At 42.1% G+C, this 57,671-nt stretch carries 42 protein-coding genes (1 of these 42 running past the window's edge); 19 read left to right on the top strand and 23 right to left on the bottom strand.

The window, feature by feature from the left end; all coding sequences use genetic code 11:
• The 9 genes from NBH14_RS10985 to NBH14_RS10945 all read right to left on the bottom strand — a co-directional run.
• Positions 1 to 23 carry the 5' portion of a sialidase family protein gene (locus tag NBH14_RS10985; RefSeq protein ID WP_186958462.1) on the bottom strand. 1,756 nt of this gene lie to the left of the window's left edge, so only the first 23 of its 1,779 coding nucleotides appear in the window; the start codon lies at positions 21 to 23; its stop codon lies off the left edge, out of view.
• A gap of 82 nt (positions 24 to 105) precedes the next feature.
• A complete protein-coding gene (locus tag NBH14_RS10980) occupies positions 106 to 1,563 on the bottom strand; it encodes a RagB/SusD family nutrient uptake outer membrane protein (RefSeq protein ID WP_250817430.1) in 1,458 nt (485 codons plus the stop codon).
• A gap of 12 nt (positions 1,564 to 1,575) precedes the next feature.
• A complete protein-coding gene (locus tag NBH14_RS10975) occupies positions 1,576 to 4,605 on the bottom strand; it encodes a SusC/RagA family TonB-linked outer membrane protein (RefSeq protein ID WP_186958464.1) in 3,030 nt (1,009 codons plus the stop codon).
• A gap of 56 nt (positions 4,606 to 4,661) precedes the next feature.
• A complete protein-coding gene (locus NBH14_RS10970) occupies positions 4,662 to 5,648 on the bottom strand; it encodes a TRAP transporter substrate-binding protein (RefSeq protein ID WP_186958465.1) in 987 nt (328 codons plus the stop codon).
• A 10-nt stretch (positions 5,649 to 5,658) separates the two neighbouring features.
• Positions 5,659 to 6,942, bottom strand: a complete 1,284-nt coding sequence (locus NBH14_RS10965; RefSeq protein ID WP_186958466.1) for a TRAP transporter large permease — start codon at positions 6,940 to 6,942, stop codon at positions 5,659 to 5,661.
• On the bottom strand, positions 6,939 to 7,424 hold the full coding sequence (locus NBH14_RS10960) for a TRAP transporter small permease (RefSeq protein WP_186958467.1): 486 nt from the start codon (positions 7,422 to 7,424) through the stop codon (positions 6,939 to 6,941). Before NBH14_RS10960 ends, NBH14_RS10965 begins: the two co-directional genes overlap by 4 nt.
• Positions 7,425 to 7,675: 251 nt before the next feature.
• Positions 7,676 to 8,713, bottom strand: a complete 1,038-nt coding sequence (locus NBH14_RS10955) for a LacI family DNA-binding transcriptional regulator (RefSeq protein ID WP_186958468.1) — start codon at positions 8,711 to 8,713, stop codon at positions 7,676 to 7,678.
• A 210-nt stretch (positions 8,714 to 8,923) separates the two neighbouring features.
• Entirely contained in the window at positions 8,924 to 9,307 is a 384-nt protein-coding gene (locus NBH14_RS10950; protein ID WP_128133116.1) for a DUF3037 domain-containing protein, read from the bottom strand.
• Positions 9,285 to 10,067, bottom strand: a complete 783-nt coding sequence (locus NBH14_RS10945) for a HipA family kinase (protein WP_186958469.1) — start codon at positions 10,065 to 10,067, stop codon at positions 9,285 to 9,287. The genes NBH14_RS10950 and NBH14_RS10945 overlap by 23 nt, the downstream gene beginning before the upstream one ends.
• A gap of 140 nt (positions 10,068 to 10,207) precedes the next feature.
• Here NBH14_RS10945 and NBH14_RS10940 point away from each other — a divergent pair, with 140 nt between their 5' ends.
• The gene (locus NBH14_RS10940) at positions 10,208 to 11,365 is read left to right on the top strand and encodes a low temperature requirement protein A (RefSeq protein WP_186958470.1); all 1,158 of its coding nucleotides are present in this window, start codon (positions 10,208 to 10,210) and stop codon (positions 11,363 to 11,365) included.
• Between the two features lie 18 nt (positions 11,366 to 11,383).
• On the opposite strand, the gene dprA is transcribed toward NBH14_RS10940, so the two are convergent.
• The 8 genes from dprA to NBH14_RS10900 all read right to left on the bottom strand — a co-directional run bounded on the left by dprA (position 11,384) and on the right by NBH14_RS10900 (position 20,462).
• A complete protein-coding gene (gene dprA, locus NBH14_RS10935) occupies positions 11,384 to 12,493 on the bottom strand; it encodes a DNA-processing protein DprA (protein WP_186958471.1) in 1,110 nt (369 codons plus the stop codon).
• A 7-nt stretch (positions 12,494 to 12,500) separates the two neighbouring features.
• Positions 12,501 to 12,911 (bottom strand): acyl-CoA thioesterase, encoded by a 411-nt coding sequence (locus tag NBH14_RS10930; protein WP_007655786.1) that lies wholly within the window; start codon positions 12,909 to 12,911, stop codon positions 12,501 to 12,503.
• On the bottom strand, positions 12,908 to 14,167 hold the full coding sequence (locus tag NBH14_RS10925) for a peptidase U32 family protein (protein WP_186958472.1): 1,260 nt from the start codon (positions 14,165 to 14,167) through the stop codon (positions 12,908 to 12,910). Before NBH14_RS10925 ends, NBH14_RS10930 begins: the two co-directional genes overlap by 4 nt.
• Positions 14,168 to 14,451: 284 nt before the next feature.
• On the bottom strand, positions 14,452 to 15,648 hold the full coding sequence (locus tag NBH14_RS10920; RefSeq protein WP_186958473.1) for a DUF4934 domain-containing protein: 1,197 nt from the start codon (positions 15,646 to 15,648) through the stop codon (positions 14,452 to 14,454).
• Between the two features lie 66 nt (positions 15,649 to 15,714).
• The gene (locus NBH14_RS10915; RefSeq protein ID WP_186958474.1) at positions 15,715 to 16,950 is read right to left on the bottom strand and encodes a tetratricopeptide repeat protein; all 1,236 of its coding nucleotides are present in this window, start codon (positions 16,948 to 16,950) and stop codon (positions 15,715 to 15,717) included.
• A gap of 328 nt (positions 16,951 to 17,278) precedes the next feature.
• Positions 17,279 to 19,162 carry a M56 family metallopeptidase gene (locus tag NBH14_RS10910; protein ID WP_186958475.1) on the bottom strand — a complete coding sequence of 628 codons (1,884 nt, stop codon included), beginning with the start codon at positions 19,160 to 19,162 and terminating at the stop codon, positions 17,279 to 17,281.
• A 12-nt stretch (positions 19,163 to 19,174) separates the two neighbouring features.
• The gene (locus tag NBH14_RS10905) at positions 19,175 to 19,531 is read right to left on the bottom strand and encodes a BlaI/MecI/CopY family transcriptional regulator (RefSeq protein WP_010801464.1); all 357 of its coding nucleotides are present in this window, start codon (positions 19,529 to 19,531) and stop codon (positions 19,175 to 19,177) included.
• A 169-nt stretch (positions 19,532 to 19,700) separates the two neighbouring features.
• Positions 19,701 to 20,462 carry a helix-turn-helix domain-containing protein gene (locus NBH14_RS10900; RefSeq protein ID WP_250817428.1) on the bottom strand — a complete coding sequence of 254 codons (762 nt, stop codon included), beginning with the start codon at positions 20,460 to 20,462 and terminating at the stop codon, positions 19,701 to 19,703.
• 172 nt (positions 20,463 to 20,634) lie between these two features.
• Between NBH14_RS10900 and NBH14_RS10895 the strand changes: the two genes are divergently transcribed.
• From NBH14_RS10895 to NBH14_RS10870, 6 genes are all read left to right on the top strand, one after another.
• Complete coding sequence (locus NBH14_RS10895; protein WP_186958477.1) at positions 20,635 to 21,849, top strand: DUF4934 domain-containing protein; 1,215 nt, start codon at positions 20,635 to 20,637, stop codon at positions 21,847 to 21,849.
• Between the two features lie 96 nt (positions 21,850 to 21,945).
• Entirely contained in the window at positions 21,946 to 22,932 is a 987-nt protein-coding gene (dusB, locus tag NBH14_RS10890; protein ID WP_186958478.1) for a tRNA dihydrouridine synthase DusB, read from the top strand.
• Between the two features lie 341 nt (positions 22,933 to 23,273).
• On the top strand, positions 23,274 to 24,086 hold the full coding sequence (locus NBH14_RS10885) for a head GIN domain-containing protein (protein ID WP_128133121.1): 813 nt from the start codon (positions 23,274 to 23,276) through the stop codon (positions 24,084 to 24,086).
• A gap of 25 nt (positions 24,087 to 24,111) precedes the next feature.
• The gene (locus NBH14_RS10880; RefSeq protein WP_128133122.1) at positions 24,112 to 24,936 is read left to right on the top strand and encodes a head GIN domain-containing protein; all 825 of its coding nucleotides are present in this window, start codon (positions 24,112 to 24,114) and stop codon (positions 24,934 to 24,936) included.
• Positions 24,937 to 25,158: 222 nt separating this feature from the next.
• Entirely contained in the window at positions 25,159 to 25,944 is a 786-nt protein-coding gene (locus tag NBH14_RS10875; protein ID WP_186958479.1) for a head GIN domain-containing protein, read from the top strand.
• Between the two features lies 1 nt (position 25,945).
• Positions 25,946 to 26,746, top strand: a complete 801-nt coding sequence (locus NBH14_RS10870; RefSeq protein ID WP_186958480.1) for a head GIN domain-containing protein — start codon at positions 25,946 to 25,948, stop codon at positions 26,744 to 26,746.
• A gap of 1 nt (position 26,747) precedes the next feature.
• On the opposite strand, the gene NBH14_RS10865 is transcribed toward NBH14_RS10870, so the two are convergent.
• Genes NBH14_RS10865 through NBH14_RS10850 form a run of 4 tightly spaced genes read right to left on the bottom strand, consistent with a single transcriptional unit; the run spans position 26,748 to position 29,647 of the window.
• Complete coding sequence (locus NBH14_RS10865; protein ID WP_186958481.1) at positions 26,748 to 27,755, bottom strand: NAD-dependent epimerase/dehydratase family protein; 1,008 nt, start codon at positions 27,753 to 27,755, stop codon at positions 26,748 to 26,750.
• 3 nt (positions 27,756 to 27,758) lie between these two features.
• Positions 27,759 to 27,965, bottom strand: coding sequence for a hypothetical protein (locus tag NBH14_RS10860; RefSeq protein ID WP_007655804.1), 207 nt, complete (start codon positions 27,963 to 27,965; stop codon positions 27,759 to 27,761).
• Between the two features lie 16 nt (positions 27,966 to 27,981).
• The gene (locus NBH14_RS10855) at positions 27,982 to 28,740 is read right to left on the bottom strand and encodes a metal ABC transporter ATP-binding protein (protein ID WP_007655805.1); all 759 of its coding nucleotides are present in this window, start codon (positions 28,738 to 28,740) and stop codon (positions 27,982 to 27,984) included.
• Positions 28,724 to 29,647, bottom strand: a complete 924-nt coding sequence (locus tag NBH14_RS10850) for a metal ABC transporter solute-binding protein, Zn/Mn family (RefSeq protein WP_186958482.1) — start codon at positions 29,645 to 29,647, stop codon at positions 28,724 to 28,726. Before NBH14_RS10850 ends, NBH14_RS10855 begins: the two co-directional genes overlap by 17 nt.
• A gap of 317 nt (positions 29,648 to 29,964) precedes the next feature.
• On the opposite strand from NBH14_RS10850, the gene NBH14_RS10845 reads away from it, so the two are divergent.
• From NBH14_RS10845 to NBH14_RS10790, 12 genes are all read left to right on the top strand, one after another.
• A complete protein-coding gene (locus tag NBH14_RS10845) occupies positions 29,965 to 30,288 on the top strand; it encodes a hypothetical protein (RefSeq protein ID WP_128133127.1) in 324 nt (107 codons plus the stop codon).
• A 172-nt stretch (positions 30,289 to 30,460) separates the two neighbouring features.
• Positions 30,461 to 31,399: a FecR family protein gene (locus NBH14_RS10840; RefSeq protein WP_186958483.1), complete on the top strand. Its 939-nt coding sequence runs from the start codon at positions 30,461 to 30,463 to the stop codon at positions 31,397 to 31,399.
• Between the two features lie 222 nt (positions 31,400 to 31,621).
• Positions 31,622 to 35,116 (top strand): TonB-dependent receptor, encoded by a 3,495-nt coding sequence (locus NBH14_RS10835; protein WP_250817426.1) that lies wholly within the window; start codon positions 31,622 to 31,624, stop codon positions 35,114 to 35,116.
• Between the two features lie 21 nt (positions 35,117 to 35,137).
• On the top strand, positions 35,138 to 37,045 hold the full coding sequence (locus NBH14_RS10830) for a RagB/SusD family nutrient uptake outer membrane protein (RefSeq protein WP_186958485.1): 1,908 nt from the start codon (positions 35,138 to 35,140) through the stop codon (positions 37,043 to 37,045).
• Between the two features lie 79 nt (positions 37,046 to 37,124).
• Positions 37,125 to 38,549 (top strand): arylsulfatase, encoded by a 1,425-nt coding sequence (locus NBH14_RS10825; RefSeq protein ID WP_186958486.1) that lies wholly within the window; start codon positions 37,125 to 37,127, stop codon positions 38,547 to 38,549.
• Between the two features lie 195 nt (positions 38,550 to 38,744).
• The gene (locus tag NBH14_RS10820) at positions 38,745 to 39,290 is read left to right on the top strand and encodes an RNA polymerase sigma factor (protein ID WP_128133132.1); all 546 of its coding nucleotides are present in this window, start codon (positions 38,745 to 38,747) and stop codon (positions 39,288 to 39,290) included.
• A gap of 72 nt (positions 39,291 to 39,362) precedes the next feature.
• Complete coding sequence (locus NBH14_RS10815; protein ID WP_186958487.1) at positions 39,363 to 40,430, top strand: FecR family protein; 1,068 nt, start codon at positions 39,363 to 39,365, stop codon at positions 40,428 to 40,430.
• 183 nt (positions 40,431 to 40,613) lie between these two features.
• A complete protein-coding gene (locus NBH14_RS10810) occupies positions 40,614 to 44,087 on the top strand; it encodes a TonB-dependent receptor (protein ID WP_250817424.1) in 3,474 nt (1,157 codons plus the stop codon).
• A gap of 11 nt (positions 44,088 to 44,098) precedes the next feature.
• Entirely contained in the window at positions 44,099 to 46,021 is a 1,923-nt protein-coding gene (locus NBH14_RS10805) for a RagB/SusD family nutrient uptake outer membrane protein (protein WP_186958488.1), read from the top strand.
• Positions 46,022 to 46,104: 83 nt separating this feature from the next.
• Positions 46,105 to 47,703 carry a DUF4874 domain-containing protein gene (locus tag NBH14_RS10800; RefSeq protein WP_186958489.1) on the top strand — a complete coding sequence of 533 codons (1,599 nt, stop codon included), beginning with the start codon at positions 46,105 to 46,107 and terminating at the stop codon, positions 47,701 to 47,703.
• Between the two features lie 427 nt (positions 47,704 to 48,130).
• Complete coding sequence (locus tag NBH14_RS10795; RefSeq protein WP_186958490.1) at positions 48,131 to 49,315, top strand: glycoside hydrolase family 76 protein; 1,185 nt, start codon at positions 48,131 to 48,133, stop codon at positions 49,313 to 49,315.
• Between the two features lie 17 nt (positions 49,316 to 49,332).
• On the top strand, positions 49,333 to 50,802 hold the full coding sequence (locus tag NBH14_RS10790; RefSeq protein ID WP_128133137.1) for a glycoside hydrolase family 125 protein: 1,470 nt from the start codon (positions 49,333 to 49,335) through the stop codon (positions 50,800 to 50,802).
• A 1,090-nt stretch (positions 50,803 to 51,892) separates the two neighbouring features.
• On the opposite strand, the gene NBH14_RS10785 is transcribed toward NBH14_RS10790, so the two are convergent.
• Both NBH14_RS10785 and NBH14_RS10780 read right to left on the bottom strand, forming a co-directional pair.
• Positions 51,893 to 53,944 carry a RagB/SusD family nutrient uptake outer membrane protein gene (locus tag NBH14_RS10785; protein ID WP_186958491.1) on the bottom strand — a complete coding sequence of 684 codons (2,052 nt, stop codon included), beginning with the start codon at positions 53,942 to 53,944 and terminating at the stop codon, positions 51,893 to 51,895.
• A gap of 14 nt (positions 53,945 to 53,958) precedes the next feature.
• The gene (locus tag NBH14_RS10780) at positions 53,959 to 57,231 is read right to left on the bottom strand and encodes a SusC/RagA family TonB-linked outer membrane protein (protein ID WP_186958492.1); all 3,273 of its coding nucleotides are present in this window, start codon (positions 57,229 to 57,231) and stop codon (positions 53,959 to 53,961) included.
• Positions 57,232 to 57,671 lie beyond the last annotated feature (440 nt).

Below are 57,671 nucleotides of genomic sequence, written 5' to 3'. Positions count from 1 at the left end.
ACAGCAACCGGTATTTTTTTCATTATACTGATTTTTATAGTTTTTTACAACCAGATTCTGAAGAACAATACAATATAACTCCCTCAAAATCTGGCATAAAATGATTTAATAAGTTGGATTTTGAGGTAACAAGGCTGGATTTTTATCAACTTCTCCTTGAGGAACAGCTAATAAGAATCTGTCATGAACAAATTCCGGTTCTTTTTTAAACTCTCCGACTTTATTCATTCTCACCAAATCATACCATCTTTTTCCTTCAAAAGCAAATTCTTTTCTGCGTTCTTCTAATATCAAAGACAAAGCATCAGGTGTCGACTCAACAGTTTTTGAGGCAAGCCCAGCTCTAGCCCGGATTTGATTTATCAAGACCAAAGCTTCACTAACTTTATTCATTTTTACTAAAGCTTCTGCTTTCATTAGAAAAACTTCCGGCAGCCTATATATAATTATGTTATCATCACTATATCGTTGAGTCCCAATGATAGTAACTGTTCCAAGATATTTATTACCATACTTCATTCCTTTTACATTATTATCATAATACTGTTCTTCCTCTTTACTTAATACAGCTATTGTAGTTTCATACCGTAAATCCTGCGGTTCTTCCCCAAAAGCATCGTCCAGGCTATGAGATGGTAACATCAATGTTTCTCCACCATAAGGCCGGCTTTTATCATATGCCCTTGGCAAAAAATAATTACAAAAACTATGCGTAGCATTTTGAGTGTAGTCAGACCATATCTCAAAGATAGATTCACTCGTATTTCCTAATCTGAATATATCAGAATAATTCTCGCCTGCTAACAAACTATAGTTCGGATTAGCTAATATTTCATTTGCATTTTCTATTACTTTTTCTAAATCATCAGATGATGCAAAAGAAGTATAAGACCTGGTAAGAAGCACATCACATAAAAGGACCTGAGCCGCAGCCTTTGTTGCACGTATACGCTGATCTGAACGGGTGACTGGTAAATTTTGTTTTGCTATATTCAAATCATTTACAATTTGTTCGTATATCTTTTCCACAGGAGTTCTTGACACATACATGTTCTCACCCTGTGAGAAAAATGGTTCTACGATAAGAGGTACAGCTCCCCAGTTTTTGGCTAAAGTAAAATAGGCACTGGCACGTAAAAAATAGGCTTCTCCCAAAATTCTATTTTTCTCTGCCTCATCTGCAAAAGAGATTGTATTTGTATAATAAATAACTTCATTCGAGCGAGTCACTACATTATAATAATTCCCCCAAGTACAATATCCGCTATTTGCATCTACAATATTATTATTAAATTCCATCGCCTGAGGATTTATCATCTCATATCCCCATTTGGGAGGAATCTCCAAATTATCGGATCTTCCTTCTCCCAATTCAAAAGAACGATAAACTGATCCACGATACTGATTATAAACGGCAATCAAGCCAGCCTCCGCATCCTGAGGAGTTTTCCAGAAATTAGTAGATGTAATATCACTTTCCGGTATTTGATCTAAAACATCACATGATGACACAAGAAAGGAAAAGGTCAACATTAAAGTGAAGTATATATTCTTCGTTTTCATAACATTACAGTATTAAAATTTAACATTCAAGCCTAACATATAAGTACTAACTTGAGGTATCATACCAATATCAACACCTTGTGTATGAATGTTACTGGCTTTAGAGTTTACTTCCGGATCATATCCCTTATATTGAGTAATAGTAAATAAGTTCTGTGCACTCAAATAAACACGTAAACTTGAAAGTTTTAAAATGTTAGAGATATTCGAGGGTAATGTATAACCTATACTCAAATTATTCAATCTCAAATAACTTCCATTTTCAACATATTTTGAAGAAAATTGATTATCACGAGCGTCGGTTGAAGTCAGAACTTTATGTTCAGTTGTTATATCACCAGGTTTACTCCAGGCATTTACACGTTCAACCCGAGCCGCGTCATAACAGAATCCACGACTTGACAGAAAACGCATTTGATTAAAAATCTTATTACCATACATAAAACTAAATTGCATTCCCAGGTCAAAATTTTTATAAGAGACACTGGTATTAAATCCACCAAAAAATTTAGGATGTGGTGAGCCTATGACTTGCCGATCGTTTGAATCAATCTTTCCATCCTTATTGTAATCTTCATATTTCAATGTTCCACCTACAGGTTTTTGTCCCATAATAGAACTCACATGTTCCTGAGCTATTTCATCTGTCGGATAAACTTCTCCTTCCCATTTCAGTCCATAAAATTCACCGATAGGATGTCCTTCCTGGGTATAAAATGTACCGTTAGTTGTATAGAATACCTCTGTTGATGCTGTAGATATAATCGGAGTATGGTTTGGAAGAGATAATACTTTGTTCTTATTGAAAGAAATATTAAATCCGGCTGACCAGTTCCAATCCTCATTCTGAATGACATCTCCGGCCAAAGAGAACTCAACACCTTTATTTTCAATCTTACCTAAATTAGTCAAATAACTACCGAAGCCAGTATAGCCAGGAATAGGCATGCTAAACAATAATCCTTTTGTCCGTTTAATATAATAGTCCATTGAAAATGTCAATCTATTTTTAAACATGCTTAAATCAATACCTGCATCATATTGATCCGTACTTTCCCAGGTTAAATCAGCAGCAGGTATACCTCCTACCATTACTCCCGGTTGACCGGCATAATTGACTCCGGTATTGTACGTACCCTGTGCTGCATAATTACCGATATTCTGATTACCAGTGCGTCCTATACTTGCGCGTATTTTCAAATCGTCAATCATAGTTAAATTCTTCATGAAATGCTCTTCATTCATGCGCCAAGCAATAGATCCTGCCGGGAATAATGCATACCGGTTATTAGAACCAAAACGAGAAGAACCATCATTTCGAATACTTAATCCAACAAGATATTTACTGGCAAAACTATAGTTCGCACGGGCAAAAACAGAATTAATTCCCCAACCAGTTTTATAACTGTATATTTTATCTTTACTGGTTGAAGCATTCATGGTACTGATCAGATCACTAGGACCACCACTTGCAGAACCATTAAAATTAAAATTCCTGGTTTCTTGCATACTATAGCCTAAAATAGCACTCAGCTTATGTTTTTTATAATCAAAAGAATAAGATAAAATATTTTCACTCAACCATGTATTCCATTTATTCGAATAGGCAGAAGACGGACGTGTAGCGCCACCCAATATTGTTGAAGGGAAAAAACTATTACCCGTATCTATTCCTATATCTGCAGACCAGGTAGTAGTAAGCTCCAATCCCTCCAGTATCTTTATCTTTGCATAAACAGAACCAATGCCTGCGGTTCTATAACTATCGCCCTGATACAATTCTGCAGAAGCAATAAGATTTGGTCGCTCTCTGTTCGCATATGAGCCATCTGATTCATAGATTGGTTCATAAGCCATCTTTCTTAAAAGGTTCGCCATTACGGAACTCTGTGAATCGCCTTTAGGTATTTCATCTGTATGAGAATAATTACCTTTTAAAGAAGTTCCTACACTCAGATAACTGGTAAGATCATAATCCATATTAAATCTTGCTGTATATCGTTCGTATCCATTAGAAATAACAACTCCTTTCTGATTATAATAACTTATATTAGAAGAGAACCTCATCTTATCATTTCCTCCTGATGCACTAAAACTATAATTTTGTACAGGAGCAATACGAAATACCTCATCCTGCCAATTTGTATCATAGCCTGCATTATAGTCTGCTAAGCCTTGCTCTCTAGGCTCTACAGGTGAATTCGGATTCAACCGGTTATAATTAGCAACCCCCTTTAATACATATTCCCATTGTTGTTGGGCATTCATCATTGGCATTTTTTTATACACACGCTGTAACCCATAATATGCATCAAAACTGATATCTGTCTTTCCTTTTATTCCCCTCTTCGTTGTAATTAAAATTACTCCATTAGCTGCACGTGAACCATAAATAGCTGAAGAGGAAGCATCTTTCAAGACTTCCATACTTTCAATATCATTCGGATTAATTCCCAAGATATTATCAGATGGAACTCCATCAATTACATAAAGAGGATTATTCCCATTAAATGAATTTGCACCACGAATCCTGACTGTTATATCCGATCCCGGAGCGCCACTGTTTGTCGTAACCTGTACACCTGTACTCTTCCCCACCATTAAACTGGCAGCTGAAGCCATCGGCTGGTTATGTAATACAGTTCCACTCACTTTAGAGATCGCACTACTTAAGTCCTTCTTCATCATTGTTCCATAACCCACCACAACCACTTCATTCAAGCCTATCGTTGACTCTTTCAGTTGTGTACTGAGAATTGTCCTATTTCCAACCGGAACCTCCTGAGTTTCCATTCCAATAAAAGAAATAACAAGTATAGCTGACGGTTCTACAGATAATGAATATTTTCCATCCAGATCAGAAACAGTACCATTGGTTGTACCTTTCTCTATAATCGTTACTCCAGGAATCGGTTCCTTATCTGTTCCGGTCACTACTCCGGAAATAACTTTCTTTTGGGCCAGTGCAATATTCATGCACAATACCGACGTCATCAAAAAGAGAATAAAACGTCTAAACCCAATAATTTTCAGGCTTTTCATTTCGATAGATTTTTTGATTTAATTAATGATTAATATTTAGACAAGATGCACATCTTCTATTTTACAGCAGTTATCCTTTTTATTATCCCAGGGGATAATCGTTCGGATAAGGCAGGAGCTATTTTTTCTAAAGCGATCTTTTCAAATGCCTCCCTATCCACAGGGATGAATTCGACATGATGCTCATTTAGAATTTTTTTATAGGAATTTTCATATTCCTCCATCAGTTCATTCTGATAGACCGCAGACTCTTTTATCGCTTGTATAACAACTTCTTGCTGCTCCCGTTCAAACTTTTCATAAAAATGATCACCAACTGCTACAATGTAATAACTCAGTAAATGATTTGTTTCCATCACATATTTTTGTGTTTCATAAAGATGGCTGGTACAAATTGTTTCCAATGGATTTTCCTGACCATCGACAATTCCCTGTTTCAATGCCATAAACATATCCGAATAGGCAATAGGTGTAGGATTTGCACCGAATAACATCCAAGATTCAATATACACTGGTAACTCCGGGACACGTAATTTCAAACCATTCAAATCTGCCGGTTTAATAACTTTCCGTTTAGTTGTAGTCAAATATCTCGGGCCTCGCCGATAGTACGCTAGAAAATGAATTTTTCTTTTTGAAGATATAGTTTCTTCAATTTCTTTTCCGATATCTCCATATAACACATTATCCAAATGTTCATAATCTCTGAATAAAAAAGGGACTTCCATTACTCCATATTCAGGAGCGTACCACCCGATAAGAGAAGGACCTACAATAATCATATCGATAGACCTTAAACTAAGGCCTTCTATCATTTCCCTATCATTCCCTAATTGTCCGTTCGAATAAATCTTTACCTGAATTTTTCCTTGAGTTCGTTCTTTTACTAATCGGGCAAACTCTAAAGCACCTTCATGTGAAGCACCACCTGCAGACATGACATAACCTAATTTTATTTCCGCAAAATCCTTTTGACTCGAATTGGAACAGCCACAAAACAAGGAAATAAAGAATAAACAAATAAATTGTAATCGTTTTTTCATAATAATAAAATCAAATGATTGAACCTCCAAAAAGACGAACTAAAACAAGAGAGAGATCAGGAACGAACACACACAAAAGTAATGCTATAAGCATCGAAATATAAAAAGGAACAATACTTTTCAGTATTTGTGGAACAGGAATATTTCCCGTCCCCGAAATGACAAACAATAAAATACCGACCGGAGGAGTAACAAGCCCTATCATTATCGCTAATTGGAAAACAACTCCAAAATGAATAATATCAATTCCCATACTATTAACTACCGGAAGCAATAAAGGAGTAAGGATTATCATGATACTTCCTCCTTCCATTACAGTTCCCAACAGTAGAAAAACAGCAATAAGGATAAGTAAGAACAAGTTTTTGTTTGTCGTAATGTTCGAGAAAGTATCTACTATCAATTGCGGATCAACTTCCCGAGATATAATCCATCCGAATGCGGATGCACAAGCTATAATTATCATAATTCGGGCTGTAGCTTTAGCTGAACGGATAAAAAGAGAAAGAAGATCCTTTAGCTTCAATGTCTTATGAATAAACAATCCGACAATAAGACCGTATATAATAGCTATTACTCCCGCTTCTGTTGCGGTTACAACGCCAGAAACGATACCTCCGATAATTATTACAGGCATAAGAAGAGACCAGAATGCATCTTTAAAACTTTCTCTAATTTCTGTAACTGATAATTTTTCCCCTTTAGGAAATTTATTTCGCACCGCAATTATGTAACAATTTATGATCAGAATACCTCCTAACAAAATTCCAGGTAAAATACCTGCTATAAACAATTTACCGACAGAAGCATTTGAGACAGAGGCAAATATTATAAATCCGACACTCGGTGGAATAATCGGGCCTATTGTTGCAGAAACAGCGTTCACGGCTCCGGAAAAGCTATCCGGGTACCCTTGTTTACGCATGGCTGGAATCATTACAGAACCAACAGCAGCCCCACTTGCAATAGCTGCTCCGGAAACAGCTGCCATAATCATATTAGTTATTACAACAACAAAAGATAGTCCTCCACGCACATTTCCAATCAGAGATAAAGCAAAACGGATCAGACGTTCTGTTATACCCGAGGCATTCATTAATTCTCCGGCTAACAAGAAAAAAGGAAGTGCCAGCATAACTATTGAATCAGCACCGACACTAATCCTTTGAGCCAGTACCATTACAGACATATCAGAGTAACAAATCAAATAAAACAAGACACTAATAGCTAATGCATAAGCAATTCTCACACCTGATATCAACAAAATCAGCATAACAATCAACATGGCAATCATAATATATCCTCCTCTTGTTTTTGGTTCACATTATTTGTTAATAACTGTCTGGCACCTAAAACACAGATAATGATCGAGGTAGTAGGGAATGCGCCATATAAAACAATGGAAATAGGTAACTCCAATGCCGGACTCAAGGTCCCCCACACATCAGCAGTCCACATATAACCAATGAGAGTTGCAACACCTGAAAATACAGTTATAAGGAATATATCAATCCAATTCGCATAATACTTATACTTTGAAGGTAGTAGTTCGACAAAAAAGTCAACTCCAATATGGATATGATCTTTAAACGCACTCGCAGAACCTATGAATGTCATCCAAACAAACAGATACTTTGCCAATTCTTCTGTCCAATTCAAAGAATTATTCAAAAGATATCTGAATAATACCTGAGTAAAAATAAGAAGTACTATCAAGCAAAATATTATTCCGAGAAACAAATCGATCGGATTACTTTTTTCTTTTTTCGTTTCCATGATATGGCTTTTTAGATCGGTTCACAACTTTTGCAAAATCGTTTGTGCAAATAGAGAAAAAAAATATTAATTACCAAAACTCTTATCAATAGAAGTGTAATATTTCACTTCTTTTTCACAAAGACAAATACAAGTGATTAATGTCCAAATCCCCTAGGATGCAAAATCGTTTGTGCAAAACTAAATAAAAAAATGGAACTAAGAAACATTTATCAAAAAAATAATATGCACGCATCTATATTTAACCATATTTAAGACTTTACACTTGACTCACGAATCGTTAATGATACAGGTATAGTATATGCAGAAGGATGTACAGGTTCTTTAGCACGGATAAGCGCCAAAAGCACATCCATGGCTTTTTCTGCCATTTGCTTAATGTTCAGATTGACAGCTGTAATAGAAGGGTTCATTAATGAAAAATAAGGTGCTGCCTCCATACTTATTAGTTTCAAGTCGTGAGGTATAGATATATTTTTTACCTGATACAGATACTCTAAAGCAGGAAGACCGATCATATTACTCATAAAAATAACTCCCTCAACAGCGGGTTTCAAAGACAAAATACGATCTATAGCTTTATAAGTCTCTTCAATAATATTCTCATAAGGTATGACTTCTATAAATTCATCTTCCACAATACATCTATATTTTTCCATAGCTGCTTTATAACCAGAAACACGGCTTTCCATATGTGAAAGAGTTGTTGGTGAAATAAAGATAGCTATCCGCTTCAGTCCCTGATTAATTAGATGTTCTGCTGATGAATATCCTATAGAGAAATTATCCGCAACCACTTGCGGAGCATTAACATCAGAAAGATTTCTATCCACAATAACTAAAGGTGTATTGCTATCTTCTATCATTTTAAAGAGAGAAGGTTGCATACGGGTGGTAGGGGCAATAATCATTCCATCCACCTGATAATCAATCAATGAATTTATTAAACTCTCCGGATTATTATCATCCTCCCCTGAACTGCATGACATAATCCTGTATCCTTCCTGCGTTGCCACTTCCTCAATATATCTACCCAAGCGTGCAAATGTCGAATTTGCCATGTCAGGAAGTATCAATCCCAGGATATAACTTTTACCAGACCGCAAACTCTGAGCCAAAACATTCGGTTTATAATTCAGCTGGGTAGCAACTTCTATGATTTTCTTTTCTAATTTTTCACTGATCCTACGTTCCCGTGCACGCCCATTCAAAACCATTGAAACCGTAGATATATTCACTCCTGCCACGGATGCAATATCTTGTAGTTGTATTTTTTTCTGTTTCGCCATATCTATAATTATCAATTATTAGAGAATTAGATTTATTCATTTACAAAACGATTGCATACTTCTTATTCTTGGGGTTCATTATTCACTTTTGGCTCATGTGGCGTGCAAAGATAAAGAAAAAAGCAATACGAGTGTATTTTATTTTATCGGTTCAATAACAATAAAAATTTGATTGATAACAGTATATATTCTTCTTTTATTCCTGTAAACTTACAGAACCAACTCCGCAAACAACTTTTCAAACGTAACCTCCAGGTCAGTCGAAAAGCCGGGATGCGGACGCGAAGTCTGGATGGAAGAACTGCGCACAGCCGTCAGCCAACGGAAACGCTCGGGAATATCCATAGAGGCTATCGGGCCACCGTCGGCAGTGCCGGAGCAGATGTGATCGAATACTTTCAGACCGGCATACAGCGAATCCATATCCAGTTCGGAAGAGAACAAGCAGAGCTTCTTTTCATCCACCTGATAACGCGCCTTTATAAACCGGGCCCGTTTAGAGAACATGATAAGACCCACATTAATAAACTCCTCCCGTTCCACCCGGGGAACAAAACGGATAACGGCGTATTCATATAAGTGCTTTCCTTGCATGCTGCGCTTCTTTTATAAATGTTTCGGAATGGGCAATCCTTTCTGTCAGGAATTCAATATAAACGTCTCTTATTTCCTGCGGCGTACCGGGACTTTCGTTCCACTGCAACCAGTCGTCCGGAACCAGAGAAACAATTTCACGGATTTTATCCGGAGTAAGAATACGTTTAAATTCGGCATCCGTTTCCTCCAACTTACCGGCTTCCGGCAACAGGGCATGGTCTTTAATCTGGATAAACGGGCTTAAAGCATGTTTGCGCCAGTTCGACCATGAATAATGGAAATAGAGTGACGCACCATGGTCAATCAGCCATAATTCCTTATGCCACATCAGCATATTCGTATTGCGGGTCGTACGGTCCACATTCGTCAGGAGGGCATCCAGCCAGACTATTTGTGAAGCGAGTTTTTCTCCGACCTTGTTGACTACCGGGTCAAATGTCAGGGCACCCGACAGGAAATGCAATCCCAGGTTCAAACCACGGCTTGCCTGCAATAAATCCTGTATCTCCTCATCCCCTTCGGTACGACCAAAGGCCTCATCGAGGTTAAGAAAGACCAGTTCAGGCACACGGAACCCCAATGCCCGCGCTATTTCACCGCCAATCAATTCGGCTATCAGGGCCTTGGTTCCATGACCGGCTCCCCGGAACTTTACGACATATTTATATTCATCGTCGGCTTCTGCCAAAGCCGGCAACGAACCTCCCTCCCGGAGAGGCATAATATATCTGACTACATTCGCTGTTCGCAATTCCATAATAAATGCTTTTGACAAAGATAAAGATACTTCCTGTTTACACAAAAGAAACTATCTACATCTCTAAAACAAAATAACCGAGCCGTTGTTTTTATTCAAAGGACGTTATCGGAGTATACAAGCTATAAAAACATTGGCGTATGTCGCATTCTTCCCATCATTTATTAAGAAGCAGAGAGCAGGAAAGGGCTTCCGTTTCCTATTCGGAACTATTGTTCGACCTGATTTATGTATTTGCGGTCACACAACTTTCGCATTACCTGCTTCACCATCTGGACTGGCAGGGATATGTACAGGAAATTATTCTGTGGTTCGCTGTATGGCTGGCCTGGCAACACACCACCTGGGTGACAAACTGGTTTGACCCGGAAACACGTGCTATCCGCATACTGTTGTTTATCCTTATGCTAATCGGGCTGGTGATGGCTTCCGCTATTCCCGAAGCCTATACGAGCCGGGGATTGGTCTTCGCCGCCTGTTATGTGGCTATCCAGTTAGGAAGGACGGTTGTGATTGTCTTTCTGTTGGATAAGAAGCATCATCTTTCACCCAACTTCAAACGCATATTGGGATGGTTCTGTATCTCTGCCGTATTCTGGATAACCGGAGCGTTCTGCGAAGGCTATACACGTATTTTATTATGGTTGTTTGCCGTCCTGTGTGATTATACGTCTCCGATGTTCGGTTTTTACCTGCCGGGACTCGGACGGTCCATCTCCGGCAAAGAATGGACTATTGAAGGGCAACACCTGGCCGAAAGAAGCCAGTTGTTCGTTATCATTGCTTTCGGGGAGACAATCATGATGACGGGAGCCTCACTAAGCGATTTAGAAGTATGGGACGCTACCATTATCTATGCGGCAATCATATCCTTCACTAACAGCCTGGCGATGTGGTGGATTTACTTTGATGTCAGCAGCGAAGCCGGAAGCCGGAAAATAAAAAAGATTTCGAATCCCGGCCTGCTTGGCCTGAAATACCATTCCATCCATGTGGTATTGGTCGGGGCACTGATTATCTGTGCGGTGGGTGACGAACTGGTTGTCAATCATCCGCTGGGAGAAATGACGACAGGCGGTATCTTTGCCATGGTAGGCGGTCCGATCATCTATCTGATAAGCAACGGAGTTTACAAATGGATTACCTGCCAGCTAATAGCCTGGTCGCATGTGATTGCCGTTATCGCCCTGGTCCTGATTATTCCGTTCGGCCGTCTTTTCAATCCGCTTCAACTGAATGGAATAACGGCACTAATCTTCATTGCTGTAGTTATTTATGAGACAATAAAAACACGTTGATACTTTTATCAGGCACCTTTACATAAGTTTATAGATATTTCCCGGCAGCGTCTTAATCCGTCCGTTCATTTCCAGTTCAAAGAGCAGGGAAGACAGTTCACGGACAGGCAGATTCAGTTCCGTTGCCAGTTGGTCGATATGTATTTCTCCCTTTTCGCGAAGAAGTTTTATGACTATTCCTGCACGGTCGTCTTCTTCGAAAAACAATTCAGCCTGGACAGGGGCAGGCGAAGGTGTTTTATTCACGTCCCAACAAAGTGCCGACACCAAATCGGAAGCCGATGTTATCAAACCCGCCTTATTCTGCCGGATTAGCGCGTTGCATCCTTTGGAATAATAATCGTTTACCCGCCCGGGAAATGCATAGACGTCATGCCCATAGGAAAAAGCAAGGTCAGCCGTAATAAGCGAGCCCCCTTTTTCTGCCGATTCCATTACAATCGTTGCCTCCGCTAATCCGGCAACAATCCGGTTACGCCGGACAAAGTTCGGTTTATCCGGTTCCGTTCCGCTGGGGAAATCGGACAACAATCCGCCATGAGACAACATTTCAACGGCTACGGAGCGATGTGAAGAAGGATAGATGCGGTCCAGACCATGAGCCAACACTGCTACAGTCGGCAGTCCATACTTCAGGGCACTCCGATGGGCACAGATATCGACGCCATAAGCCAGTCCGCTCACGACCAGCAAATCCGGATAAGAGGCCGACAAGGCATGTATCAACTCTTCCGCCATCGTCCTGCCATATTCTGTTATGTGGCGCGTCCCGACAATACTGACAATATGTGTATTATTCAAGTCGACCTTCCCCTTAAAATAGAGTAGTACAGGAGCGTCGGAGCACTCTTTCAAACGTTTGGGGTAACTCTCATCTGTCAGGAAATAACAGCTTATCTGGTTCTTTTCAATAAAAGTCAACTCTTTCTCGGCTTGCAGAAGCACTTCCGGGCTTTTAATGGCAGCAGCGGTAAGGCTACCGAAACCCGGAATCTTCTCCAACGTCTGTCTCTTTTCCGCAAAGACAGCCTCTGCGTCGCCGAAGGTTTGCAGAAGCTGACGGGCCAGGACATCTCCCACCCCGTTTATCATAGTTAAGCCAATCTGGTAAATCCGTTTATCTGTCATGATACTGTCATAGTTTGTCTTGTATCCTTTTCAACATTTCGTCAAAATATTCGCCGCGGGTCAGCTTGCCGTCCTGTACGACAACCGATTCGACTTTCCCCTTAGTGGCCAGCGCACCATCGGAAGCTCTGTAGATATCCTGTTCAAAGACCAGCTTTACGCCTTTCTTATATACATTCAGGCAGGAGATATAGCTGTCACCGCTCTTCAAAGAGGTCTTGTAATCGATCTCCACATGAGAGACAAACCCGTCCACTCCCTTATCATGCATGGCACCGAAATTCTCTCCCAGCGACTCGAGGAACTCATGACGGGTATGTTCCATATAATGCTGATAGTTGGAGTTATTCACTACGCCCTGCAAGTCGCATTCGTAGTCGCGCACCTTGTCTGTCAGTTTAAAAATATACTCTTTCATTCTTTCTGTTCTTTATCGTTCGTAGATACCATTTTATAAAGACGGTCCGAAGGACGTACTTTATCGGAGACTTTAAAGGAGAAACGTTCGCCTTTGACAGTCTCTTCCACAGGTTTGAGGTCGACACGTATTTCATCGATATTCTGCATCACCGCACCGGTTGTCGGGCCGGTAATCAGAATCTCGTCGCCCACTTTCAGCGAACCCGATTCCATTTCAAACTCCGCCACACCGATACCGCTGAAATATTTGATTCCTTTCGCCACATAGACTTTCTTTTTGGTCGAACCGGAACCATACTTGCTGCTCCATTCACCCAGGCGCTGCCCCAGATAATAACCATCCCAAAAACCACGGTTAAAGACACTTTTCAGACGTTCGTCCCAAACAGCGATTTTCTCTTCATCATAACTTCTGCTGCAATAAGCCTTCACCGCCTCCTTGTAACATTCCGTCACGATACGCACATATTCCGGTCCGCGGGCACGGCCTTCAATCTTAAATACCCGGACGCCTGCATCCATCATCTTGTTCATAAAATGAATCGTCTTCAGGTCTTTGGGCGACATGATATACTGGTTTTCTATATCCAGTTCGATATTGCTGTCCTTATCCTTCACCGTATAGCCGCGGCGGCAAATCTGCATGCAGGCCCCGCGGTTGGCAGAGGCATTCATCTCATGCAAACTCAGGTAACACTTGCCGGAGACAGCCATACACAGAGCGCCATGTGCAAACATCTCGATACGAATCAGTTCGCCTCCCGGACCGGTAATCTGTTGTTCAACGATTTGCTGATAGATTTCGGAAACCTGCTTCAGGTTCAACTCACGGGCCAGCACCACCACATCGGCAAACTGGGCATAGAACTTCAGCGCCTCCACATTCGAAATATTCAACTGGGTAGAAAGATGTACCTCCTGTCCGATACGGTTCGCATAACTCATTGCAGCCACATCCGCCGCAATGATGGCAGAGACTTCCGCCGCCTTCGCCGCATCGATAATCTCGCGCATCAGAGCCAAGTCTTCCCCGTAAATAACCGTATTGACCGTCAGATAACTTTTAATCCCGTGTTCCTTACAGATAGAAACAATCTTGCGCAAATCGTCTGTCGTGAAATTATTGGAAGAACGCGAACGCATGTTCAGTCCTTCAATGCCGAAGTAGATAGAGTCGGCACCTCCCTGAATAGCCGCCATCAACGATTCATACGAACCTACCGGCGCCATTATTTCAAAATCTTTTTCGTTCAAAGCTGTTTGGTTTTAAATTAGAAACCACAAAGATACGGGTTTCTTCCTAATATTACATGAATAAAATCGGTTAACTTTTAGCCTCTTACCGGTATGCTTTCGAAAAAACAATCCAATCCTGCCGGCTGTCGATAATTATGCGCAGGCCTGCCGACGATTATCGACAGGCTTGCACATAATTGTCGACAGGCCTGCTCACAATTGTCGGCAGCAAAAACGGTCAGGAACTTTTCCGGGTAACAAGCTTATCTATAAAACGCTTCATCCGGTACCTTTTAAGCCTTTCAACGCAAATGATAAATAGTAACGAGCGGATTCGAATCTTCCGTTACCTGTTGCAGGACAGGGTGTTTCCTGAGATCGGGATATTTCTCTTTGAGATATTCGATTTCTACCGCCGTATTGAATTGTATCATCAGTTTTTTAGCCGGAAAGGAGAAGAAAGGCCAGATGGGAAGTCCCCCGTCCGTTTCATTGCGGATACCGATGCCGGTCAAAGCCCTGTTGTATCCGAACAATTCGTCTGCGTCGATAAGAGAAGCCTCACGACACAAGGCTCCGGTTTCTTTATTCAGGCTGTACAAAAAGAATTTAGACTGGTCGGAACCTTTAAAGCATTTGACAAAATAAGACCGGGGAGTTTCAAAGATATTGAAAAGACTGAATTTACCATCCACAGCGGCATTTCCTGTTTTAGAGGAACGTATTTCTTCCTCATCGGCAGCAGAATAACCATGCCTGATAAGAAATGCCGGTGAAATTGCTTTTGCATTCACATTCCAGACGGTATCTATCCCATCCGAATAGCAAAACCAACCATCCATGCTGCCATTATATATCCATCCTTTCAAACTGACTTCTTCCAGCGGCATTAAACCCACATTTCCAATCGTCCGCCGAAATGCAATCGTATCGTCCGTAGCCCAGTTGAAAATTCCAAGGCTGAACATTCCCGGAATATTCATAGGGACATACATCCGACCTAGTTCGGCCATCGTATTCGCTCCGACGGAAAGCTGATAAGAGTTAGGACGCAGGCTCGTTATCTTTTTAATAAATTCGCCGTCAAAAGAGTAGAACGAGGTAGAAAAATATTCGTTAACACAAAAAAGGCGGTTTTCTTCATCGATGGTGAGTGATATAATCTGTGCGACTTCTCCCGGACCGTTCCCTGTCTTTGCGATAGGACGGACAAACTTTCCTTTCCGGTCAAACTGTAAAACGCTTTCCTGCCGGGTAGAATAAATAAAGATATACTCATCGGAAACACATAAATCCAATACGTTTGCAATCAGAGATTCATCGGTCAACTCCAGAGGAATATACTCAATAGATTCTATTTCGTCCGCTATTCCAACCTTATCGGAAGAAAACGTTTTTGCCGTCAAATCAATCTCCGATAATTCGCCGGCCGACTGCTTCGATCCGCATCCGGTTAAAACCATCATGGCTGCCATGAGCCCTAATAACATCTTTTTCATACGCTTTTTTCTGACAAAAGTAGAAGAAACAGTCTCCTTCACGGTTTCACATCAGTTCACATCTGCTTAAAAATCACGAATAAAGGAGTCACACAGTTCCGGTGTTCCCTTTTCACCCGTCATTTTCTGGTAAAGACGGACACGACGCATCGAAATAGCCTGATTGGTACAACAGAGCAACATGGCCGTTGTAGAAGGGGGAACATCCATTTTAATCAGGCAGCACATGCGCCATTCCTGTTCACTCAGTTTCGGTATTTTCTTTTTCAGCCGTTCGCGAAACTCCGGGTAGGTCCGGTTGAAGGCTTGCAACAACTCTTCCCAGTCTTTAGTGCCCGGCCGCCATTCTTCTTTCCGGTGAAAACGCTGATAAACTTCCGAAGAAAGGAAATCTGTTTCCGACAAGGAGACGGCCGCCTTTTTCTTCCGGTAACGGGAATAACCCAAGAGACTTGTACCGCAAAGGATAAACAGGGCGCTCCAGAGATACAGCCGCCCTGTTTGAGTATTTTCAGCATTCGAGAGACGTCTCTCCCACTCTTTCTGCTCCGAAGTCCAAAGAAGTTGAGTTATTTGATTGTCTTCCTGCTGCCGTCGCAAAACGGACAGGTTATGGAGATAATTCTTTTGATAAAAATCAGCTTGCAAGCTGTCTCCGCGACATTGGGCAATCCGGGACAAAGCGGCATATAAATGCGGATGGGAAGAGGGTACCTGGCTTAAATTGGTTTCAGCTTCTTCCAATTTACCCATGTTTATTTGCAAATCGGCCAGAGCCAGAAAGAGTTCCGCTTTTTCTTCCTGGGGAATTGTTTGTTCCAATTCAGTTTTCAGTAAAGCCTCCGACTCCTTATACTTTCCTCCCTGCTGCAATACTTTTGCCTGCTTTATCCGGCAATCGCCCATTTGATAATAATAGAAGGCACTGTCCGGCATTCGGGACAACATATAAATATCCCCCATCTCCCGGTAAAGCACCGTTCGAAGAGAATCACCGCCTGCACCTCCGAGATAAGACAATGCTTTTTTCTCGCTTTGCAGGGCCTTTTGCTTTAGAGATTGATTCCGGTAAATTTTTCCCATTTCCAGATAACCATGAGAAAGAGCAAGGCTGTCTTTATCCTTTTCGGCCAGCCTGATAGCCTGTTGATAAGTATCCAAGGCCGGAATATACTGTAACCTTTCCCCATAGAAAGCAGCCTGCCGGAAAAGTTCCCCGACAGTTACAGCCTCTTTTCGCTCGGCTGAAGAACAGGCAACGAAAAGGTAAATAAAAAAAACTATTCCTATCTTATATCTCATCAGCTTCAATATCATTTTCGTCCAAAGTGGTCCGGTTTTGAACGGCCATAAAGATAGGAGTTTCTTCTTAGAAACTATTTTGATTTTATAATATGATTCACTATTTGTCAGTTTTGAACTATCCGATTATTGACCGGTTGTACCTGGCTCCCCTCTTGAGAGGGGGAAGGGGGTGTGTTATAATTCCGCCTTATAACTAGCTTTAACACACCCCTTATCCCCTCTCAAGAGGGGAATTGGTTACTCCCGGCACTATAAACAGATAACTCAATTTTTTCTATACTGTAGTCAAACAATAAAATCAAAACAGTTTCTTCAACCAATCAGATCACTCTCTTTTAGCGATATACTCAACGTCATATTTAATTCTTTCTTTCAAATACTTTTCAACTCTTTCAAGCATATCGCCCGGAGCCTTTTTTTGTATAGTAATAGTAACAGATGAAATATCATCATTATAAATACTGTTGAACCGCTTGTCAATCTCATTTGTATTCTTAAGATATCGCTCATATACAATAAGCCCTTGTTCCTTTCCCCCATTTTTATAATTGAAAGCGACATAGGCATCCGGATTTGGTGGTGGTGGAGGAGGAAGCGCATCTCCATTTTTAAATACACTTGTATTAATTTGACATGAGAAACCATTTTTCTCAATCATATCCTTTACACTATTTAATCGGGATGAAGACACATCTTTTCCAGCGGGTTGGATAGTAACCATATCTTTAGAAAAGTCAGGGAGCTTGTAGTCTGCAACATCACCATTTATCGCTCCTACTACTTTTTTGTTTTGGATAATATATACTGTTCCTTTTTTTGAAGACTGAGCCATACTTACTTTTCCCGGAAAATTCTTATTATTTCTGGCATCCTCAAACAGAAGGAAGGGGGCTTTATCAACACCTACAACTTTTTGTCGCTTATCAAATGCCTCTTTTACCAAGTGTAAAACGGCCTCAGTAGCTTCCTCCGGAGTATTTATGTCAATAAGGAAATAGAAGGAAACAGGCTTTTTACTTTTTTCAAATAAATCCTGCAACTTGGTCAAGAATTGTTCCTTTTCTTTATAGTTTGCAAAATCATTATTCAACAGCACATCACCTTTAGCATTGATAAATAAATCCTTCGGCTCAGTATTCTTTTTCATGAAAGCTATAATTTCATCAGGTTCAAACCGGGTTTGCGGTTCCACCTTTTTCATATAACTATCCAATTCCGTCTTAAAGAAACTCTTCATATCCTGTTGCTCTTCCGGCGGAGTTTCCTTATCTTTGCTCTGTACAAGCGTTTCCAACTGCCGGTTTACTTCCGGACGGGCAAAAGCGTTCAGGACGATAAGTCCTACAGGGACCAGGAGCAATAGCTTCAACCGGGCCCAATTGTTTGATTTACCTTTTAACATCATAGTAATACGTTTTTTAATTTTACTGTGATTGAAGCTGTTGGCAAGAGTGTAGAGGCTGGAGCCGACAGCTTTTTTCACGAGTAACAGTTGATATTTTGTTGCATCGACGCCTTGGGTAAGTACTCCTTTATCGGCCTGGTATTCATGAATATCCTTCAACTCCCGTTTCAATAGCCAGATAGCCGGGTTGAACCAGTGAAGCCAAAGAATACACTCCATAAAAAGCAGGTCAATGGAATGATGAGATTTCAAATGCATCATTTCATGCGTCAGAATCTCGTCAGGATATTTCTCATAATCTTCTTCCGAAAGAATAATATAACGTCCCCAACTGAAAGGGGACACACAGGAAGGAACTATTATTAATGTATAGCGCCCCTGTTGCAATTTGCGGCCACTCCGAATCAAAACAAACATCTTTCTGAACGACAGCAACGTTGTCATCAGACAAAAAACAACTCCTGCCCAATAAAGGAGAGCTATGATCTGTCCCCAATCGATCATCCTTGCCGGCCCGGTTACGGGAGTTATATCCACTCCGGAATTATTATCCGGAAGATGAATTGCAACAGTTTCCTCACCGGCTATCATCTTTTCCAGATGAATTATCGGTTGTTGTATCAACAAAGGTTCGGAAGTCTGTATCTTTATGACCGGCAGCAACATACAGATCCCTATCCCTCCTAATAACACCCACCGGTTGAAACGGAAGAACGTATCGTTACTAAGCAACGCCTTGAAGCCTAAATAAAATAATATCAGGCAAATAGTGGATTTCAGTATGTACAGAAGTAAAGCTCCCATAAGCCTACGTTTTTACTTATTTTTAATCTGTTGTATCAGCTCTTGCAATTCGTCAAGAGTCAACGCCTCTTCCTCAATCAAAGTAGAGACGACACGAGTATAGGAATTATCGAAATACTTATCGACCACCTGCTTCAGGGTTTTCTTCCGGTATTCGTCTTCCGAGATTAATGCATAATACTGATGTGTATTTCCAAATACCTTATAACCGATATATCCTTTTTCCTCCAATGTGCGAACAATGGTTGAAAGCGTATTATAATGCGGCTTGGGTTCCTCCTGCAAATCGAGAAGTTCGCGGACAAACAGAGGGCCTTTCGCCCAAAAATAGCCCAATATCTCTTCTTCTTTCGATGTCAATCGTTTCATAATCTGTTGTTTTATTAAAGGAATGCACAAATATAACTATATTTTCTAGTAATACAACTATAATACATAGTTAATCTACTATAAAACGTAGTAGATTATTTATTAAAGGCCTGGATAACCGCATCAAAAGAATAATTAATCCATGTCCGGATCTTTATTTTGCTACATTTCAAATTAATCCCCAATGGGATGCCACTGTAATTGCTTCAATACAATTCTCAACATCCAGTTTTTGGAATATATTCCTTTTATGAAACTTGATAGTATTCACATTCAATGACAATTCTTCGGCTATAGCTGCATTTGTATGACCTTGGGAAGACAGTTGCAAAATGAGTCTCTCTTTAACTGTAAGAAGTGGTAAAGTATTTTTGTACCAGGATTTCTCCTTTTCCTGGTATATGAATTGCTCCCCTGTATTGAAATTTTTAATGATCGTTTTATTTTTAGCTTTCGAATATAGTGGTGTCACAACACATACCGCTAACCAAAGATCTCCAGCCTTATTAATTATAAGCGGTATCAACCGTTGATTTACCCTGGTTACTTTTTTGTTTATATGCACCAGGTCGAAATCATACTCAATAGAATACATATACCGCTTTTCGATCGGAAGTTTATAGTAAAAGTCAAAACCGGCCTTATTGATTTCCAATAAACGTCTCAAATCATTTTCGGGAACGACCCTGGTATAAAATGAATACCCCCACTCAAGTACTTGCTCCATAGAGTAGCCACACAAAAACAATTTATCAGGAGACACATAGACAAATGATTGTTTCAGATAATCAATCACATACAAAGAGTGATTCAAGGTACATGCCATACGATGAACAATATCCATACTGTTCTTCATCTTTTCATTCAGATCGCCATCAATCTTTGGCCTCTTAACAGGATCAAAAAATTTCTCTACACTAAATTCTTTCATGTCTTGTTTTTTACTGTCTGCTAAAAATACGAACATTATAATCAATTTTACGACATCTTCTCAAAAAAATCACGTATAAATGATTTCTCTACTCTAAAGTGTAGCTATTTATTATTCCTGTCATTCTATATTTGCGCATAACTTAATCAAAAATCATGTAATACTATAAGATATGAAGTTTTATAAAATTAAAATGTATCCTATACTCATATTATCAATAATTATTATAGGATGTAATGAGAAGGCAGAAACGACAAAAAATAAGCTTGTTTCCATTGATGTTAGAGCTTATGTAAATTCCAATGATGCAATTTCTATTAAAAATGAAATTGAAAGAATAGAATATATTCCATTAGAATTAACTGATGACAACAGCTCAATGGTTGGGAAAATAATGGATGTAATCCTTACCAAGGATTATATATTTGTCTTATCCGACCCTACATGCGGAGTACTTCAATTTGATATAAAAGGGAATTTCATTAGACAAGTAGCAAAATATGGACAAGGCCCTGGAGAACTTCTTTTTCCTATAAGTATGTATTCAGTAGAAGAAGATAGTAAATTATATATCACCGGGGCGTATCAGACAACAATATACAATTTTAATGGGAAATTTGAAGAAGCGTTCGATCGGGGAGGGAGAATGAGTTTTTACTCTTATCCTATTGGAGAAGGACGAGTCGTTGAGACTAGCTCTGAAGGCATACCTTTTGAGGCAAAAGGACATTTCGGAATTGGCATATTTAGCAATATGGGAAAAGGAGATACAATAATGATGAAAAACAATTTTTCAAATGATAAAATATCTCCATCAAAAGAATCAGGTTTTAAGTTAACAAGATGTATACCTAGTGATTCGGGAGTATTGTTTTCAACCATGACAAATGATACTATTTATCGTTTGACTAAAGATACAATCATTCCAGCATTCTGCTGGCAGAGGAATCTAAGTGAAGAATCTTTAAAAAGTTCTTATTCACTCTTGAATTTTATACCAACAAATACCGAACTATTTCTTTACGATATAATAGAATTCCCTGAATCTATTTGCTTTAGGTATGTATATAAGGAAAAATCATTCATAATGCTTTATGATAAACAGAGTGGTAAAATATTATCCACATCTACTCCATATAAATGGAATGATATTTCAAATGTTGATTTTTGGATGACCATGTGGGGAATAAATAATGATATAGATCATGGGGTACCTATTGCCCCGTTACATTGGTATAAGAACAAAAAAATATCTATACAGTGCACCCCTGCTTCAACTATTGATTATCTGCGAGATAAAGGTATGCTTAAAACTGCTCCAGACATTCTAAAAAAGATAAATGGAGATGAAAATCCGATTGTTATATTGTATCACTTAAAATGCTAACTCTGTTTAATTGGATACAATTACCCTGATTGCAGACAGTTCCATCATAAATCTTCGCGGAAAAAGCTGTACTTTTGTGGTCTATAATAAGAAGGTATGAAGATAGGCTCAATAGATTTAGGTGAACGCCCGGTATTCCTGGCACCGATGGAAGATGTAACGGATATCTCTTTCCGTCTGATGTGTAAGCGATTCGGTGCGGATATGGTTTATACGGAATTTGTATCGAGCGACGCCCTGATACGCAGCGTAAACAAGACACAGGAAAAATTGACCGTTGCCGAAGATGAACGCCCGGTCGCTATCCAGATATATGGAAAAGAAGTAGATGCAATGGTGGAAGCTGCCAAAATATGCGAAGCTGCCCGTCCTGATATATTGGATATCAACTTCGGTTGTCCGGTCAAGAAAGTGGCAGGCAAAGGTGCCGGTGCCGGTATGCTCCGGAACATTCCTTTGATGCTTGAAATAACGAAAGAAGTAGTAAAAGCCGTCAATATTCCGGTTACGGTTAAAACACGTCTGGGATGGGATGCGGATAATAAAATAATCGTCGACCTGGCCGAACAGTTGCAGGATTGTGGCATCGCTGCCCTTTCCATCCATGGCCGTACCCGTGCCCAGATGTACACCGGCGAAGCGGACTGGACACTGATCGGTGAGGTAAAAAATAATCCCCGGATGCATATCCCCATTATCGGCAACGGCGATGTGACCTCTGCCGAAATATGCAAACAGCGTTTCGACAATTATGGAGTAGATGGCGTTATGATCGGTCGCGGAAGTATCGGACGCCCCTGGATATTCCGTGAAGTGAAACATTTCCTGACTACCGGAGAAGCACTGCCGGAAGAAAAATTCATCTGGTATCTGGATATCCTTAAACAGCAGGTCAACCAAAGTGTGGAACGCCTGGACGAACGACGCGGTATTTTGCATATCCGACGCCACCTGGCAGCTACTCCATTGTTCAAAGGAATTAGCGATTTCAAGCAAACACGTGTCGCCATGTTACGGGCTGAAACAGTGTCAGAACTGTTTGATATTATGGATTCTATCCCGAAAAAGTTCGGTATACTGTAACAAATCATTCAAAAATTGTAACATTTACGTCATAAAGTGACAAATTTACAATAAATTGAGACGATAGTATATTGCACATATTATAATTCCTCTTATATTTGCAATGAGTTTTTTTCATAGTATTTTAGATCTAAGGTTAACAAGTCTTTGCAAAGGAGGAATCGTGAGACTGCTTCGTTGGAAAGCAAAGAAGCCGCATCCGTTAATTATATGGATTGCGGTTTTCTTTTTATCCGTCCATCCCTTTTCTTTTCGCTTTTTTCCCAAAAAAGTCTTTCAAATCTGCAACCTAAACGCAATAGCATTCGTCTTATAAATAAAAGAACTAAAAAATTATACAGATGAAAACAAAAGTATCCCTTCTTATTGCCTGTTTACTGACCACATTGACTGGATTTGCTTTCACCAATGAAAAAGTGGAAGGAAACGGAAATATCATTACCAAAGAAATTTCTATCAGCGACTATAATGAAATATCGACAGTCGGAGTCATGGAGTTTGTTTATGAACAATCGGATGCCGCTCCTTATCTGAAAATCATGATCGACGAGAATCTGTTTCCGTTACTGAAAGCACAGGTAGACGGCAAGGAATTGATAATCGGTCCCAAAAAGATCAAGGAAAATAGTCGTAACGGTAATTCATATAACCTCCAACCGACCAAATTTAAGGTTATAACCAACTCACGCGAAATAAAAGAGTTGAACGTGGTATCTTCCGGTGATTTCATTATTGCCAGTCCGATAAATATCGGAAAACTGGAAATCAATATGGCAGGCAGCGGCAATATTCTTTTGGAAAAGAAAGTAGAAGGAAACAAGCTGGAAATCAACTTGGCCAGCTCCGGGAGCGTAGTAGCCTCCAATATCGATCTGGCAGGAATAGAATGCAGCCTGGCAGGCAGCGGTTATATCCAGATTGCAGGAAAAGCGGACCGCGCAGAATACAACCTGGCAGCAAGCGGCAACATTAAAGCCTACGAATGCGTCACCGGCAAAACGGAATGCAACATAGCCGGTAGCGGAAATATCCAGACTCATACCAGAAATCAGTTGGAAGCAAACATCGTAGGAAGCGGGAATGTCTATTATAAAGGTAATCCAACTACGAGCAAAAGTATCATCGGCTCCGGTAAATTAAAAAGTGCAAACTAAATAACATAACTTAAAAACGAACATCATGAAAAGAATTACATTCGCCATCATCAGTTTAATCGCATTCAGCACTATATCCTGTTTTGCAGAGAAAATCAAAGGGAACGGTAATATAATAACCAAAGAGATCCAGGTCTCCGATTATAAACAGATAAAAGTAGGCCAGGGAATCGAAACAGGCGGAAACTCTTTCTTCGGCAAGAACCAGTCTCCCCAAGTGAATTACACACAGAAGGGCGGTAAATCCGGCTTAAAGATCACCATCGACGAGAACCTCCTTTCCGAATTAAAATTCAACTCAAACGGAGACGTACTTCAGATAGAGACAGAACGCGGCACTCGTATTAATCCGAGCAAATTGATTATAGAAACCCATTCATCAGAATTAAATAAATTAGGGGTATCAGGGGGCATCGATTTCTATCTGCGCAGCTCCCTCTCCGGAGAAAACCTGGAAATCAGTGCTTCCGGAGCAAGTGATGTTTATCTGGAAAAACCGATACGCATAACCAGCCTGTGCAAAATCAACCTGAGCGGGGCCAGCGACCTGAAAATCTCAGATCTGATTTGTGACAAAATAGATACCCACTCCTCAGGCTCCAGCGACATGAATCTGAAAGGAAAAGCAAACGACGGAAAATATAGTTGCAGTGGCAGCAGTGATATCAAAGCATACGACTTCGTCATAAAAAGACTGAAATGTTCAGCAAGCGGTAGCAGTGACATTTTCACAACCGTTACCGAAAAACTGGAAGCCAACGCATCCGGAAGCAGCGATATCAAATACAAAGGTAACCCGGAAGTTAAAAAGCATTCAAGCGGTTCCAGCGATATCGACCACATAAAATAAGAGATCATTATATTGGGAGTTGGAAAACCCGGAGTTACTTTTCATCAAGGCATTGGATGAATAGTGATATCCGGGTTATTTATTATAATTCCAAAACTTAATTCCCTATAAAAATATACGAAATGTAGGAATTATAAATTAAATTACTCCTATTTTTGTAACCGACCGCATCGGAGTCACGTCTATTTATTATAAGAAAAGGCAATACTAAACAAATAAATTATGAGAACAAAAGGGTTATTATCTATTATCATGTTGCTGGGCCTGTTATTTACAGTCCAGGCGGCAGATCATGTGAAGGGCAACGGTACCCTTACTACAAAGAAAATAAAGATCGATGATTACAATGCCATCAAGATTGACGGCGTTATCGATTTCAACTATGAACAGTCGAATGCAGAACCCTATATCGAAGTAACGGTTGATGAAAACCTGCATGAATACGTCAATATCAATATAAAAGACCGCGAACTTTCTGTAGGTTTCAAAGGTGCCAAAGTGGATCACTATACCAAATTCATTGTAAAAACCAACTCCAAATGGCTGAAAGAAGTAAAAGCCGCCGGAAATGCGAATTTCATGATAAATAGTTCTTTGACTGGTGACGAGGTAAAGATTAAGGCAAACTCCAACTGCCTGGTACAACTAAAAGAACTGATAAAAGTAGGAAAACTGGAGTTGAATGTTTCCGGTAGTGCCAATATGGTAGTCAATGACCTCCAAGTAGACAAACTGGAGTGCAGCATCAACGGCTCCGGCACTATCAACCTGAAAAAAGGAAATGCCAAGGAAGGTGAATACAGCATCACCAGCAGCGGAGAGATCATGGCTTTCGGCGTAGACGTTCCTGAACTGAGTTGCAAAATGACCGGCAACGGAACGATGGAAGTTCACCCCACCAATAACCTCAAGGCAAACGTTGTCGGCAAAGGCAAAATCCGTTATAAAGGCCCGACAGCCGTTCAACAGAAAATTATTGGTAAAGGCTCCGTAGAAGAAGTAAAATAAGATGAGTAAGAAATTATCACTTATAGTATTGGGCAGTATCCTTTTACTTGCCCAAGGATGTATATTTTTTCCTGCTGTAAAAGGGGACGGAAATGTAACGACACATACGATCGACATTTCAGACTACGATCAGATAAGCGTCGATGCATCGGCAGCCGTTTTCAATTACACTCAGGAAGAATCGGCACCTGCACTGACTGTCATAGTCGATCAGAACATTTATGACCTTTTCGATTTCAAGACGGATGATAATAAGCTTGTCATCCGCCCTAAACAAGAAAATAAAACACTCCGCCTCCGTCCGACCCAATTCACCATTACCTCCAATTCCAGGCAGTTGAAGAAGGTAGATCTGGCCGGTGCAGAAAAATTCAATGTAAACAGCAAGCTGTCTTCGAACGACAAGATCAAATTCAACCTGGCGGGCAGTGTCATGCTTCACATGAAAGATACTGTCACGGTAAACCAACTGGAAGTATCTATAGCCGGTAGCGGTATCGTAGATGCACTTACCTTGTATGCGAATGAGTTTAAAGGTGAAATAGCCGGTTCCGGAACATTCAACCTGGCTGGTACGGGAGAGAAAGCGGCATTCGAGATTGCCGGTAGCGGGAAAATACATGCACTGAATTTCTTACTATCAGACGTATCGTGTGAGATAGCCGGCAGTGGTTTGCTGGAAACTCATGCAACGAATAATATCTATGCCGAGATAGCCGGTAGTGGGAATATCAGGTATAAAGGAGACCCTTCCATTAAAGAGGAAAGGGCAGGTTTCGGTAGCATAAAAAAGGTGGACTGATCTACAGCCACCCTTCCTTACAATACCACTCAATACTTTCCTCCAACCCTTTGCGCAAAGGGTATTCAGGAGTGAAACCTAGTTCATCCTGAAGTGGCGTAACATCGCAAATCCAGTTACGCTGCTTCAGGATGATATATTTATCGGTGTTCAGTGTCATACTCTTATTCAACAACTTGCCTATCCACTCGGAGCAATGGCACGCTACATGAACCAATCCCAACGGGATGCGGGCATGCAGCACATGTCTTTTCTTTACTATATCCTGTATCATCCGTGCAAATGACTCGTCGGTATGCACATCTCCGTCTGCCACAAAATAATGCCGGTTAAGGATTGTTTCATTTTCCAACGCCAGGAACGCCACTCTCGCCAGATCCTTTACATATATAAATGTAATACGCTGGGGTATGAATCCTACCGCAAAGTCAAATCCCGACTTTACGCTTTTGATCTCCATAAAATAATCCTTTTCACCGGGGCCATACACACCCGTCGGACGTAGGATCACATAAGGGAAATGAGATTGGTTGCGCACATAGTTCTCCGCTTCCAGTTTACTTTTACCATAGGCAGTATCCGGTTGTTGCGGATCATCCAGGCGAATCGGACGGAAATTCACCTCGTCTCCCCTCCCATAACTGCTCAGGCTACTCATCAACAGAAACTTTTTCGGTTTGCAACCGGCAGCAGCCAATGCCTCTATGAAGTTATGCGTATTCTCTGCATTGATACGGAAGAAATTCCGCTTATCGAGCGTCTTTGTCAGACCTGCATTATGGATAACATAATCCCAGGCGCCCTGCTCACGGACAAAATCCTTCAACTGGGCAGTCAATGCCTCCCGATTGTTATATTTGAGATCAATAAAATGAATCCGTTCATCCTGTAGGTTTTCACGGCTGCTTGTGGCACGTATGCCCGCCCAGGTTTCATATCCCCGGCGCAACGCTTCTTTTACCAGAAAACCACCGATAAAACCGCTTGCACCTGTAATCAATATCTTCATAACTCAGTCTTTATTCTTCATATAATAGGTGTAGTAATACCATAACAGACCAATCCAGTTGAGAACAATAATGATCAGTATCCATACAATCTTCTGTCCTCTGGAGATAAAAGGATTTTGCGTAACGGCCTTGCATCCGAACAGGATAACGGCAATGCCTACGATAATACCGGCTTCCGGTAATGAGATTAAGCAAAGTGTGTGTGACATGGTGGAATTAAGAATATTAATGTTCGTGTGTTTTCAATACGCGGTGCGGCAGATTCCCGTGTCCGATCAACTCGATCGGGCAGGCATATTTTTCGCCCAACCATTCTTCCGAAACGTCCACACCGGGATGATAATGCAAAGTCTCGTTCACACAGGCAATATTTTTCACCATTGCCAGGACCGTTCCGATATCGTGAGAGACCAGAATAATGGCACTCTCTTTATTGATATCCTCCAGTAACTGGTAAAAACGCGACTCAAACCGTTTATCGACATACGAGTTAGGTTCATCAAGAATCAATAATTGCGGACGTGAAACGATCGAACGGCCTAACAAGACACGTTGTAACTGCCCTCCCGATAACTCTCCGATCGAACGGGTGTACAAATCTTCGAGCCCCATCTGCCGGATCACCACCTCAATACGCTCCTTCTGGACAGCCGTATAAGAACGGAAGCGAGGCTTTTCAGCAGCCAGTCCCGAAGCGACCACTTCCCATACGGAAATAGGGAATTTACGGTCAATATTATTCAACTGAGGCAGATAACCAATCCGTAAAGAAGAAACTTCAACCCCATTCTGATAAAAACGTATCGCACCGGATACCGGCTGAAGTAATCCCAGAATCACCTTCAGCAGTGTTGTTTTACCACCGCCGTTAGGACCGATTATGCCCAGGAAATCATCTTTCCATACAGTCAGGGAGACGTCTTTCAAAACAGTCTTATTCCCGTAAGCGGCTGTTATCTTATCTATTTCAATGAGTTTGTCCATCAGCCAATGCTTTTGCAATATGAATCATTTCTTTAGTCCAGTCATAAGCCAACGGATTGATTACAGTCAGTTTACAACCTGTCTCTTTGGCAATCAGTTCGGCATTCTTCTGATCGAACTCCTGTTGAATGAATACGACACGGGCATTATTGGCACGCGCTGTTTCAACCAACCGTTTCAGTTGTGCTGGTGAAGGTTCTTTGCCGTCCATCTCGATACAAAGTTGCGTGAGATTGAACTCGTTGGCAAAATAAGTCAGTGCCGGATGATAGATAATAAATGTACGGTCGGTCAACGGGTCAAGCAGTTGCTTTATCTCAGTATTTGTTTTATCGATCTCGTCCACCAGTTTATTATAGTTCTGCCAAAAGTACTCCGTATTGTCGGGATCGAGTGCGATAAAAGCATTCAACGTATTCCAGGCAACAGCCTTGACTCCGGCAATCGAACTCCATATATGCGGATCGACTCCACCATGATGATGGTGATGCGCCTCCTCTCCGGCATGGGCATCATGATCGTGGGTGCCATGTTCATGTGCATGGTCGTCGTCTTCCGTATCTGTCAGCAGGTTCATTCCTTCAGAAGTATCAAACACCTGTAATTTCGGATTATTTTCACGTATCTTATCCATCCAGGCCTGTTCAAACCCGATAGGACCGATGCGCAAGTAAGCGATACTTCTTCCGATCTGTATCATTTGCTGGGGAGTAGGATCGTATGTTTCAGGACTTTGCCCGGCAGGGACTACACAATTTATCTTGAATTTATCTCCTGCTATCTTTTCCGCAAAATAGCGCTGAGGTTCAATCGTGACTGTTACAACAGTCTCATTAGCCTGCTTTGTCACACAAGCCGTCAACAGAAAAAATGAGAGAATAGTGATTAGTATACTCGTTTGTTTCATCTTGATTTTCTATACATTATATATCATGCAATCTTTTATTTCTATCACAACCTGACAAAGGTAGTAATTTTTTTGTTTCTCCTTCGATTCCTTACAGAAGGTACTTCTTCCTGTAGAAAAATCCACACAAGTATGGAGAAATTCCCCACCTGACGGATTTACTTCTTTTTACCCCGGTTAATCAATAAAAAATTAACCTGCCCATTTAGAACATGTTATCTGAAAGAATAGTTCATCTCATCTTTTTGGCACGGAAATTGAAGAATATGGGGCAATAGGTAAATTTAGATTTTTAGTTTTAAGGCAAAAAAGAAAGTATGAAAAAGATTATTTTAATGACAGCGATTGCCATGTGCACCGCTTTTACGTCACAGCTTCAGGCACAAAACGCACCGGACAACAAAACACAGGTAGAAAAACAGGATAAGTTTTATGAAATAGACGTTACGAATATCCCCCAGATACTTCAGGAGGGTGTAAACAATGTCTATCAGGATTGTCTGATAAAATCCGTTTACGTGTCGAATAACAGCACTTATGTTAAATACAAAGTTATCCTGGTGACACGCGAAGGAAAAGAAATGAAAGTTTATTTCGATGACAAAGGAGCCGTAGTCAAGGAACATAGTTATTTCAAATAAGACATTGATTCCCAAGTTAAACACACATATATTTTGCATGCTTTCGCCGATCTGTGATCAGCGCTGATCTGAAAAGATGTAATTTTTTTTCTTTTTTCGTTAGGGTAATCCGGGAATGGGGTGTTATTAGTATGAAAGGCCCCTGAACGGGAACCTGAATCAATACGAAAGAATGGAAAAAGAATTACTACATAAATATTTCAGAGGCGAAACTTCCCCCCAGGAAGAAAAACTGATCATGGATTGGGCGGAGGCTTCCGGTGACAATTACCGGGAGTATCTGGAAGAGCGCAAAATCTGGAATGCCCTATTAATACATTATACAAAGCCTACTGAGAACGCGACAGCATTCTCAGTTCAGAATAAATCATTTATTCTTTGGAAAGTAGCGAGCATCGCCGCTTCTGTCGCTCTACTGTTTGCTCTCTCCTGGATCTGGATTATCTCCGGCAATAAAGAAGCCGGGGGATTACAAGCCGTTATGGTTCCCGCCGGCCAGCGTGTAGAGTTGGTGCTTGAAGACGGCACACGGGTCTGGCTCAACTCCAAATCAAAACTAACCTATCCCACTTCATTCGGGAAAAAGAAGCGCGAAGTCATACTGGATGGTGAAGGCTATTTTGAAGTAACGAAAAATGAAAAAGCGCCCTTTATCGTAAAAACACACAAGTATGATATCAAAGTATTAGGAACAACTTTCAATATCTCCGCCTATCAGAATAAACTGAGTGCATTCGAAACCTCCCTGCTGGAAGGTGCAGTCGAAGTTTTCTCATCCAACAATACTGAGCATGTTTCACTCACTCCCCATGAGAAAGTAACAGAAATAAACGGTACGTTGCGAAAAGATACAATCAGTAATATGGAACATCTGCGCTGGAGAGAAGGATTGATCTGCCTGGATGACGAACCATTCGACAGTCTGATGAAAAAATTCTCCGTTTATTACGGCATCGACATCTTCATAAAAAATAACAGCGTATCGAAATACCGCTGCACCGGAAAGTTCAGGCAAACCGACGGTATAGAATATGCCTTGAGAGTTCTTCAGAAAGACGTCTCATTCAAATATATAAGAGACGATGATTTGAATACAATTACAATCATATAAATATGTTACATCTTAAAATCAATACACCATGAACAGAGACCCATAAGAAAAAAAGCAAAGCCGGAAGATGTCCCCACATCCCCCGGCCGAAAGCTAATCAGAGACAACATCGATTAATTATCTCATTATTAACATTTAAATCCACACAAAGTTATGATAAATTTTCTTTGTCAAACCCTTTTTGTACCTAAAAAGTATAAATCAAACCATTTGGGACGGATTATGAAATTATCAACATTCCTTCTGCTGAGTTGCGCATTCACTGGTATTGCAGGAAATGTAAGTTCTCAGAACGCCAGGGTAACTCTGAACGAGAATAACGTGGCAGTCAGTAAAATTTTAAATTCAATCGAATCACAGACCGATTATTTGTTCATTTACAACAAGAATAATGTAAATGTCAGCCGTACGGCTTCTGTTAAAGCGAAAGAAAAGACAGTTGACAAAGTATTGTCGGAACTCTTCAACGGCACAAACATTACCTACGAAATGGAAGGTAAGCACATTGTGCTTTCTATGAAAAAAAACACTTCCGAAATAAATTCGACCGCTCAATCCCAACAGACAGGAAAGACTGTAACCGGAGTTATCAAAGATAAAAGCGGACTGGAAGTTATTGGTGCCAACATTGTCGAAAAAGGGACTACCAACGGAACGATCACCGATGTGAACGGCCAATTTTCACTAACCGTACAACCCGGAGCTATCCTTCAGGTTTCTTTTATCGGTTACAATACGAAAGAAATTAAAGTTGGTAACGAATCGACCCTCAACGTAATCCTGGAAGAAGACAGCCAGGCATTGGACGAAGTGGTGGTGGTAGGTTACGGTGCCCAGAAAAAGGTAAACCTGACCGGCGCGATCACAACCGTTAAAATGGAAGACGTAGTGGGTAACCGCCCCGTCGGCAACACGGCACAGGCACTGGAAGGAGCAATCCCCGGTTTGCAGGTAAGCCGCAACAACGGTAAACCCGGTACGACTATCAATATGAACGTACGTGGTGCAACCAGTATCAACGACGATACAAACGGCGCACCGCTGGTATTGGTCGATAACGTTCCGATGGACATCGACTTACTGGACCCGAATGATATCGAAAGCGTAACCACCCTGAAAGATGCTGCTGCTTCTGCTATCTACGGAGCCCGTGCTGCATTCGGTGTAATCCTGATTACCACCAAGCAAGGAAAAAAAGATACGCCGATGCGTGTAAGTTATAATAATAACTTCTCCTTTTCCACTCCTGCTACCATGCCTAATAAAGTTGATCCGTACACGACCGTACAGACTTATGCCAATATGGGACTGAAACGTTACTACGGGGGACAGGACACCGAACAATGGCTGGGATACCTGAATGAATACAGGAACGGACAACACAAGGACGGTTATGTTTATGCAGACGGCGTACGTTACAACCTGGCTGAGACAGATGTGATTGACGATATGATGGATAACTTCGGTTTCCAGCAACAGCACAATGTCTCTGTAACAGGCGGTAGCAGTAAAGCGACTTACCGCGTATCATTCGGCATGGTGGATGAAGACGGTATACTGGTTACAGACAAAGACTCATATAAACGTTATAACGCATCTGCTTTCGTTAGTATGGATGCAAACAAATGGCTGACATTGCAGGCAGATTTCCGTTATACGGACTCCAAGACATCGACAGCACAATCCGGTACTTCCGAACATGGAGAAAACGCTATCTGGTCGTTTGCCAGCAGCATGCCGAGTATGTGTCCGCTGGGATACGGCTATGCAACCGAAGATGACGACGAATTACTTCCTTACGGAACACCATCCAATCTGCTGAGACTGGCTTCTCCCAAGATCAACCGGGCAAACAACACCCGTATCCTGGGCCGTGTAATGGTTAAACCGCTTGAAGGATTGGATATCATCGGCGAATACAGCTTCAACCGCAACTGGGGATCAGAAAAGCAATTCAATGAAATCTATAAATACATCGCCCCGGTAACAGGAGAAAAGAAAGATACATATACAAATTCAAAGTACCAGATGAAACAGTTCTTTGAAACCACCAATGCTATCAACATCTTTGCGACTTATTCAAAAGATATCGACGATCATTCTTTCTCCGTAATGGGTGGTTACAACCAGGAAAACTGGTACTACGAATCCCTGAAAGCGACCCGTGAAGACCCGATCAACCAGGGATTGCCTTCTATTTCGCAGTCAACCGGAACGATCACCTCTGAAGACAGCTTTAAAGAATATGCCCTCAGAAGTTTATTCTATCGTGTGAACTACTCATACAAAGGCAGATACCTGGTGGAGGCAAACGGACGTTACGACGGTTCATCCCGCTTCCCGAAAAACGACCGCTTCGGTTTCTTCCCTTCTTTCTCTGCCGGATGGCGTATTTCGGAAGAATCTTTCATGGAAGATACAAAAGATTGGATGAACAATCTGAAACTAAGAGCATCATGGGGTAGCATCGGTAATCAGAATGTAGATTATTACGCTTACCTACCGACTATCGATGCTAAGAATGACTACAACTGGATCTTACCGGGAACGGACAAATATGTAACGACCTTGGGTGTTCCGGGGCTGGTTAGCTCTTCATTTACCTGGGAAACAGTTAACACATTGGACATTGGCGTCGACCTGAATCTGCTCAATCGCCTGGGCATCGTTTTCGATTGGTACCAGCGTGATACGAAAGATATGCTTACCGCAGCCAAACCGCTGCCGGGCGTGCTGGGAGCTTCAGCCCCAAAAGTGAATGCTGCCGATATGCGTAGTAAAGGTTGGGAATTGGCAATCACATGGAACGACAAGATCGGAAAATATATCCGTTACAACATCGGTTTGAACCTGTATGATTCCCGCTCAAAGATCACCAAATACAGCAATGACGACAACCTGTTGACTTATAAAGATGCCTCGGACAATAACATCGAAAAAATGTATTATCGCGAAGGCATGGAATTCGGTGAAATATGGGGTTATACAACCGACCGTTTCTATACGGAAAATGATTTCGTTGACGGAAAACTGAAAGACGACGTTCCCGTTTTCCTGGGACAGAACAGGGATAATGTAAAACCGGGCGACATTCTTTACAAAGACTTCGACGGCGATGGCAAAATCAGCGACGGTGACAACTCGGAAAATAACCCGGGCGACCTGCGCAAAATCGGAAACAGCACTCCTCGCTTCCAGTATGGTATCAATGCCGGTATCTCTTACAAAGACTTCGACCTGTCTTTATTCTTCACCGGAGTAGGCAAACGTGACTTATGGGTTGGAGACTTATGGGCACCCAACGGACAGTTCGTCACCTCCGTATTTGACTATCAGACAGATTACTGGACAGAAGAAAACACCAACGCATATTATCCGAGAGTATACGGAGAAGGCGGCAACAACAGTTACAACAGCAAACGCCAGACTAAATATCTGGAAGACGGTTCGTATGTCCGCTTAAAGAACCTGACCGTAGGTTACAATCTGCCGGCAGATCTTTGCAATAAGCTATACCTTCAGAAGCTGAGAATATTCTTCAGCGGTGAAAACCTTTTCACATGGCATCACCTGCCGGAAGGATACTATCCTGATTCATACAGTATGATACCGGGCAGCAACAAAGTAAACGCCAATATCGAAGGCGACTCTAAAGCATCCGGCTGGTCCTACCCGTTGATGAGACAATTTTCTTTTGGTATTAATGTTACATTCTAAAGTAAAGGAGATTCACTATATATGAAAAAGTTATTAATAAGTTTCCTGGCAATAGGTACCACTCTTTTCCAGTCATGCCTGAACAACGACTACCTGGAAAGACTTCCGCTCGACAAGCAGACGGAAGAAACAGTATTCGTAAGCTACGACAATTTCAAGACATACTCCTGGAAGTTTTATACGTATCTGACTGCTTATGCCGGTCCGACAGCAATAAAAGGCGGTCCTAACGAAAAATATATCTTCGACAGCTATTCGGATAATGGTTTCTATGGAAATCCGGGAAGTGAGAACCAATGGGTATGGCCTGAAAAAGTAACTGTTCCCAGTACGGACGACGCTTACAGTAAACCTTACGAACGTATCCGTGCCATCAACATCATGCTGGACAATCTGGATAATTCCCAGATGAACGAAACGGAGAAAGCCCACTGGCGCAGTCTCGGTTATTTCTTCAAAGCAAACGAATATTACCGACTGATCGCTTACTACGGAAGTGCCATATGGGTAGAAAATGCCTTGAAAGATACAGATACGGAAGTATTATATGCCAAAAGGACTCCCCGTACGGAACTGGCAGCCAAAGTATTGGAAATGCTGGAATACGCTAAGGAAAATATAAATCCCGACGGGGACGGTGAAAACACAATCAACCGCGAAGTCGTTTGTGCCCTGATCTCCCGTTTCGGTTTGTTCGAAGGAACCTGGCAGAAATACCACAACATTTCTGACGGCATGACCTATTTACAGGCAAGCTACAAGGCTTCGACAGAGTTGATCAATGCTCATCCGACCGTACATAATCATTATGACGAACTGTTCAATTCTGAAGAATTACAGGGAATGACAGGTATATTGCTTTACAAGAATTTCCTGTCAGACGGAAAAGGGCACAATATGACACGTTATGTGAGAACATCTTCCCATTATTCGGAAATCAGCTCGGACGGTGTCGCCGCTTATCTTTGCCAGGATGGTAAACCTATTTATACCAGCGAAATGTTCGGCGGTAACAAAGAAACCGGTGATGCAGATGTGTACACTGAATTCCGCAACAGGGATTATCGTTTATATTTCAATGTATGTCCTCCGTATAAGGTAAACAGCCCGACGGCAACGAACATGGATATGTCGAAAGTTACCAATACAGATGATCCCCGGGATAAAGAATTTATAGACCTGATGGCACAAATCTCGAACACGGGCGGTTCTACTAAAACGCTTCCGGCATTGCAGTGGGCTGGCCAGATATTACGCGAAGTTCCCCATTTCCGTGAAAACTCTTATAATATGGGACAGGGATTCATGACTTCTTATGGCGGTTACTATGTATGGAAATATTATAATACGGTTACTCCGGTAAACTCCGCGGGTAGCGTGAACTCTACCGACTTCCCGTTGTTCCGCATGGGAGAGGTGATGGTTAACCATGCAGAAGTAGCCTGGGAACTAGGACAGTTCAACCAGGGAATTGCAGATGCTACCATCAACGTTTTACGTAAACGTGCTCATGTGGCGGATATGAAAGTAAGCGAGATCAATGCTTCTTTCGATCCGAAAAGAGACCAGTCGGTCGATCCGGTTCTGTGGGAAATCCGTCGTGAACGCCGTGTCGAACTGATGTTCGAAGGATTCCGTTATGATGACCTGCGCCGTTGGAAAAAGGCTGAATATATGAATAAACAGCAATTCGGCGTTTATCTGAAGAAATCAGACCTGGAAGACGAACGTCACATGGGTGATTCTGCCAATCCGTCAAACTTCAAACTGAAACTTGACCGTGATGGCGACGAAGGTCGTATCGTATTCTTCAGCAAACCTGTAGGATGGGTAGACCGCCATTATCTGTTCCCACTGCCCAGCAATGAGTTGTTGCTGAATCAGAATATGGATCAGAATGAAGGTTATCCGCGTTCCAATGCTGAATAGACAATTCCATTATTAATTATAAAAGGCTGTTTTTGAAACCTTCGTTTTGAAACAGCCTTTTAAATTCCCACTTAATTCCATGAAAAGAAATATTTCACTTTACAGTATCTGCCTGCTCGCCGCCGGGTGCAGTGCAATATCCCTTTCAGCCAAAGAGAAAACAAATGTCGTATTCATCCTGGCTGATGACCTTGGTTACGGCGACCTGAGTTGTTACGGACAGGAAAAATTCCAGACACCTAATATAGACGAACTGGCACAGCGGGGCATACGTTTCACCCAATGTTATTCAGGAACGACCGTCAGCGCCCCTTCCCGTTGCAGCCTGGTAACCGGAATGCACACCGGAAACACCTGCATCCGCGGCAACTCCAGCGTAAACCCTGATTATGAAGTAGCACTTCCTACCGGTACCAACACCATCTTCAAAATATTCAAAGAGGCCGGCTACAAAACCGGAGCTTTCGGGAAATGGGGACTGGGAGAAGTTGGCAGCACCGGCGATCCGAACAAGCAATTCGTCGATACGTTCTTCGGATACAACAGCCAGCTTCTTGCACACAACTATTATCCCGACCATATGTGGGATAACGATAAACGAATTGATTATCCTGAAAATGCAAACGGAGCCTATGGGACCTATTCCCAGGACGAGATTCACAAACATGCCCTGAAATTCATAGACGACAATAAAGAAGAGCCTTTCTTCCTCTTCATCCCTTATGTCTTACCCCATGCCGAATTATTGGTACCGGAAGACAGTATTATACAGAAATTCAGAGGAATGTATCCGGAACAGCCTCATCATGGTACCGATTCAGGACCTATGTTCCGCAAAGGCGGTTATTGTTCCCAGGTATATCCGCATGCCACATTCGCAGCAATGGTTTACCGCTACGATGTATATGTAGGCCAGATCGTTGCCAAACTGAAGGAACTGGGTTTATATGATAACACACTCATCATCTTCACCAGCGATAACGGACCGCACCGTGAAGGAGGAGCCGACCCTGAATTCTTTAACAGCAATGGTATCTACCGCGGCATCAAACGGGATTTATATGAAGGAGGCATCCGTGTACCAATGATCGCTGCATGGCCCGGACAAATAGAAGAAGGAACGATCTCCCACCAGCCTTGTGCTTTCTGGGATATGATGCCTACTTTTGCCGAAGTCATCCATACTAAGAAAACTCCGGAATGCGACGGTATCAGTATCCTGCCTACATTAAAAGGAGAAAAAGGCCAGAAGCAACACGATTACTTCTACTTTGAATTCCACGAAATGAACGGACGCCAGGCCATCATCCGGGGAAACTGGAAACTGATCCTATTGGATATCCAGAAATCACCGAAATATGAGTTGTATAATATCGCTGCCGACCCTTCGGAAGTACACAACATGATCGACCGCAATCCTGAAAAGTTTGCCGAGTTGAAAACATTAATGGAGCAAGTCCATACAAAAGACACGAACTGGCCTTTGCTACCGGCTGAATTTTAACCGACAGCAAAATCCAAACACAACAATTGAGATTGATCAAAGATATCCCGCCTGATATTTTTGATCAATCTCTTTCTTTTGAAAACAATGAAATAATATTACCCTATCCACAAAAATATCATACATTTGCAGACGAGATACGAGAATATTTTTTAATTTTATCCATATAGTTTTATACAATTCAAATAGCCGTTAATGGAAAAATTGTCTGACGAAATACTATGGTCACTTTATCTGAAAGGGGACAAAGAAGCCCTTGAACAGATATACAGACGATACTATCCATTACTTTTGAATTACGGATGCAGACTTTCTGCCAATCAGGATCTGGTACAAGACTGTATTCAGAATTTGTTTATAAAACTAATGTCTAAATCACGAAACTTATCAGACACACCCTCTGTAAAAGGATATTTACTTAAAGCCTTCCGCAACAATCTGCTGGACAGTCTTGAAAAAGAAGAAAAACACAATGATTTCATCTTCATTGACGAAATACCGGAAGTATATCACACTACAACAGAAGAAGAATCTGCCCTTAAAGAAGATATAAGCAATCTGTCGTTGGCTTATCAGGAACTTTCTGCCAAACAAAAAGAAATATTATATCTTTTTTATATCAAAGGTATCTCTCACAAAGAAATTGCCGACATATTGAATATCAACTATCAATCCAGCAAAAACAGACTATCCCAGTCACTCGTACAATTACGTAAAATGTTTTTCCTGAATAAAAAATAACTTTTTTCGGTTTCTTACAAGTACCTTTTCCCAATTTCACCGTACTTATAATAGAGAGACAAAGAAAAAAGCATGAATAGAGCAGAAAACAACATACGGAAAACTTCTTTCAAAAAGGCCGGACAGGCATTGATCGATCATATACAGGAAACCGAAAAGGTTGACCTGCAAAGAATCGAACAATCTCTGGATGATCTGAAAAACAGCTATCAGATACAACACAAACGAAGAAAACTATGGCTTTACGCTGCTTCTGTTGCCGCATCGTTATTGATAGCAGCCTTATCAATCAACTTTCTATATTCGCCAAACTCCTACGACTGGGATATGCTGGCAACATCTTTACTGAACGATAGTATACCTCATCAAGATAAAGAGATCACCCTGATCACCCAAAACGACCGGATGAAACTCTCCAACGAAGCTTCTCTGGAATACAAAAAAAATGGTACACTACAGGTAAACAAAGAAGATGTTACTAAAGAAAATCCTGTCCGTCACAAAGAAAAACTAAACCACATTATTGTCCCGAAAGGGAAAAGGGCCACCATAACCTTTTCAGACGGAACATCTATGTATATCAATTCCGGAAGTCATGTTATTTATCCTTCCGACTTTGATAAAGACAAAAGAGAAATTCTTGTAGAAGGAGAGGTTTACCTGGAAGTCGCTAAAGACCCTAAACGTCCTTTCTTTGTTAAGACGAAGGATTTCGATGTAAAAGTATTGGGAACAACGTTTAATGTGTCCGCCTACAAAGACGACGCTATAGCATCCGTCGTATTGGTAGAAGGTAAAGTGGAAGTGGATAACAACGATCAGAAAACAACTATCAGACCCAATGAGAAAATCGCTATTGCCCACGGACAATCAACAGTTAGCATCGTGGACGTAAATGAATACATTTCATGGAAAGATTATATCATGCTGTTTGCAGAGCATCGCGCCGGAGATGTATTCACACGTTTATCACGCTATTATGGCGTTCACATCGAATGTGATCCATCCATAGCCTCATATCCGGTTTCAGGAAAACTGGATTTAAAGAGTGGCATAAATAACTCTTTAGATATTCTTACAGAGTTACTGGATATTAAATATAAAACCGAGCCGGACGGGAGTATCCGGATCTTTCAATAAATGATTGTTTAACCTAAAATATATTTGCTTATGAAATAAACACACGAAATGAAAAGGGAAATTCCACATCTCCCCCTCAAGAGAGAAAAGTATATGATACTAAAAAAGCCAGACAATACCGTCATATTGCCTGGCTCAGGAAAGTATTAATCTAGTTCGTTACTAAAAAATACACACAAATGTATGAAAAAACAAAAGAGTATCAAATCTAAAAGATTTAATTATCTAAAAAGTATTTGTTTAAGTGGCTGTTTATTATGCACTGCAGCAGAAACAGCAGCAAATTTAACCGAAAATTATTCGGCACAAGTTTATTTAACTGTAAAAATGAACAACAAAACGGTACGGGATGTATTTTCCTATATCGAAAAGAACAGTGAATTCATTTTTATCTACCAGGGTACCAAAATCGATCTGGACAGAAAAGTATCCATAGACCTGAACGATCAACCGGTTCAGACAATTCTTCATGAAATCTTTGCCGGAACAAACGACACCTATTCCATAAAAGGTCGACAGATCATTGTCAAAAAATCACAGACAAAAGAAAACACCGGAGTACTAAGTACCAACCAGCAAAAAAAAACCGTTACCGGTTTATTGACTGATGCTGATGGTAATCCGGTTATCGGGGCAACAGTTACTATCAAAGGTACCACCCACGGTGTTACGACTGATATAGATGGTAAATATATACTCAATAACGTCAACGAAGGTGACGTTATTGAGTTCCGATATATCGGATTTAATACGGAAGAAAAAACCTACAAAGGCGAAGCTAACATCAACATTCGCATGATGGAAGCCTCCGTAGGTCTAGAAGACGTGGTTGTAATCGGTTACGGCCAACAGAAAAAAGAGAGCGTAGTTTCTTCATTGAACACGATCGGACCGGCTGAGTTAAATGTAAAACAACGTAACCTGCGTAACACGTTGGCCGGACAAATTGCCGGTGTAATTGCCGTACAGAGAAGCGGTGAGCCGGGTAACGATGCAGCTGCATTCTATATTCGCGGACAGAGCTCATATGCCGGCGGTACATCTGCTTTAGTATTAGTAGACGGTGTTCCCAGAAGTATGGACGATATCGACGTAGACGAAATCGAGAGTTTCACCGTTTTAAAGGATGCTGCCGCTACTGCCGTTTATGGTGCAGAAGGTGCGAATGGTGTTGTATTGATTACTTCCAAACGCGGTAAAGCCCAAAAGACATCTGTCAACTTCAGTGCACAATACAGTATTGTCAGTCCGACACGCATGCCTGAAACATTAAATTCTTATGATTATCTGTCATTATATAATGAAGCATTATGGAATGACCAGGGCAATCCGAACAAAGAGTATTTCAATCCTCAATTTACCGACGAAACACTTGAAAAATACAGAACCGGTGTAGACAGGGATTTATATCCTTCTGTAAACTGGTATGATTTGCTTCAGGATCATACACAAAGCCAAAGATATACGGTAAACTTCAGAGGTGGTTCCGAGAAAGTACGCTTTTTCGCTTCCGGAGCTTACTATTCAGAAGACGGTATCTTCGATTCTACTCCCAAAGAGGATTACAATGCCAATATCGGATTACAACGTTTCAACTTGCGTTCCAACGTGGATATGGACCTGACAAAAACGACTCAACTTTCTATCGATATGAGTGGACAGTACTTGAAGAAAAATCAACCGGGATATACTTCGGATGAAATCTTCAATTATATCAGCCACTTCCCTGTACATGTTATTCCGATGTACTATTCCGACGGTACGGCCACTGATCACGGGGCTCCCGGATGGGGTGTTGAATATCAGCCATACAACATGTTAAACAATAGTGGATACAGTAAAACATGGAGTGCTTTCTTACAAACCAAAGTAACGTTGAAGCAAGACCTAAAATTCATCACAGAAGGATTATCTGTGAAGGGGTCTGTTAGCTTTGATGCCGACTTCTATTCAACCATGAAAAGATCAAAAACTCCGCAAACCTTTTATGCGTTAGGCAGAAATGAAGACGGAACACTCAATAAGAAAACAATCAAAGAAAGTTCCGCTCTGAGCAATCCCGCCATATCCGGTCGTGACGGAACGAAAAAAATCTATTTGGAAGCCTCTTTGAATTATCAACGTTCCTTCAATAAAATACACGATGTAACCGGTATGGTATTGTACATGCAAAAAGAAACGCAATATCAGAATAAAGATGGTTTGCAACTCTTACCATATCGCAAGCAAAGTGTGGTTGCCCGTACAACTTACGGATACGATGACCGATATATGCTGGAAGCCAGTATGGGTATGACCGGTAGTGAAAACTTTGCACAAGGCCATAGATGGGGGATTTTCCCTGCCGTAGGTGCAGCTTGGTTTGTCAGCCATGAAAAGTTCATGAGAGGAGCGGAAGATTATATCAGCAAACTGAAATTGAGAGTTTCTTACGGTATAACCGGAAATGATAATATTGGTGAAGATACACGTTTCCCATACAGAGAAAATATTAATACAGGTCTTAATAGTTACAGTTTCGGACTAACACCAGGAGCCAATGGCGGTAAAGGGAACTCTCCTGGCAATGGGATTGCAGAAGGTAGCTTCGCCATGCCTAACCTGTCATGGGAAATTGAAAAGAAACTGAATACTGGTATCGACCTAGGATTATTCAGAGGACGTGTCGACTTCAGTGCCGATTATTTCTATAACCGTCGTAGCGATATCTTATTGCAAAGAGAAACCGTTTCAAACGTTTCCGGTCTCCGGGTAAAGCCATACCAGAATTTCGGTATTGTTAGAAATCAGGGAGTCGACGCCAATCTTATACTGAAACAGAAAGTAGGAAATGTAGATCTCTCTGCGCGTGGTAACTTGACTTACGCAAAAAATAAGATCCTTGAACGAGACGAAATCCCTCAGAAATACGGTTATCAGACATATACAGGAAATTCCATCGACAAACCATTACTGTATATTGCGGAAGGACTTTATACTCCGGATGATTTCAATATTACAACAAACGAATACGGCGGTCAGACTTATAAATTGAAAGACGGTCTACCCACCCCCGCAGCTAATGTTGCACCTGGTGATATCAAATATAAAGACTTGAATAATGATGGTGTCATCGACTCTTATGACCGTACTTATGATCATAAATACTATCAACCGACACCGGAAATTGTCTATGGATTCGGAATAAATGCTGAATGGAAAGGATTCTTCGTTGGTGTCTTCTTCCAAGGAACAGCACATACATCTGCCAATATGTTAGCAAACAATTATGCCCTGCTTCCATTCACACAAGGGGTTGATAATGGTTCGGGCCGGACAGAAATTTCAGACCGTTGGTTAGCTGAGAATCCATACAATCAAGATGTCTTTTTCCCACGTTTGCATACCAGCAACTTCAGCCATAATACGGAGAAGAGCACCTGGTGGTATCGCAATGCAGGCTTCCTTCGACTGAAGAACATCGAAATCGGTTATCAATTCAATGATAAAATACTCAAGCAGCTCCGTATGAAAAATTTGAGAGTTTATTTGCAAGGGAACAATGTGGCAGTTTGGGATAACATCAAATTCTGGGACCCTGAATTAGGTAGTGCAAATTCTGGTGCCAAATATCCTATCTGTAGCACATATTCTCTTGGATTAGAAGTCACATTTTAAAAACAACAAATATGAAATTCTTAAATAAAATAACATCAATTGCTTCTGCATGCTTTTTAACTCTTGCCCTCACAGGTTGTAGTGATTATCTGGACGTGTCGGATGAAGTGGCAGAAAACCTTACATTAGATGAAGTTTTCGATAACCCCAACTACATGCGCCGTTGGCATGGTAATTTGTTTAACAGTATTTCAGAATATTCCAGTATCGGTAAGAATAAAGCCAATGGATTCTCCGGAGTTTGGGTATCCATGTGTGGAGAAACAACACTTAGTGGTGTCGGTATGAGTGAAATGATATCCGGTTTCACTTCTGCTAATGCGCCATTCCAACAACGTTGGAAAGACTTATATCAATATATTCGTGATGCTAATATTTTTCTGGAAAGAGTAAATCCTAAAGGTAACATTAACGACCAATATCAATTAACAGAAGCAGATGTTAAGAGAATGAAAGCTGAAGCAAAATACCTTATCGCTTACAGTTATTTCTCACTCTTCGAACTGTATGGCCCGGTTCCTATCCTGGATGAACTAGCCGATCCGGAAGATAAAGGGCTGGATTATGCCAGAGCATCTGTGGATGAAACCGTTGAATACATCGATAACCTATTAAAAGAAGTCATCGAATCCGGCGACCTGCCTGAATCAATTATCCAGAATCATTCAGCTACCGGAAACGACCGGTACAATCTGAATGAGATTGTCCGTCCGACAGTGACCGCAGCTAAAGCATTAAGAGCCAAACTTTGGGTATATGCAGCTTCGCCGCTATTCAATGGTGGTTACAAAGAATCACTGGATGTTGCCAATACCGACGGTAAAAAATTATTTGCTTCTTACAATGCCAACAGATGGCTCACCGCTAAAAGCCGCTTGGAAGATCTGTTGAATAATGCGGAACAAAACAAACACACTTTGTTTACCGTATATAATACAGATGGAAGCATTAATCCGGACGAATCGGTCTATCAATTATTCCAGAACTACAATGACGAAATATTGTGGGCTACCGGAGACAACCTTTGGAACGGTTCGACAATGGAACAGAACACCAACCCCAGAGACTGCTACACAGGGTGGGGATACCTTGGTGTTTCTCAGAATTTAGTGGATGCCTTCTTCGTTAAAGACGGGTTAACAATCGATGATCCGGGTAGCATGTATAAAGAAGATGGTTTTACCGATGTTGTCAACCCATGTAACGAAAACAAGCGGGTAGATACAAATGTATTCAATATGTATGCCAACCGCGAACCTCGTTTCTATGCAGGCGTAGGATATGAAGGCAAAAGCTGGCATATTCAACCGGTGGGAAGACCCGATTACACACTCGGATTTGCCAAAGGGGAAGGCTGCGACAACTCATCTGCCGATAACCCTCGTACCGGTTACCTGCCAACTAAATTCAAAAACCGTCAAATCCTGTTTACCGGGAATTATTTGAAGGCCTGGGCACGTCCTTCCATTCTATTCCGTTTGGCAGACTTTTATCTGTACTATGCAGAAGTTTGTAATGAAATAGATCCGAACGATCCCAATATTATCAAATACCTGGATTTGGTAAGACAACGTGCCGGTATTCCCGGATATAAAGAACTGGCCGCTTCCGGTAAAAAGAATATCATCGGCAATCAGGAACTGCAACGAAAAATGATTCAACGCGAACGTACTGTGGAATTATTTATGGAAGGACAGCACTATTTCGATATTCGGCGCTGGATGATTTGCGGAGAAGGTGAAGAGGCAGACCAAAGCGTTCTCCATTCAATGAACATGAATGGATATAAAGATCAGCCGATCGGAGCCAACAATTCTTTCTTTACCCGCATCGTTCTTGAAAACCGTGCCTGGAGACGTGCCATGTACCTTTATCCGATTCCACAGGATGAAATACAAAAAAGTCGGCTTCTGGTTCAAAATCCTTTATGGTAAAAACTGATTAATTATAAAAACAGATAGGCCTTATACTAGTTATATTATTAGTATAGGGCTTATTCTCTCTTAAATCATATCTCATGAAACAAAAAAAATACCTTATTCTTATCCTGTCAGGGTTATTCTTTTCCATTACTAATAGTATACACGGAAATAATCCGGACAAAGGCAACGAAAAAGCAAAGACAATCACCTTCCGCGGCATCTATGCCGACGACCCTGCCGGACAGGAAGGTCTGTACAATCCGGAAAGAGGTTTACGGTTAGAAATAGCAGTCGATATTGCCGGTCGGAAAGATGTCTGGAATCCTAAACAATTCCCTGATATAACCAGTCATTTAGAATCAGAGTCCGCTATTTATGCATCAGACAGTATCAGCCTGGTCCAGAGTTATTTTTATCTCACCGGATTTGCCGGAAAGGAACTGTCGGAGGATGCTTTTGCCACAATGGACACCTATGTCAACAAACTAAGGGAATCAGGCAAAAAAGCTGTGTTGCGGTTCGCTTATGAAACCGCCTTTATGGGAAGGGCGGGAACTGGTCCTACCCTGGAAGATGTGCTCCGCCATATGGAACAACTGAAGCCATTCCTTGCACAAAACACAGATGTCATCCAAGTTGTTCAAGCCGGATTCATCGGTGCATGGGGCGAATGGCACAGTTCATTCCACGGACTGGAAAAAACGAACGACAGCAAACGTACCATCCTGGAAAAGATAGTCTGGATGACTCCGGAGAACAGAATGGTACAGGTAAGAGTTCCCGAATATAAAAACCTGATCAACAAGGAAGACCAATCATACAACCGAATCTCTTTCCACGATGATTTTATCGTAATAAAACCTCATCAATGGGACGGAGGCATGCACGAAGGGACTCCCTACTTCAACCAGATCGTTGAAGAAAGTCCTTATTTAGTTGTAGACGGAGAGCTCCCCTGGGGCACCTGGAGCATGAACGAAGACCCCGACAACCCGGAAGCCGGATGGGTTATCGACGGCAAAGCGACCGCCAGGCAACTTTTCCTGCAACATTACACCTCGCTCAGTGCCATCCATAATTACAAGGAGAAAGGAACTAAAGACAAATACTCAATGATGTACTGGAAAGAAACTCCACTGGAAGAATCATTCTTGTCGGAAAACCATATGCCTATCTCCGGTAATTATTTTAAGAATCAGGACGGAAGTCCGGCTACACGAAACGTATTCGATTATATCCGGGATCATCTGGGTTACCGGCTGGAACTGCAACAACTCAAAATAAACGGCAACCCGACAGCCGGAAAAGAAATTTCACTGGACCTCTCCCTGATTAACAGAGGCTTTTCCACCTTATTCAATGAGCATCCCGTTTATTTTGTACTGATCGATGAACAGGACCGGATCACGGAATTTCTGACGGAGACGAACGTTCACGACTTCCAACCATACCAGCCCAAAGATCCGGAGTGTAAACCTTTGCTTCATGCCATCAAAGGACAATTTATTATTCCGAAAAACCTGGAAACAGGAAAATACCGGCTAGGTCTATGGATCCCTGATGGCTCCGAACGCCTGAAATATAACAACCGCTATGCCATCCGTTGTGCCAACGGAGATACGGAATGGTGGAGTTCGCCCGACAACAAATATGGCATCAACATCTTAACGTCATTAGATATAATACGCCACTGATCTATTCCCCGGTCGGATTAGAAACTGCTTTGAATTTATTATTTGATTTATTTATTATCAGATTTGAATGTTTTAGTGTCGCTGCTTGTCCTGAAAGGACTAACTGTGAATAGCCCCCGGTGAAGCCGGGGGATTCAATATCTGCCGGATGGTACGTCCCCGAAGGGGGCGAACAACATGCTATGGTTGAACCCCTTCGGGTCTCACCGATTGGGTCCCATTATATTCCCCCGGCTTCACCGGGGGCTATTCACAATTGAACCTTTCGGGTCCACAATGTCGCTAAATGACTCAAATCTTTCTATATTGGAACCAAACAATAAATTCAAAACAATTTCTAGTTTTTTGTCTGCCTCTTTTATTATTCAATAACTAAAGAAAAATATTATATTTGCACCTTTCATTCTTAATTCAATTATTGTAGACCATGAATACTAAATCAATTCTTAATTGTTGCCTGCTCGCATTGTGTTTTTGTGCGTGCACCGGACAACATCTTCCCGGTGAAAACAGAAATGTAGCTATCGCTGATTCCTTATTAACCAACATTCTGACAAAGTATAACGTCGAAAAGTACGGTCTTCTTTCCGAGACCTATCCGGTAAACCCGGAAAATCAAGTCACTTACCTTGCCGAAGGAAGTAAACAGAAAAAGAACCAGGAAGTCTCTTTCCTATGGCCTTACTCCGGTATGCTGTCGGGGTGTATCTCCCTCTATGACGTTACCGGAGATAAGAAATACCTGGAAATACTGGAAAAACGTATTATCCCGGGACTGGATCTGTATTGGGATAATACACGTACCCCGCACTGTTATCAAAGCTATCCGAGATTCAATGGTGAAAGCGACCGCTTTTACGATGATAATGACTGGCTGGCCATCGACTTCTGCGATCTGTATGCCCTCACCAAAGACCAGCAATATCTCCTGAAAGCAAAAGAGTTGCACGAATATATATACAGCGGATGGGACGATGCGCTGGGAGGCGGCATCTATTGGTGCGAACAGAAAAAGACCTCTAAAAACACCTGCTCCAATGCCCCGGCAACCGTCTTGTGCATGAAACTGTATAACCTGACGAAAGAACAAAAGTACCTCGACCAGGCCATAGAAACGTATAACTGGACAAAGAAGAACCTGTGCGACCCTGCCGATTCGGTATATTGGGATAACATCGGACTCGATCAAACAATCGGTAAAGCCAAATTCACCTACAACAGCGGACAAATGATCCAGGCAGGCGTACTCCTTTACCAGACGACCTCGGACGAGACCTATCTGACAGACGCAAAGAACACTGCAAAAGGCGCTTACAATCATTTTTTAGGGAAACGTACAGGGATTAACGGAAAAGATGCTTACTTTTACCCCACAAATCCATGGTTCAATGTCATTTTATTACGCGGTCTCCTTGCTTTGGCGGAGGTAGACAACGATTATAAATATGTCAGAACAATGGCGGACAATGCCCATTACGCCTGGGAATATACCCGCGACGAAAACGGATTCCTGGGGAATGACTGGGCTGGGACCGATAACAAAAAGTTCAAGTGGCTGCTGGACAATGCCTGTATGATCGAACTTTTTGCTGAAACAAGTAACATTCAATAAATAAAATATATAAACCCATGACTACACGTAGAAACTTTCTAAAATCCGGAGGTTTGTCTCTGGCAGGTCTGTTGGTCGGGCAAAAATCATTTGCTCATTTGGCAGAATCGGCTACACCGGGCGCACCTCTCGTTTCTAACACATTACAGTACACTTGCCAACGTCCGGCACCGGAAAAACGCCAGTTTACTTCTGCCGCCGTCGAAAAGGCAATCCAGACGACAAAAGCCAAACTGAAAGATCCGAAACTGGCCTGGATGTTTGAGAACTGTTTTCCAAACACACTCGACACAACCTGTGAGCATAAAATGGTAAACGGCAAGCCTGACACATTCGTCCTTACAGGTGATATCCATGCGATGTGGCTCCGTGACTCATCCGCACAGGTTTTTCCGCATATCATTTTTGCAAATGAAGACCCGAAAGTAAAGACAATGCTGGCAGGTGTTATCAACCGCCAGACCTGGTGTATCAACATCGACCCGTACGCCAACGGTTTCAACGAAGGCCCGACAGGCAGTGAATGGGAAAGCGATCGTACGGAAATGAAACCGGAACTTCACGAACGCAAATGGGAGATCGACTCGCTCTGTTACCCCATCCGCCTGGCTTACCACTTCTGGAAAAAGACCGGCGACACCTCTCCTTTCGATGCCGAATGGGAGAAAGCGATGAAATCGGTTTATAAAACATTTATCGAGCAGCAGCGTAAAGACAGCCTCGGCCCGTATCGTTTCTCCCGTAAGACAGACCGCCAGGGAGACACCTTGCTGAACGACGGTTACGGTAGTCCGGTAAACCCTGTCGGATTGATCGTTTCTTCTTTCCGCCCGTCTGATGATGCGACTTTGTTCGGTTTCCTGATCCCGTCGAATATGTTTGCCGTCACTTCACTCCGTCAGTTGGCAGAGATGATGCGCGACATCAAAAAGGATAACGACTTTGCCCGCCAGTGCGACTCATTGGCCGACGAAGTAGCTGCCGCCATCGAGAAATACGGTATTGTAGAACACCCCGAATTCGGAAAGGTATATGCCTTCGAAGCAGACGGTTTCTATAACCACGTTTTCATGGACGACGCCAATGTCCCCAGTTTGCTGGCTATGCCCTACCTGGGATGTGTCGATGTGAACGATCCGGTCTACCAGAATACCCGCAAACTGGTTCTGAGCCCGCTGAACCCCTACTTCTATAAAGGCAAGGCAGGCGAAGGTATCGGCGGTCCGCACATCGGTTTTGACTTTATCTGGCCGATGAGTATCATCATGCGATGCAACACGACTAACGATACCGAAGAAATACGCCACTGTGTAAAAATGCTCCGTGATACGGACGGCGACACCGGTTTCATGCACGAATCATTCCACAAAGACGATCCAAAGAAGTTCACCCGTTCCTGGTTCGCCTGGGTTAACACCTTGTTCGGCGAAATGATTTACCGCCTGGTACAAGAAGGTAAAACGGATATATTGAACAATTTGGGATGATTGAGTCATTTAGCGACATTGTGGACCCGAAGGGTTCAATTGTGAATAGCCCCCGGTGAAGCCGGGGGAATATAATGGGACCCAATCGGTGAGACCCAAAGGGGTTCAACCATAGCATGTTGTTCGCCCCCTTCGGGGACGTATCATCCGGCAGATATTGAATCCCCCGGCTTCACCGGGGGCTATTCACAGTTAGTCCTTTCAGGACAAGCAACAACACTTAACTAGTTCAATTCTGGCAAGAAGTGAACCATCTGTAGATATGACTAGTTGTACCTATTTCTCCTCTTGAAAGACGATAAGAGGTGTATTAATACCAGTAAATAAAACAAAACCGATTACAGACTCTCCTCAATAAAAGTTTTTCCGATTTCTGTATTCATTCCTTCATCTATAGTATATAGAGTTTATAAATCAAAGAATACAAAATGAATACAATGAAGGATCCGATATAATTTGTAATTGAATCGATGTAAACATCCCTATTTCTCCCCTATCACTTCATCATGAACAACCATTGGATACCGGCAAATCCAAAGGTATATCTTATCTCTTTATTAGTGTATAGGTAGGGTGGGACTGATATACTTTTAGACCCAAAGTGCTGTATCCGTTCTTGTCCGTCATTCGTCAAACGCTTGTTCGATACCTGTCGGACGCTTATCTGATATCTGTCGAACAAGCGTCCGACAGATGACAAACAAGAAATTGGACATGACTTTTCAACTAAAGAATAATAAGATAAATGCTTACAACACACGACTTACTCTTTTGTTGGTATACAGAAAGTTTCCCTTTATTCATTTATTACATAGAAAATTTGAATTATATAGATGCTACAGGATGATATCCTTCATTATGTTCATCTGCAAACCATTAATCATCAACACAGTAACTCCAATATGAATAAATGAAGAAAAAAAACAGAAAAACTTTAGATAGTTAAGATACTCAACACGTCAAAAGTCATAGGCAAGTCGAAATAAATAGAGATTCATCAAAAAGGGGAAGAATATTCTCCCGAACTCTCTTCCCCTACCCTGTTAACCATCAATTCAGTTAACTGTATGTACTCTTTAAATATTCAGTATTATTCCAGTGCTTTACCAGGCGCCATCGGCCAATACGGATTCTGATACATTACCGTGGTGTTTATATCTTCCGGATTGGTGGCGGCAAGCTGCATATCCTGCAAACCGATCGGACTGAGGTAAAATGCCTTTCGCCAGGTCAGTCCATCATAAAGCTGGTTGTTGATACTGGTTCTGCGTAGCGGACGCAAATACTTACTATCTTCTTTCCGCGAAACATTTGCCTCAGTCGTGCCGTCGGCAACTACTGCCGAAACTTCCACACCATCTACAGTTTTTGTATATTTCAGGTAAGCGGCATCCCAGAAGTTCACGCCTTCAATGATATAAGGCTTCGTAAGCAACTGATCCCAGGCACGCCACCGGATCAGGTCGTCCCAACGCATGCCTTCGCCATTAAATTCGCAACGACGTTCGCGACGGATATTATAAAGTGTCGGATCCACCAACTGATCGCCGGAATAAACAGCCAAGTCATTTTCATTGCCCAGATTGGTTGCACCAATGGTTTTTGAGAAATCCTCATCAACACCGGCACGGCGGCGGATAGCTTTCCAATACCCTTGCGCTTTGCCATCGAGCGAACCGTTTTTCTCATAGCATGCTTCCATATAGTTCAGATAGGCTTCCGTAGCCCTGAAAATAACACAACCGTTACTTCCCAACAATTCGTCATTCCTGTTCTGGTCGTAATCGTATGTGTAAGCTTTGCGCGGACGGTATCCGGTGATATCCCGGTTTTGTTCGGCATCTGAAATGATACGGAAATTTTCCATATGCACTACGACACCGGTATCGGCTATTGTAGGGTCTTTCGTATCACTGCGCTGTACGTCTTCTTCTCCCCAGACAAATAATTGCAGGCGTTCGTCGCGGTCTTTTTTCTCCTGCGATACGGTTACATCTCCATGATAACCCGAACCGGCGGCATAAATGGGTAGCCCGTTCTTCATCAGGAAAGTATTAACCAGTGCACGGGTCATTCCGGTACGGTCGCCTACCTGCAAACGGATAGGTACACAATGGGAAATGCTCAATCCCTTATTATACTGCTTCCATAGCAACACCTCGTTAATCCCTGACGCATCCGGCGTACTGAACATTTCGAAATAAGGATTCCAGCCGTATACTTGTCCGTAAACGGGGTTCATCACATGGGAATTATCCGTCAGCGTGGCCTGATCGGCTACTGCTGACGCAGCATCCATAGCCTGAGTCAGGAAAAAGTCTATTTCGCCGGGTATATCGAACGATTTACCGCTGTTATAGTCCATCTTAGCTCCCGGCCAGTTTGCATCGCCCGGTACACGGCCCGTACCCTGGTGGTATTTTTCGAAAGTAGCTTCAAAGAGGGCTACTCTCGATTTCAGCAGCAGCGCTGTTTGTTTATTGATACGCTGGTTCATCTGAAATCCATGATCTTTAAGACGGGAGATCGCTTCATCTAGGTCTTTCAGGATAAAACGGGCCACTTCATTGCGGGGTGCTCGTTTGCTGTGTTCGACAAGCACGTCGCTCTGGTCGGGCAGCACTTCTTCCACAATCGGGAAATCACCGTATTTCACAAGGGCTACGTAATAACTCAATGCACGGAAAAAATAGGCCTCCCCGATATAATGGCTAAGCAGATCGCTCGCCCCCTGGATCGTTCCGGCCTCTTCTTTAGGAAGTATCTCTTCAAACAGATAATTCCATACACGGACACGGGATAACAAGCCTTGTGTGGTCTTACCGGCCGACACCTGCCAGTTTCCGGCAAAATAATTAAGGTTGCCTTCGTCCGTCAGCAGGTTATCGGTATTGGCATCATTACGTTGCACGCCGGAATTCCAGGCCGTTTGATGAAACATCTTGGTTCCGTTGGAATTTTCGAGCTGGGAATCGTAATAGTTAAGCACATAATTACCCACCTGATCCACTGTTGTGAAATAAGATTCCGGGGTTATCTGGCTGATCGGAGCACGTTCCAGAAAGTCGTTACAGGATGTCATCGCCAATCCGCCCATACCGATCAATGCGCCGACATATATATGTTTTAATTTTAGTCTCATATTCATTCAATGAATTAAAAGTTTACATTTAAACCGATTGAAATAGTTTTCTGCAAAGGATAGAGTTTACCGTCTCCCCAGTCGCTGCCCAGCAATTCAGGATCGAATACGCCGCTGATATCAGATAAAGTCAGCAAATTGTCACCGGAAACATAAATACGCACCGATTCCATTCCTGCTTTTTGCGTCCATATTCTCGGTAAGGTATATCCGACCTGCATATTCTTCAAACGTATATAAGCTGCGTTTTGCAAATAGCGGGTCTGGGTACGCTGGTTCTTGTCGGTATTGAAATAGGGTTTCGGATAGTAAGCTCCGGTGTTGGCTCCTAACGGGTCGCCTTCCGGACGCCAGTAATCCATATGTTCGCTGAAAGCGCAGGATTGCCATTCGCCGCCTTGTGCTCCCCAGAAATACGGACCACCCAGCATATAATCTCTTTTCATGATACCTTGCAGGAAAATAGAGAAGTCGAGTCCGTTCCAGGCTCCGTCCAATGTCAGACCGAAGTTATAGCGTGGCGTGTTATTTCCGATGATCTTCATGTCCCCATGATCGTCGAGCGTATTGGCTCCGCTGTCTACACCATCTTTACCATCGGTATTGGCATACATGATATCGCCCGGTCCCCAGCTTGTTCCCCAGTTAGGCGTACCGCCGTTGGCAAGATGTTTGTCCATCTCTTCCTGACTTTGTGCGATCCCGACCGTCTGGTATCCCCAGATATCCCCCAGGATCTGTCCTTTATAATACGTACTCAGGGCCATTGTTTCATTCGGATACCTGAGTATCTTACGCAAGTTGTCGGATACTACCAGACGAACGCCATAGTTGAATTTCTGGATACGGTCTCTCCATGACATTTCCAGTTCCCATCCATACGACTTCATATCGCAGTTGTTGATCTGCGGAGCATTGGCACCCAAAACGGAAGGCAACAGAGGAGCCGGCCCGATCATATCATATGTATAACGGTTGTAATAATCGAACGAACCGGTCAGGCGATTGTCGAACAATCCCCAGTCGAAACCGACATTCCATGATTCGATCGTCTCCCAGGTCATCAGACTGCTGACGATGCCCGGAAGGCCGGCCACATTCTGCTGGGTACCGTTTATCAGCCAACTGGAAGAAGCCGTGCCGGTCGGCATGTTCTGATAGAACGGATACCAGGCATCGGTACTGTCCGTATTGTTATTACCGAGCTGTCCCCAGGATGCTCTTACCTTCAATGTTCCGACTACACTGTTCAGGGGTTCGAAAAATGCTTCGCGAGCTATATTCCAACCTGCCGAGAAGGAAGGGAAAAGGCCCCAGCGCTGATCGCCGATAAAACGGGAAGAACCATCGTAACGCAGATTGGCTTCCAGCATGTAACGGTCGGCATAATTGTAGTTAATACGTCCGAAGAAACCGGCAATGGCCCGTTCACGTGCCCAGGAACTAGCTTTCTTATTATCCTGTGTCAGGCCGAGCGACGGGACATCCGCAGAGATCAGATCCGTACCGAAGCCATTCAATCCGCTCGGACGGTAAAGTTCGGCATTGAAACCGGCCATTACTTTAAAGTTATGATTGCCCAGCGATTTGGTATAATCCGAATAAATATTGGTAGAGAAGTAGTCCTCATCCTCACGTGAATCCGATACTTCCGAGTAGCCGGCTGCACCACCGTTCCAGGAAAGAAGATACGGTTCATTTTTGGCATCGTACGCATAAATAGGCAATACCGCCCAACTCTGTTTACGGTAGTAAGAACGCATACTGCCTTCAGCAACGATACGCCAGTCTTTAACAGGTTCGAAAATAGCCTGCAACTGCTGGGTATACCAGTTCTTCTGGCTGGTTTGCTTTCCTCCGTCTTCCAGCTGGACAATTTCCATATCCCGCTGATAATGCCCGTTCGGATCGACAACCGGGCAGGTCGGCCAGCGGCGTGCAATATTATGGAAGAACAAGCCCGTCAGATAGGTCGGGCGATGATAATCTTCGCGCGTCCATTTGCCGGTGTAGTTTACAGTGACCCAGTCGGCCAGTTTTGCCGAAATCTTTGCATTCATTGTATAACGGTTGAACTTGTCATCGCCATGCTTTAGCAAACCGGTCTGGTCAAGGAAACTGCCACTGAGCATATAGGTCAACTTATCAGTACCACCACTCAGGCTAAGATTATGTTCCGTAGAAGGCACCCAGTCACGATAGAACTCGGAAAACCAATCCGTGTTGGCAAAAGCGCCTCCATAGTTATTCCATTTACCATCAGATCCGGCAACAGTACCATAGTATTCAGGTTTGGTAGGGTCGGTGAACTTACCGTCCATATAATCCTTGATGTTTTTCATGGCGTCGTCATTGAATATCGGATTTCCTCCCCCATTCGTATTTGCCCTATTCCAATATTGGGCAAATGAATAAGAATCGACCATCTCCGGCACTTGGACAGCATCGGAGAAACGTACGTTGCCCGAGTAATTCACTCGGGTCTTACCGGATTTACCGCTTTTGGTCGTAATAAGGATCACACCGAATGAGGCACGTGCTCCATAGATGGAAGACGAGGCTGCATCCTTCAAGACACTGATATTTTCAATATCATTCGGATTCACGGTATTCATATCCCCTTCGATACCATCAACCAGTACCAACGGACTTCCGCTCGATCCCTGACCGATCGTACCTCCGCCACGGATATTAATATTCAGTGATCCATCCAGCATACCTCCGCTACTGCCTACCGACATATTCAAACCGGGGATAACGCCTTGAAGTGCCTGCGATACATTCTGCACCGGACGAGATTCAAGGACCTTGGAATCTACCGTACTGACAGATCCTGTCAGATTCACTTTTTTCTGTGAGCCATACCCCACAACTACCACTTCATCCAGCTGTTTCGAGTCTTCTTTCAGCTGAATCCGGAGAGAAGATTGTCCGGTGTAAGTAATTTCCTGAGAGAGATAACCGACATACGAAACGACCAATATGCTACCCTCTTTCACCCCGGGTAAAGAAAAGTTGCCGTCCATATCGGTTACCGTACCGTTCGTAGTTCCTTTCACAACTACCGTTGCTCCTACTACAGGACCCATATCATCCTCTACAACACCTTTTACTGTCGAAGATTGCTGAGAAACCTGTACCACAATTTCCGGCTCTGCTACCGGATTTCCGTTAGCACTCATTACCGGAGAAAAAGCCAGTAAAATGCTGGTGATAATGCCTGCTTGTTTTGGGATTTTCAGGAGCGTAGCATTATTTGCATTCGATAAACATAACAGTTTTTTCATGAATTTAAATAATTAATTGTTCATTTATCAACATTTTAGATCTAAAAATATCATCACATCAAACTTGATATTATCACACCCTAACCAGTAATAAATTTTTATCAATCAATTTTACAAGAACAAAAAGCAACAGAGTTCTGCTGGAACTAGGATTTTTAAGGCATATATAGGGATACACGAGTGAATAATTTCAATAATATCTCCCCATTAAGGTCGTACTTTGATAATACATTTTGGTATTTATTAAATAAATTGCAAAAACCCAGGTTAAAATTTGTTTGTATTGTATTTGTTTATATATTTGCAACGTTTTATTCATCCTAGTTCCAGCAGAACTATGTAATTTATACAAATAATAACACCTCGCTTTACTCCCGAAAAAACAACCGATGCCACAAAAACACCGGGGATATTTGTTTCTAATTCATAACAATATCTCT

This window comes from Parabacteroides caecihominis (assembly GCF_023656785.1).
In the GTDB taxonomy this organism is placed as follows: Bacteria; Bacteroidota; Bacteroidia; order Bacteroidales; family Tannerellaceae; genus Parabacteroides; species Parabacteroides segnis.
The sequence above is the reverse complement of the archived record's forward strand: the minus strand, read 5'-3'. Positions and strand labels throughout refer to the sequence as shown.

What these genes read in the sequence shown, in the direction of transcription:
- NBH14_RS10980 (WP_250817430.1), bottom strand. Translation starts at nt 1,563, where the DNA reads ATGAAAACGAAGAATATATACTTCACTTTAATGTTGACCTTTTCCTTT.
- NBH14_RS10975 (WP_186958464.1), bottom strand. Translation starts at nt 4,605, where the DNA reads ATGAAAAGCCTGAAAATTATTGGGTTTAGACGTTTTATTCTCTTTTTG.
- NBH14_RS10970 (WP_186958465.1), bottom strand. Translation starts at nt 5,648, where the DNA reads ATGAAAAAACGATTACAATTTATTTGTTTATTCTTTATTTCCTTGTTT.
- NBH14_RS10965 (WP_186958466.1), bottom strand. Translation starts at nt 6,942, where the DNA reads ATGATTGCCATGTTGATTGTTATGCTGATTTTGTTGATATCAGGTGTG.
- NBH14_RS10960 (WP_186958467.1), bottom strand. Translation starts at nt 7,424, where the DNA reads ATGGAAACGAAAAAAGAAAAAAGTAATCCGATCGATTTGTTTCTCGGA.
- NBH14_RS10955 (WP_186958468.1), bottom strand. Translation starts at nt 8,713, where the DNA reads ATGGCGAAACAGAAAAAAATACAACTACAAGATATTGCATCCGTGGCA.
- NBH14_RS10950 (WP_128133116.1), bottom strand. Translation starts at nt 9,307, where the DNA reads ATGCAAGGAAAGCACTTATATGAATACGCCGTTATCCGTTTTGTTCCC.
- NBH14_RS10945 (WP_186958469.1), bottom strand. Translation starts at nt 10,067, where the DNA reads ATGGAATTGCGAACAGCGAATGTAGTCAGATATATTATGCCTCTCCGG.
- NBH14_RS10940 (WP_186958470.1), top strand. Translation starts at nt 10,208, where the DNA reads ATGTCGCATTCTTCCCATCATTTATTAAGAAGCAGAGAGCAGGAAAGG.
- dprA (WP_186958471.1), bottom strand. Translation starts at nt 12,493, where the DNA reads ATGACAGATAAACGGATTTACCAGATTGGCTTAACTATGATAAACGGG.
- NBH14_RS10930 (WP_007655786.1), bottom strand. Translation starts at nt 12,911, where the DNA reads ATGAAAGAGTATATTTTTAAACTGACAGACAAGGTGCGCGACTACGAA.
- NBH14_RS10920 (WP_186958473.1), bottom strand. Translation starts at nt 15,648, where the DNA reads ATGAAAAAGATGTTATTAGGGCTCATGGCAGCCATGATGGTTTTAACC.
- NBH14_RS10915 (WP_186958474.1), bottom strand. Translation starts at nt 16,950, where the DNA reads ATGAGATATAAGATAGGAATAGTTTTTTTTATTTACCTTTTCGTTGCC.
- NBH14_RS10910 (WP_186958475.1), bottom strand. Translation starts at nt 19,162, where the DNA reads ATGGGAGCTTTACTTCTGTACATACTGAAATCCACTATTTGCCTGATA.
- NBH14_RS10905 (WP_010801464.1), bottom strand. Translation starts at nt 19,531, where the DNA reads ATGAAACGATTGACATCGAAAGAAGAAGAGATATTGGGCTATTTTTGG.
- NBH14_RS10900 (WP_250817428.1), bottom strand. Translation starts at nt 20,462, where the DNA reads ATGAAAGAATTTAGTGTAGAGAAATTTTTTGATCCTGTTAAGAGGCCA.
- NBH14_RS10895 (WP_186958477.1), top strand. Translation starts at nt 20,635, where the DNA reads ATGAAGTTTTATAAAATTAAAATGTATCCTATACTCATATTATCAATA.
- dusB (WP_186958478.1), top strand. Translation starts at nt 21,946, where the DNA reads ATGAAGATAGGCTCAATAGATTTAGGTGAACGCCCGGTATTCCTGGCA.
- NBH14_RS10885 (WP_128133121.1), top strand. Translation starts at nt 23,274, where the DNA reads ATGAAAACAAAAGTATCCCTTCTTATTGCCTGTTTACTGACCACATTG.
- NBH14_RS10880 (WP_128133122.1), top strand. Translation starts at nt 24,112, where the DNA reads ATGAAAAGAATTACATTCGCCATCATCAGTTTAATCGCATTCAGCACT.
- NBH14_RS10875 (WP_186958479.1), top strand. Translation starts at nt 25,159, where the DNA reads ATGAGAACAAAAGGGTTATTATCTATTATCATGTTGCTGGGCCTGTTA.
- NBH14_RS10870 (WP_186958480.1), top strand. Translation starts at nt 25,946, where the DNA reads ATGAGTAAGAAATTATCACTTATAGTATTGGGCAGTATCCTTTTACTT.
- NBH14_RS10865 (WP_186958481.1), bottom strand. Translation starts at nt 27,755, where the DNA reads ATGAAGATATTGATTACAGGTGCAAGCGGTTTTATCGGTGGTTTTCTG.
- NBH14_RS10860 (WP_007655804.1), bottom strand. Translation starts at nt 27,965, where the DNA reads ATGTCACACACACTTTGCTTAATCTCATTACCGGAAGCCGGTATTATC.
- NBH14_RS10855 (WP_007655805.1), bottom strand. Translation starts at nt 28,740, where the DNA reads ATGGACAAACTCATTGAAATAGATAAGATAACAGCCGCTTACGGGAAT.
- NBH14_RS10850 (WP_186958482.1), bottom strand. Translation starts at nt 29,647, where the DNA reads ATGAAACAAACGAGTATACTAATCACTATTCTCTCATTTTTTCTGTTG.
- NBH14_RS10845 (WP_128133127.1), top strand. Translation starts at nt 29,965, where the DNA reads ATGAAAAAGATTATTTTAATGACAGCGATTGCCATGTGCACCGCTTTT.
- NBH14_RS10840 (WP_186958483.1), top strand. Translation starts at nt 30,461, where the DNA reads ATGGAAAAAGAATTACTACATAAATATTTCAGAGGCGAAACTTCCCCC.
- NBH14_RS10835 (WP_250817426.1), top strand. Translation starts at nt 31,622, where the DNA reads ATGAAATTATCAACATTCCTTCTGCTGAGTTGCGCATTCACTGGTATT.
- NBH14_RS10830 (WP_186958485.1), top strand. Translation starts at nt 35,138, where the DNA reads ATGAAAAAGTTATTAATAAGTTTCCTGGCAATAGGTACCACTCTTTTC.
- NBH14_RS10825 (WP_186958486.1), top strand. Translation starts at nt 37,125, where the DNA reads ATGAAAAGAAATATTTCACTTTACAGTATCTGCCTGCTCGCCGCCGGG.
- NBH14_RS10820 (WP_128133132.1), top strand. Translation starts at nt 38,745, where the DNA reads ATGGAAAAATTGTCTGACGAAATACTATGGTCACTTTATCTGAAAGGG.
- NBH14_RS10815 (WP_186958487.1), top strand. Translation starts at nt 39,363, where the DNA reads ATGAATAGAGCAGAAAACAACATACGGAAAACTTCTTTCAAAAAGGCC.
- NBH14_RS10810 (WP_250817424.1), top strand. Translation starts at nt 40,614, where the DNA reads ATGAAAAAACAAAAGAGTATCAAATCTAAAAGATTTAATTATCTAAAA.
- NBH14_RS10805 (WP_186958488.1), top strand. Translation starts at nt 44,099, where the DNA reads ATGAAATTCTTAAATAAAATAACATCAATTGCTTCTGCATGCTTTTTA.
- NBH14_RS10800 (WP_186958489.1), top strand. Translation starts at nt 46,105, where the DNA reads ATGAAACAAAAAAAATACCTTATTCTTATCCTGTCAGGGTTATTCTTT.
- NBH14_RS10795 (WP_186958490.1), top strand. Translation starts at nt 48,131, where the DNA reads ATGAATACTAAATCAATTCTTAATTGTTGCCTGCTCGCATTGTGTTTT.
- NBH14_RS10790 (WP_128133137.1), top strand. Translation starts at nt 49,333, where the DNA reads ATGACTACACGTAGAAACTTTCTAAAATCCGGAGGTTTGTCTCTGGCA.
- NBH14_RS10785 (WP_186958491.1), bottom strand. Translation starts at nt 53,944, where the DNA reads ATGAGACTAAAATTAAAACATATATATGTCGGCGCATTGATCGGTATG.
- NBH14_RS10780 (WP_186958492.1), bottom strand. Translation starts at nt 57,231, where the DNA reads ATGAAAAAACTGTTATGTTTATCGAATGCAAATAATGCTACGCTCCTG.